General features: G+C 64.3%; 47 protein-coding genes (2 of these 47 running past the window's edge). 31 read left to right on the top strand and 16 right to left on the bottom strand.

Annotation, left to right across the window (positions count from 1 at the left end; genetic code table 11):
- From AC07N6_RS14365 to AC07N6_RS14335, 7 genes are all read left to right on the top strand, one after another.
- Positions 1 to 352, top strand: the 3' portion of a protein-coding gene (locus tag AC07N6_RS14365; protein WP_494782571.1) for a hypothetical protein. Its footprint begins 68 nt before the window's first position; the window shows 352 of its 420 coding nt (coding positions 69–420); its start codon lies beyond the left edge, outside the window; its stop codon occupies positions 350 to 352.
- A gap of 175 nt (positions 353 to 527) precedes the next feature.
- Positions 528 to 1,838, top strand: a complete 1,311-nt coding sequence (locus AC07N6_RS14360) for a D-amino acid dehydrogenase (protein ID WP_494782570.1) — start codon at positions 528 to 530, stop codon at positions 1,836 to 1,838.
- A 357-nt stretch (positions 1,839 to 2,195) separates the two neighbouring features.
- The gene (gene lpxO / locus AC07N6_RS14355; RefSeq protein ID WP_494782569.1) at positions 2,196 to 3,095 is read left to right on the top strand and encodes a lipid A hydroxylase LpxO; all 900 of its coding nucleotides are present in this window, start codon (positions 2,196 to 2,198) and stop codon (positions 3,093 to 3,095) included.
- 451 nt (positions 3,096 to 3,546) lie between these two features.
- Entirely contained in the window at positions 3,547 to 4,614 is a 1,068-nt protein-coding gene (locus AC07N6_RS14350; protein WP_494782568.1) for a GGDEF domain-containing protein, read from the top strand.
- A gap of 329 nt (positions 4,615 to 4,943) precedes the next feature.
- On the top strand, positions 4,944 to 6,023 hold the full coding sequence (locus AC07N6_RS14345) for an asparaginase (protein WP_494782567.1): 1,080 nt from the start codon (positions 4,944 to 4,946) through the stop codon (positions 6,021 to 6,023).
- A gap of 212 nt (positions 6,024 to 6,235) precedes the next feature.
- Positions 6,236 to 6,475, top strand: a complete 240-nt coding sequence (locus AC07N6_RS14340) for a hypothetical protein (RefSeq protein WP_494782566.1) — start codon at positions 6,236 to 6,238, stop codon at positions 6,473 to 6,475.
- A gap of 222 nt (positions 6,476 to 6,697) precedes the next feature.
- A complete protein-coding gene (locus tag AC07N6_RS14335; protein WP_494782565.1) occupies positions 6,698 to 8,131 on the top strand; it encodes an NAD-dependent succinate-semialdehyde dehydrogenase in 1,434 nt (477 codons plus the stop codon).
- A gap of 194 nt (positions 8,132 to 8,325) precedes the next feature.
- Here the strand turns inward: AC07N6_RS14335 and AC07N6_RS14330 are convergent, their stop codons facing one another.
- The 3 genes from AC07N6_RS14330 to AC07N6_RS14320 form a co-directional block, all read right to left on the bottom strand.
- The gene (locus AC07N6_RS14330; protein ID WP_494782564.1) at positions 8,326 to 11,289 is read right to left on the bottom strand and encodes an FtsK/SpoIIIE family DNA translocase; all 2,964 of its coding nucleotides are present in this window, start codon (positions 11,287 to 11,289) and stop codon (positions 8,326 to 8,328) included.
- 130 nt (positions 11,290 to 11,419) lie between these two features.
- Positions 11,420 to 11,986, bottom strand: a complete 567-nt coding sequence (locus AC07N6_RS14325) for a DNA-3-methyladenine glycosylase I (RefSeq protein WP_494782563.1) — start codon at positions 11,984 to 11,986, stop codon at positions 11,420 to 11,422.
- 23 nt (positions 11,987 to 12,009) lie between these two features.
- Positions 12,010 to 13,017 (bottom strand): serine/threonine protein kinase, encoded by a 1,008-nt coding sequence (locus tag AC07N6_RS14320; RefSeq protein ID WP_494782562.1) that lies wholly within the window; start codon positions 13,015 to 13,017, stop codon positions 12,010 to 12,012.
- 153 nt (positions 13,018 to 13,170) lie between these two features.
- Here AC07N6_RS14320 and AC07N6_RS14315 point away from each other — a divergent pair, with 153 nt between their 5' ends.
- A complete protein-coding gene (locus AC07N6_RS14315) occupies positions 13,171 to 13,866 on the top strand; it encodes a UPF0149 family protein (RefSeq protein ID WP_494782561.1) in 696 nt (231 codons plus the stop codon).
- 89 nt (positions 13,867 to 13,955) lie between these two features.
- Here the strand turns inward: AC07N6_RS14315 and blaOXA are convergent, their stop codons facing one another.
- Together blaOXA and orn are read right to left on the bottom strand one after the other, a co-directional pair.
- The gene (blaOXA, locus tag AC07N6_RS14310; protein WP_494782560.1) at positions 13,956 to 14,774 is read right to left on the bottom strand and encodes a class D beta-lactamase; all 819 of its coding nucleotides are present in this window, start codon (positions 14,772 to 14,774) and stop codon (positions 13,956 to 13,958) included.
- A gap of 126 nt (positions 14,775 to 14,900) precedes the next feature.
- Positions 14,901 to 15,494 (bottom strand): oligoribonuclease, encoded by a 594-nt coding sequence (gene orn, locus AC07N6_RS14305; RefSeq protein ID WP_494782559.1) that lies wholly within the window; start codon positions 15,492 to 15,494, stop codon positions 14,901 to 14,903.
- 156 nt (positions 15,495 to 15,650) lie between these two features.
- Here orn and AC07N6_RS14300 point away from each other — a divergent pair, with 156 nt between their 5' ends.
- The 3 genes from AC07N6_RS14300 to rsgA are packed head-to-tail and all read left to right on the top strand — an operon-like array spanning position 15,651 to position 18,282.
- Positions 15,651 to 16,943 carry a M48 family metallopeptidase gene (locus AC07N6_RS14300; protein WP_494782558.1) on the top strand — a complete coding sequence of 431 codons (1,293 nt, stop codon included), beginning with the start codon at positions 15,651 to 15,653 and terminating at the stop codon, positions 16,941 to 16,943.
- 50 nt (positions 16,944 to 16,993) lie between these two features.
- Positions 16,994 to 17,350 (top strand): 4a-hydroxytetrahydrobiopterin dehydratase, encoded by a 357-nt coding sequence (locus tag AC07N6_RS14295; RefSeq protein ID WP_494782557.1) that lies wholly within the window; start codon positions 16,994 to 16,996, stop codon positions 17,348 to 17,350.
- The gene (gene rsgA / locus AC07N6_RS14290) at positions 17,350 to 18,282 is read left to right on the top strand and encodes a ribosome small subunit-dependent GTPase A (RefSeq protein ID WP_494782556.1); all 933 of its coding nucleotides are present in this window, start codon (positions 17,350 to 17,352) and stop codon (positions 18,280 to 18,282) included. The genes AC07N6_RS14295 and rsgA overlap by 1 nt, the downstream gene beginning before the upstream one ends.
- Before the next feature lie 68 nt (positions 18,283 to 18,350).
- Here the strand turns inward: rsgA and AC07N6_RS14285 are convergent, their stop codons facing one another.
- Positions 18,351 to 20,492 carry a TonB-dependent receptor gene (locus AC07N6_RS14285; protein WP_494782555.1) on the bottom strand — a complete coding sequence of 714 codons (2,142 nt, stop codon included), beginning with the start codon at positions 20,490 to 20,492 and terminating at the stop codon, positions 18,351 to 18,353.
- A gap of 413 nt (positions 20,493 to 20,905) precedes the next feature.
- Here AC07N6_RS14285 and argF point away from each other — a divergent pair, with 413 nt between their 5' ends.
- The 3 genes from argF to ppnP are packed head-to-tail and all read left to right on the top strand — an operon-like array spanning position 20,906 to position 23,555.
- Positions 20,906 to 21,820 carry an ornithine carbamoyltransferase gene (gene argF, locus AC07N6_RS14280; RefSeq protein ID WP_494782554.1) on the top strand — a complete coding sequence of 305 codons (915 nt, stop codon included), beginning with the start codon at positions 20,906 to 20,908 and terminating at the stop codon, positions 21,818 to 21,820.
- A gap of 51 nt (positions 21,821 to 21,871) precedes the next feature.
- Positions 21,872 to 23,206, top strand: coding sequence for an argininosuccinate synthase (argG, locus tag AC07N6_RS14275; protein ID WP_494782553.1), 1,335 nt, complete (start codon positions 21,872 to 21,874; stop codon positions 23,204 to 23,206).
- Positions 23,207 to 23,240: 34 nt separating this feature from the next.
- Positions 23,241 to 23,555 (top strand): pyrimidine/purine nucleoside phosphorylase, encoded by a 315-nt coding sequence (gene ppnP / locus AC07N6_RS14270; RefSeq protein ID WP_494782552.1) that lies wholly within the window; start codon positions 23,241 to 23,243, stop codon positions 23,553 to 23,555.
- A 93-nt stretch (positions 23,556 to 23,648) separates the two neighbouring features.
- On the opposite strand, the gene murB is transcribed toward ppnP, so the two are convergent.
- Positions 23,649 to 24,674, bottom strand: coding sequence for a UDP-N-acetylmuramate dehydrogenase (gene murB, locus AC07N6_RS14265; protein WP_494782551.1), 1,026 nt, complete (start codon positions 24,672 to 24,674; stop codon positions 23,649 to 23,651).
- A gap of 131 nt (positions 24,675 to 24,805) precedes the next feature.
- Between murB and AC07N6_RS14260 the strand changes: the two genes are divergently transcribed.
- A complete protein-coding gene (locus AC07N6_RS14260) occupies positions 24,806 to 25,291 on the top strand; it encodes a YajQ family cyclic di-GMP-binding protein (RefSeq protein ID WP_494782550.1) in 486 nt (161 codons plus the stop codon).
- Positions 25,292 to 25,382: 91 nt separating this feature from the next.
- Here the strand turns inward: AC07N6_RS14260 and AC07N6_RS14255 are convergent, their stop codons facing one another.
- From AC07N6_RS14255 to AC07N6_RS14235, 5 genes are all read right to left on the bottom strand, one after another.
- Positions 25,383 to 25,862, bottom strand: a complete 480-nt coding sequence (locus tag AC07N6_RS14255) for a VOC family protein (protein ID WP_494782549.1) — start codon at positions 25,860 to 25,862, stop codon at positions 25,383 to 25,385.
- Between the two features lie 187 nt (positions 25,863 to 26,049).
- Positions 26,050 to 27,120, bottom strand: coding sequence for a 3-deoxy-7-phosphoheptulonate synthase AroG (aroG, locus tag AC07N6_RS14250; RefSeq protein WP_494782548.1), 1,071 nt, complete (start codon positions 27,118 to 27,120; stop codon positions 26,050 to 26,052).
- Between the two features lie 562 nt (positions 27,121 to 27,682).
- Positions 27,683 to 29,143: a metalloprotease TldD gene (gene tldD, locus AC07N6_RS14245; protein ID WP_494782547.1), complete on the bottom strand. Its 1,461-nt coding sequence runs from the start codon at positions 29,141 to 29,143 to the stop codon at positions 27,683 to 27,685.
- Between the two features lie 39 nt (positions 29,144 to 29,182).
- Positions 29,183 to 29,989: a carbon-nitrogen hydrolase family protein gene (locus AC07N6_RS14240; protein WP_494782546.1), complete on the bottom strand. Its 807-nt coding sequence runs from the start codon at positions 29,987 to 29,989 to the stop codon at positions 29,183 to 29,185.
- Positions 29,990 to 30,145: 156 nt separating this feature from the next.
- Complete coding sequence (locus AC07N6_RS14235) at positions 30,146 to 34,390, bottom strand: YhdP family protein (RefSeq protein WP_494782545.1); 4,245 nt, start codon at positions 34,388 to 34,390, stop codon at positions 30,146 to 30,148.
- A 243-nt stretch (positions 34,391 to 34,633) separates the two neighbouring features.
- On the opposite strand from AC07N6_RS14235, the gene glnE reads away from it, so the two are divergent.
- Entirely contained in the window at positions 34,634 to 37,348 is a 2,715-nt protein-coding gene (glnE, locus tag AC07N6_RS14230; protein WP_494782544.1) for a bifunctional [glutamate--ammonia ligase]-adenylyl-L-tyrosine phosphorylase/[glutamate--ammonia-ligase] adenylyltransferase, read from the top strand.
- A gap of 59 nt (positions 37,349 to 37,407) precedes the next feature.
- Here glnE and AC07N6_RS14225 read toward each other — a convergent pair whose 3' ends face one another.
- The 4 genes from AC07N6_RS14225 to tkt all read right to left on the bottom strand — a co-directional run bounded on the left by AC07N6_RS14225 (position 37,408) and on the right by tkt (position 41,944).
- The gene (locus AC07N6_RS14225) at positions 37,408 to 37,917 is read right to left on the bottom strand and encodes a hypothetical protein (RefSeq protein ID WP_494782543.1); all 510 of its coding nucleotides are present in this window, start codon (positions 37,915 to 37,917) and stop codon (positions 37,408 to 37,410) included.
- Positions 37,918 to 38,142: 225 nt separating this feature from the next.
- Entirely contained in the window at positions 38,143 to 39,156 is a 1,014-nt protein-coding gene (gene gap, locus AC07N6_RS14220; RefSeq protein ID WP_494782542.1) for a type I glyceraldehyde-3-phosphate dehydrogenase, read from the bottom strand.
- A gap of 211 nt (positions 39,157 to 39,367) precedes the next feature.
- On the bottom strand, positions 39,368 to 39,931 hold the full coding sequence (locus AC07N6_RS14215) for a GNAT family N-acetyltransferase (protein ID WP_494782541.1): 564 nt from the start codon (positions 39,929 to 39,931) through the stop codon (positions 39,368 to 39,370).
- 18 nt (positions 39,932 to 39,949) lie between these two features.
- Positions 39,950 to 41,944, bottom strand: a complete 1,995-nt coding sequence (gene tkt / locus AC07N6_RS14210) for a transketolase (RefSeq protein WP_494782540.1) — start codon at positions 41,942 to 41,944, stop codon at positions 39,950 to 39,952.
- 261 nt (positions 41,945 to 42,205) lie between these two features.
- On the opposite strand from tkt, the gene AC07N6_RS14205 reads away from it, so the two are divergent.
- The 15 genes from AC07N6_RS14205 to ileS form a co-directional block, all read left to right on the top strand.
- Positions 42,206 to 42,931, top strand: coding sequence for a 16S rRNA (uracil(1498)-N(3))-methyltransferase (locus tag AC07N6_RS14205; RefSeq protein WP_494782539.1), 726 nt, complete (start codon positions 42,206 to 42,208; stop codon positions 42,929 to 42,931).
- Between the two features lie 353 nt (positions 42,932 to 43,284).
- Positions 43,285 to 45,120 (top strand): allophanate hydrolase, encoded by a 1,836-nt coding sequence (gene atzF / locus AC07N6_RS14200; protein ID WP_494782538.1) that lies wholly within the window; start codon positions 43,285 to 43,287, stop codon positions 45,118 to 45,120.
- A gap of 70 nt (positions 45,121 to 45,190) precedes the next feature.
- Positions 45,191 to 46,207 (top strand): ABC transporter substrate-binding protein, encoded by a 1,017-nt coding sequence (locus tag AC07N6_RS14195; protein WP_494782537.1) that lies wholly within the window; start codon positions 45,191 to 45,193, stop codon positions 46,205 to 46,207.
- A gap of 5 nt (positions 46,208 to 46,212) precedes the next feature.
- Complete coding sequence (locus tag AC07N6_RS14190) at positions 46,213 to 47,070, top strand: ABC transporter permease (protein WP_494782536.1); 858 nt, start codon at positions 46,213 to 46,215, stop codon at positions 47,068 to 47,070.
- The gene (locus AC07N6_RS14185) at positions 47,067 to 47,924 is read left to right on the top strand and encodes an ABC transporter ATP-binding protein (protein WP_494782535.1); all 858 of its coding nucleotides are present in this window, start codon (positions 47,067 to 47,069) and stop codon (positions 47,922 to 47,924) included. Before AC07N6_RS14190 ends, AC07N6_RS14185 begins: the two co-directional genes overlap by 4 nt.
- Positions 47,925 to 47,984: 60 nt before the next feature.
- A complete protein-coding gene (locus tag AC07N6_RS14180) occupies positions 47,985 to 49,082 on the top strand; it encodes a BMP family ABC transporter substrate-binding protein (RefSeq protein ID WP_494782534.1) in 1,098 nt (365 codons plus the stop codon).
- A 73-nt stretch (positions 49,083 to 49,155) separates the two neighbouring features.
- Positions 49,156 to 50,331 (top strand): ABC transporter permease, encoded by a 1,176-nt coding sequence (locus tag AC07N6_RS14175; RefSeq protein WP_494782533.1) that lies wholly within the window; start codon positions 49,156 to 49,158, stop codon positions 50,329 to 50,331.
- Positions 50,324 to 51,244 carry an ABC transporter permease gene (locus AC07N6_RS14170; protein WP_494782532.1) on the top strand — a complete coding sequence of 307 codons (921 nt, stop codon included), beginning with the start codon at positions 50,324 to 50,326 and terminating at the stop codon, positions 51,242 to 51,244. Before AC07N6_RS14175 ends, AC07N6_RS14170 begins: the two co-directional genes overlap by 8 nt.
- A gap of 19 nt (positions 51,245 to 51,263) precedes the next feature.
- On the top strand, positions 51,264 to 51,959 hold the full coding sequence (gene biuH, locus AC07N6_RS14165; protein WP_494782531.1) for a biuret amidohydrolase: 696 nt from the start codon (positions 51,264 to 51,266) through the stop codon (positions 51,957 to 51,959).
- Between the two features lie 9 nt (positions 51,960 to 51,968).
- Positions 51,969 to 53,537 carry an ABC transporter ATP-binding protein gene (locus tag AC07N6_RS14160; protein ID WP_494782530.1) on the top strand — a complete coding sequence of 523 codons (1,569 nt, stop codon included), beginning with the start codon at positions 51,969 to 51,971 and terminating at the stop codon, positions 53,535 to 53,537.
- A complete protein-coding gene (locus tag AC07N6_RS14155) occupies positions 53,534 to 54,223 on the top strand; it encodes a cysteine hydrolase family protein (protein WP_494782529.1) in 690 nt (229 codons plus the stop codon). The genes AC07N6_RS14160 and AC07N6_RS14155 overlap by 4 nt, the downstream gene beginning before the upstream one ends.
- Positions 54,220 to 54,597: an oxalurate catabolism protein HpxZ gene (gene hpxZ / locus AC07N6_RS14150; protein WP_494782528.1), complete on the top strand. Its 378-nt coding sequence runs from the start codon at positions 54,220 to 54,222 to the stop codon at positions 54,595 to 54,597. Before AC07N6_RS14155 ends, hpxZ begins: the two co-directional genes overlap by 4 nt.
- 56 nt (positions 54,598 to 54,653) lie before the next feature.
- On the top strand, positions 54,654 to 55,358 hold the full coding sequence (locus AC07N6_RS14145) for a GntR family transcriptional regulator (RefSeq protein WP_494782527.1): 705 nt from the start codon (positions 54,654 to 54,656) through the stop codon (positions 55,356 to 55,358).
- 151 nt (positions 55,359 to 55,509) lie between these two features.
- Positions 55,510 to 56,487: a bifunctional riboflavin kinase/FAD synthetase gene (locus AC07N6_RS14140; protein ID WP_494782526.1), complete on the top strand. Its 978-nt coding sequence runs from the start codon at positions 55,510 to 55,512 to the stop codon at positions 56,485 to 56,487.
- 133 nt (positions 56,488 to 56,620) lie between these two features.
- A protein-coding gene (ileS, locus tag AC07N6_RS14135) for an isoleucine--tRNA ligase (protein WP_494782525.1) crosses the window boundary here: on the top strand, positions 56,621 to 57,465 show its start. 2,050 nt of this gene lie beyond the right edge of the window; the window shows 845 of its 2,895 coding nt (coding positions 1–845); it begins with the start codon at positions 56,621 to 56,623; the stop codon falls past the right edge of the window.

Here is a 57,465-nt window from a genome sequence, read left to right as displayed (position 1 = left end):
GCCGGCACAGGCCGGCCATCCCGCCAGCGCCGCAGCCCAGCCCGGCGCCTTCTGGCAGCCGCCGGCGCCGGCCGGCTACCAGGCCCAACCCTCGCCCGAGGCGGCCGGCCCGAGCGCCGAACAGTACCGCCAATGGGAACAGGAAATCAGCGAAAACGTCCTGCAAAACCTGCTGGCGCAAGCCGATTCCGTCCTGCAGCAACACCTGCAAGACCAGATGGCGGTGGCGCTGGACAATATCTCCGACATCCTGACGCAGCGCGTCAAGGAGAGCCTGCGCCAGGCGCTGGCGGAAACCGTGACCCGCGCGGTGGCCGAGGAGATGGCCCGCTTCTCATCTTCAAAAAATTAAACACTTACCCTTATTTCTTTGTTTTTTAAATAAACAAAGCCTCATTGCTTAATATTGAAGAAAAAATTTTGCCAGTATTGAATACATTGGCAATCCGGAAATTCTTACAATGCTGCTATCTGTTGGCAGCACGGCGTCGCCGCGCACCAGACCACGCATAAACCGGGAGAATGAGATGAAAGTGATCGTATTGGGCGCAGGCATTATCGGGACCGCTTCGGCCTGGTTCCTGCAGAAAGAAGGCTACGAGGTCACCGTCATCGAGCGCCAGCCCGGCGCGGCGCAGGAAACCAGCTTCGCCAACGGCTGCCAGATCTCGGTCTCGCACGCCGAGCCGTGGGCCAACCCGGCCGCGCCGATGAAGGTGCTCAAGTGGCTGGGCAAGGAAGACGCTCCGCTGCTGTACCGTTTCCGTCCCGAATGGCTGCAATGGAAGTGGGCTGTCAGCTTCCTGCGCGAATGCACCGCCGCCCGCACCGACGAGAACATCCGCAACATCGTCGCCCTGTGCGAATACAGCCGCCAGACCCTGCAGGCCGTGCGCGCCGAAACCGGCATCCAGTACGACCACCTGACCCGCGGCATCCTGCACTTCTATACCGAGGAAAAGGAATTCCAGGAATCGCTGCCGGCCGCCAAGCTGATGCGCGACCTGGGTTGCCCGCGCGAGTCGATCGGCGCCGACGAAGTGGTGAAGATCGAACCGGCGCTGGCTTCGATCCGCGACAAGATCGTCGGCGGCGACTTCACCGCCACCGATGAATCCGGCGACGTCTACAAGCTGACCACCGGCCTGGCGCAAAAGGCCGAGGAGGCCGGCACGCAGTTCCGCTTCTCCACCACCATCACCCGCCTGATCACCGAAGGCGCGGGCGCTTCGGCCCGCGTCACCGGGGTCGAGGTCATCAACCCGGACGGCCGCCATGAGGTATTGCGGGCCGATGCCTTCGTGGTCGCCATGGGCAGCTTCTCGCAGCCGCTGGTCAAGCCGCTGGGCATCGACCTGCTGCTCTATCCAGGCAAGGGCTATTCGGCCACCTACAAGGTCATCAACCCCGACGCCGCGCCCACCGTCTCGTTGACCGACGACGGCTACAAGCTGGTGGTCTCGCGCCTGGGCGACCGCCTGCGCGTGGCCGGCACCTGCGAACTGAACGGCTATACCCGCGAACTCAACACCACCCGCTGCGAAGCCATCACCCGCCGCACCCAGGAACTGTTCCCCGACGGCTGCGACTACGAGAACCCGATCTACTGGACCGGCCTGCGTCCGTTGACGCCGTCCAACGTCCCCTACGTGGGCAAGACCAAGTTCAGCAACCTGTACCTGAACACCGGCCACGGCACCCTGGGCTGGACCATGGGCTGCGGTTCCGGCCGCGCCATCGCCGAAATCGTCGCCGGCCGCGTGCCGGAGATCGACTTCGCCTTCACCGGCCTGCCGCGCTGGAACCGCGGCCCGGCCGTGGTGCAGCAAGCCGCTTGACGATACGAATCGTCTCACCTCTCATTGTTGTTGTCCCTGGCGGGCCGGTTTCACCGGTCCGCTTTTTTATTGCCTGTTTGCATTGCCCGTTTGATTTCCCTCATACAGGCCCGCACAGCGGGCCCAAGGCGGCAAGGATGCTTACATTTGCTGACATTGCCTTGGTGTAGAATCCTTTGCTTGCCCCGCGCTGCGCGGGCCTACGCTCGGGAAGCAACGCAACGCATCCGCATGCTGCCGGCGCCTTCAGGCGCTTTCTGCGGTTGATTTTTCCCGATCCGACTCCATTTGGCAGGCATCTGCCACGCCGCTGGCCAACGCCGGCCCAGCGGCCTGCAACATCAAGAGGACCATGCAATGAAGTGGGTAATCGTCTTTATTTACCTGTTTTCGATCGTTTTCATCCATTTCCGCGGACGCGTGCGGCTGCCCTTCCTGCGCCAGTTCTTCGACCACTCGTCGATCATGTCGCCGATCAACCTGTTCATGTACGCCTTCTCGCGCGTACCGGCGGTGCCCTATCCGGCCGTGCGCGAGTTCAAGGAGCTGGCCCTCATCGACGAGAATTGGGAAACCATCCGCGACGAAGCCGTGGCGCTGCAGAACCTGGCCAAGATCAAGGCCGCCGAGAAAAACGACGATGCCGGATTCAATTCCTTTTTCAAGGCCGGCTGGAAGCGCTTCTACCTGAAGTGGTACAACGCCAGCCATCCTTCGGCCGAGAAATTCTGCCCCAAGACCGTCGAGATCCTGCGCCGCATTCCCAGCGTGAAGGCGGCGATGTTCGCCGAGCTGGCGCCGGGCGGCACGCTCAATCCGCACCGCGACCCCTATGCCGGTTCGCTGCGCTACCACCTCGGCCTGGTCACGCCCAATGATGACCGCTGCTTCATCGAAGTCGACGGCAAGCGCTATAGCTGGCGCGACGGCCAGAGCGTGGTATTCGACGAGACCTTCATCCACTGGGCGCAGAACGGCACCGAGACGAACCGTATCATCCTGTTCTGCGATGTCGAACGCCCGCTGCGCTATCGCTGGGCCGAAGCGATCAACCAATGGCTGGGCCGCACCATGATGACCGCCGCCGCCTCGCCCAATGAAACCGGCGACCAGACCGGCCGCGTCAACAAACTGTTCCGCTTCGTCTGGCTGGCCGGCCAGTATCGCCGCCGCTTCAAGAAATGGAACAAGACCGTCTACCGCCTCACCAAATTCGCGTTGATCATCGCCATTGCGTTGCTGATCATCTATGCCTGACAAGCGCGAAAACGAAAACGATATAAAAAAAAATCGCCGGCGTATCGACCGGCGATTTTTTTTGCATGGCGTTTTGCCGCGCTTGCGTCCGCAGCGCCATCCGACGCTCCATGCGAGACCGAAAAAAACTCTCACAAATAATCACAAAACGTAGTCGGGACGCGGCTTTCAGGCTATCGTCCATGACTGGCGAGCGCATGCAAAAGTCAAAAGACTATCAAACGCGCACGTAAGTATGACTCACCCGAAAACAAAATTTCCAGGTGGAAATGAATTAAATGTTTTCGATTTCAAACTGTAGAAACTGCTTCATCCCAGCGCGCGCGAACGTGTAAAATCATCCCGCTTCCTCGCTTGATTCATGGCGTGATTCTTGCATAAGTGCTGATACACCGCGCGAATGGCGAAGCACAACATCCGAGTACCGACCATACATTAGAACAATGGGCTCATGCAGGACATCGATAACGAGATGAAGAAACCGCTGCTCAAGCATCTGGTAGAGATCACTGCCCACCGGGAGCATTCCCGTCTGGCGCTCTCGGTCATCTCGGCGCTGTACCAGCTCACCAATGTGCAGGAAATCCGCATGCTGGATATCTTCAACATGCGCGAAACGCACTACGTCCAGGAAAAGATGGTGATCCGCGACGGTGAAGTCCACACCATCGACGAGCACACCAGCGACGACCCCAAGGAACCGCTCGCCAGCTACCCGGCGATGATGGCCTGCATCCGCAGCCATCTCAACGAATACCTGGAAACCGGCGAAGACGGCATGCACATCCTCTGGCTGCCGGTATGGCTGCACGGAAAGATGAATTCCTGCGTCGAAATCCGCAGTACCAAGGCCTTCGAGGCGCAGATGCTGGATGTCATCCATGGCATCTTCCATGTCTACTGCAATTACCAGAGCCTGCTCGACTACAGCGAGCGCGATGCCTTGACCGGCCTGTTCAACCGCAAGACCTTCGACGAACAGTTCACCAAATACGCCTTCGCCATCGCGCCGCATGAAGCGCATTCGCTGGAAAAGAACGACCGCCGCCATGGCGACCTCGACGAAGCCAAGGGCCACTGGCTGGCGGTAGTCGACATCGACCACTTCAAGCAGGTCAATGACCGCTACGGCCACCTGTACGGCGATGAAGTGCTGATCCTGATGGCCAACATCCTGCGCGCCTCCTTCCGCAGCCACGACCGCATCTTCCGTTTCGGCGGCGAAGAGTTCGTCATCCTGCTGCGCTCGACCACCTTGACCGACGCCCGCAAGATCTTCGACCGCTTCCGCCAGAACGTGCAGGAATACGACTTCCCGCAGGTCGGCAAGGTCACGGTCAGCCTCGGCTTTGTCGGCATCTCGCGCGAAACGCCGGTGGTCATCCTCGGCCACGCCGACCAGTCCCTGTACCACGCCAAGAAAAACGGCCGCAACCGCATCTGCTTCTACGAAGAACTGGTCAATTCCGGTGTGCTGCATTCCGGCATCACCACCAACGACACCGTCGAATTCTTCTGACGCCGCCGCTCCCGGCGCACGCATCCCCGGCCGCCTTCAGGGCGGTTTTTTCTTGCCCGCTCCGGCCCGATCCTGCGCGTCGATGCGGCGCCGCGGCCGGGCCATCCGGCGCCCGATGGCGCAATCGTCACCGCTCCAGGCTCGCCTCCGGCGACTCATGCGTTTGGCGCATCCGTCCATGTTTTAAAAGCATGAGACATCGCAATTCGGCTTTCGTATGATCGCTGCGTTCCTCACCATCCGTGTGGGACCGGCCGTTTCGACGCGCCATCAAAACAACGAGAGCAAGCCGCGAAACGGACTTACAAACTGTCACCAGGAGACTTCAAATGCAGCAGGCAAAATTCAAACAAATCGGCGCTGTCATGATCATGTCCGCCGCTTTCGCCGCCCTGAGCGTGTCGGCGCAAGCGCAAGACCAAAAACCCAATGTCGTGGTCATCGGCACCGGCGGCACCATCGCCGGCGCGGGCGCTTCCAGCGTCAACACCGCGGCCTACCAGTCGGCCGTGGTGCCGGTCGACAAGATCATCGCCGCCGTGCCGGAAGTGTCGAAGATCGCCAACGTGCGCGGCGAACAGATTTTCCAGATCGGCAGCGAAAGCTTCAATGACGAGCGCCTGCTGAAGCTGGGCAAGCGCGTTTCCGAGCTGCTCAAGCAAAGCGACGTGGACGGCATCGTGATCACCCATGGCACCGACACCATCGAAGAAACCGCCTACTTCCTCAACCTGGTGTTGAAGAGCGAGAAGCCGGTGGTGGTGGTCGGTTCGATGCGCCCCGGCACCGCGCTGGGCGCGGACGGCGCGCTGAACCTGTATGACGCGGTGCTGGTCGCAGGTAGCAAGGAAGCCGCCGGCAAAGGCACGCTGGTGGTGATGAACGACGAGATCCACTCCGGCCGCGACGTCACCAAGAGCAACTCGTTCAAGGTCGAGACCTTCCGTTCGCCCTACGGCCCGCTGGGCTACGTGGTTGAAAACAAGCTGACGTTCTACCGCCTGCCGGCCCGCCCGCACACCACGCAAACCGAGTTCGACATCGACAAGATCAACAGCCTGCCGCGCGTGGACATCGCCTACAACTATGGCAACGTCAGCCGCGCCGCCTATGACGCCTTCGTCAACGCCGGCGCCAAGGCGGTCATCCATGACGGCACCGGCAACGGCAGCGTGGCCGAGCAGATCGTGCCGGTGCTGCAGGAAGTGCGCAGCAAGGGCGTGCAAGTCATTCGCGCCACCCGCACCGGCAGCGGCGTCGTGATCCGCAACGGCGAGCAGCCTGACGACAAGTACGACTGGGTCGTCACCGACGACCAGAACGCCCAGAAGGCCCGCATCCTGGCCGAACTGGCGCTGACCAAAACCAATGACAGCAAGGAACTGCAAAAGATCATGTGGAAATATTGATCGGCAACCCTTGCCGCGCACCGGCGCAGACCGGGCCGATTTGCGTTGTTGCAACAAACTGAGGTTATTCTCAGTTCCCTCTTTGCCCCGCTTCGGCGGGGCTTTTTTCGTCTGCAAGATTTCGCCTCGGGGCAATGGAAGCGCCGCCCTCCGCTGCGGAACATTCGCTCTTGCGGCGCAGTCTCATCAGACTCGACCGAGAGGAGATCGCCATGGACAAACGGCTTGCCTTGCTGACAAGCATCGCGGAACTGAAGAGCTCCCACGACGCAGCGGCCATGATGCTCTCGCACATCATGCTCGACGCCATCCGCACCGCCAGGCATGAAGATGACGGGCCGCCGCTGAAGTCGGTGCGCCAGTACCGCAAAGCCATCAAGGAACTCAAGATACAGTGCCTGCAGGTGGAAATGATCCTGGCCGAAATGGAGATCCCGCAGCACGTCCATTGACATGCGACATGCGCCTGCCCGCATAAAACGACAAAAGCCGAGGCGTGGTATAACTATCGTCCTCGCAGGCATGGCCCGATCCACATGCAGCACGGCCATGCAAGCCCATCGACAAGACACCGCCAGAGTTGTTGCCATCATCATTCCCGCCCGCCGCGCAAGCTGCAAACCGCAAGCGCTGCCGCCGGCATCCCTGAAACTCCTGACGAACGAGGATTGCACATGTATAAGGACGTACAACTTTTCATCAACGGCGAATGGACCGCCAGCGTTTCCGGCCGCACCATTGACGTGGTCAACCCGGCCACCGAAGAAGTGATCGGCAAGATCGCCCACGCCGGCCGCGAAGACCTTGACCGCGCGCTGGAAGCCGCCAAGAAAGGCTTCGACGTATGGCGCAATATCTCCGCCTTCGAGCGTTCGAAGATCATGCGCCGCGCCGCCAATCTCCTGCGCGAACGCGCCGACGAGATCGCCCGCCTGATGACGCTGGAACAAGGCAAGCCGACTCCCGAAGCCAAGATGGAAACCCTGGGCGCGGCCGACACCATCGACTGGTTCGCCGAAGAAGCCCGCCGCACTTACGGCCGCCTGGTGCCGGCGCGCGTGCCGGGCGCCTACCAGATGGTGATCAAGGAGCCGGTCGGCCCGGTAGCTGCCTTCACGCCCTGGAACTTCCCGCTCAACCAGGTGGTGCGCAAGCTGTCGGCCGCGCTGGCCGCCGGCTGCTCGATCATCGTCAAGGCGCCGGAAGAAACCCCCGCCTCCCCGGCCGAACTGATCCGCGCCTACGCCGACGCCGGCGTGCCGGCCGGCGTCATCAACCTGGTCTACGGCGTGCCGGCCGAGATTTCGGAATACCTGATCCCGCATCCGGTGATCAAGAAGATCTCCTTCACCGGCTCCACCCCGGTGGGCAAGCAACTGGCCGCGCTGGCCGGCCTGCACATGAAGCGCGCCACCATGGAGCTGGGCGGCCACGCCCCGGCCATGGTGTTCGACGACGCCGACATCGACGCCGCCGCCAAGCAACTGGCCGCCGCCAAGTTCCGCAATGCCGGCCAGGTGTGCGTCTCGCCGACCCGCTTCCTGGTGCAGAAGAACGTGTTCAACGCCTTCGTCGACAAGTTCGTCACCTATGCCGAGCAACTGAAGGTCGGCAACGGCCTGGACGCCGGCACCACCATGGGACCGGTGGCCAACAAGCGCCGCATCCCGGCGCTGGAATCGCTGATCGACGACGCAGTTGCGCAAGGCGCGCAACTGCGCACCGGCGGCAAGCGCATCGACGGCCGCGGCTACTTCTTCCAGCCTACCGTGCTGACCAACATCCCGCTGTCGGCCCGCGTGATGAACGAGGAACCGTTCGGCCCGCTGGCGCTGATCAACCCGTTCGATACGCTGGATGAAGTGATCGCCGAAGCCAACCGCCTGCCCTTCGGCCTGGCGGCCTATGCCTTCGCCAAGTCGGCGCACACCAAGCACGCACTGGCGGCACGCGTGGAAAGCGGCATGCTGACCATCAACCACCTGGGCCTGGCGATCCCCGAACTGCCGTTCGGCGGCATCAAGGACAGCGGCTACGGTTCCGAAGGCGGCACCGAGGCGATCGAAGCCTATATCAACACCAAGCTGGTGACCCAGTTGGATGTCTGATCGGCTTGGATGAAATAAAAATGGCGAACCGGAAATCCGGTTCGCCATTTTTTTATCTGCCGCTCAATTCACCGTCGTCCTGACGAAAGTCAGGACCCAGCGTCGTTCGGCGCATCACCCCGACGCCGGTTAATCGCTACGAACGACACTGGATCCCGGCCTGCGCCGGGATGACGGGAAGCTGCGATAAGGATTTATTCTTCACCCGACGGCGGCACCAGGATATCCCGGCTGCCGTTGCGCGACATGGCCGACAACACGCCGGCCGTCTCCATCTGCTCCACCAGCCGCGCGGCGCGGTTGTAGCCGATGCGGAACTGGCGCTGCACCGACGAAATGGAAGCGCGGCGCGACTTCAGGACGAAGGCCACCGCCTCGTCATACAGCGGATCGGATTCGGGATCGGGCATGTCGCTGCCGAACATGTCGCCTTGCGCCGCATCCTCCGCGATCGGCGGCGCCAGGATCTCTTCGATATAGCGCGGCTCGCCGAACGACTTCAGGTATTCCACCACGCGGTGCACCTCCTCGTCGGAGACGAAGGCGCCATGCACGCGCTGCGGATAGCCCGAGCCGGGCGGCAGGAACAGCATGTCGCCATGGCCCAGCAGCGACTCCGCGCCCATTTGGTCGAGCACGGTGCGCGAGTCGATCTTGGACGACACCTGGAAGGCCACGCGGGTCGGGATGTTGGCCTTGATCAGGCCGGTGATCACGTCCACCGACGGGCGCTGCGTGGCCAGGATCAGGTGGATGCCGGCCGCGCGCGCCTTTTGCGCCAGGCGCGCGATCAGCTCTTCCACCTTCTTGCCGACCACCATCATCAGGTCGGCCAGCTCGTCGATGACGATCACGATGGTGGGCAGCTTGTCCAGCGGCTCGGGCGCGTCCGGCGTCAGGCTGAACGGATTGGGGATCTTCTCGCCGCGCGCGTGGGTGTCATCGATCTTCTGGTTGTAGCCGGCCAGGTTGCGCACGCCCAGCTTGGACATCTTCTTGTAGCGGCGCTCCATCTCATCCACCGCCCAGTTCAGCGCATGCGCGGCCTCGCGCATGTCGGTCACCACCGGCGCCAGCAAGTGCGGAATGCCTTCATAGATCGACAGTTCCAGCATCTTGGGATCGATCATGATCATGCGCACTTCTTCCGGCGTGGCCTTGTAGAGCAGCGAGAGGATCATGGCGTTGATCGCCACCGACTTGCCCGAACCGGTGGTGCCGGCCACCAGCATGTGCGGCGCGCGCGCCAGGTCGGTGACCACCGGCGTGCCGGTGATGTCCTTGCCCATGGCCAGCGTCAGCAGCGAAGACGATTTGCGGTAGGCCTGCGAATGCACGATCTCGGACAGCTTGATCATCTGCCGGCGCGCATTGGGCAGCTCCAGGCCCATGCAGGTCTTGCCGGGAATGGTTTCCACCACGCGGATCGAGGTCAGGCCCAGGGCGCGCGCGAGGTCCTTCATCAGGTTGACCACCTGCGCCCCGCGCACGCCCTGTGCGGGCTCGACTTCAAAGCGCGTGATCACCGGCCCGGCTTCGGCGCCCAGCACCGCCACCGGCACCTTGAACTCCTTCAGGCGTTGCTCGATCAGGCGGCCGGTCTCTTGCAGTTGTTCGGCATCGACTTCGATGGCGGCATCCGGCACCACATCGAGCAAGTCCAGCGCGGGCAATGGGATCTGCACCTGCGGTTCGGATGCAGCATCTTCCGCATATTCCGTGTAAGCGGTAACGGGCTCTACGGCCGGTGTCGGCCCGGGGCTGCGCACCGCAAACGATGGCGTACCGAAAGCCAAAGCGGCAGGCGCTTGCGGCGCAGGAACAGGTTCCGGTTCCTGGTCGAACAGCGACATGAAAGGATCTTCGACGCGGGGCTCTTCAATGCGGGACTCTTCAAGCTGCGCCTCGACAGGAGCAACAGGAGCGGCCGAAGCCAGCGCTTCCGGCACAGGTTCGAACCATGGCGCCGTGTACGACTCGACGGCTGCAGGCTGGGCTGCCGCCGGCATGTCTTGCGGCATCTCGCCGTGCGCTGTGCCAAATTCCGCAGCTGGAGCGATGGCGCCGCCATCCACCATCTCCATCCCGCCCGCAACCTCAGGCGCCTCTTCGCCGGCAACCACTTTCTGCCCCGCCGCTTCTTGCAGCGAGCGCATCAGGCGCGTGGGGATCACATCGGCGCGCTCGGCCGGCGTGCCCGGCTCCTGCGCCTGCCTGGCCGCGCGGCCGACACTGCTGATGCGGATACTGCGGGTCGGCGCCAAGGCGGGCTGCGAAGATTCGCCCGGCGTCGCGCGCACGATCGACGGTGGGATCTGCTGTACCGGCGGCAGCGGATTGGCCGCGCGCGACAGGCTGGCATTGGCCGCCGCGCTGGCGGCGGTAATGGCGCTGCTGGCAGCCGCTCGCGCCAGCATGGCGTCGGTCGGGCGCAGGGTCTCGAAAGCGGCCCATTCCGCTTCAGGGCGCGGGCGCGCATCTTGCGCCACGGGCTTGAGGGAAGGCCATTTTCCGCCAGGTGCGGAACTGTCTTGCGGCGGCGTGAAGCGGCGCTGCGGCGCGTTCTTGTTCAGTGCCGACAGCGGCACTTGCCAGTCCTCGCGCCCGGCCATGCCGGGGTGGCGGCCGGGCGCAGCGGAGGGCGCGCCGGTCGTCCGCTGCACATTGCCCGAGCGGGCCGGGCGGGCCGGATGAGTCGGATGCGCTGACGGGCCGCCATAGCGGAGCGCGGCCAGCCGGTTGCGTTCGCTCTCGATGCTGCCGCGCCGCGGCGGCGCCAGGTCGAGCTCCGGATGGTCGTCGCGGTCGGCCTGGTTGCGGCGTCCGAAGAACGCGCCCAGCAGCCACTTCAACCCCAGCAGCGCCAGCGCCAGCATCAGCGCCACGGCGATCCCTTGGTTGAACTTGCCTGCCAATGCGCCCATCAGGGCGAAGCCGAACAAATCCGCGCTGGGGCCTTCGTCGCCGGTATCGGCCTGCGCGCGGATGAGCGACTCGAGGGCGCTGCTGCCGCACAGCAGCAGCAAGGTGCCGAGCCAGACGCGGATCGCGCCGCGTCCGCCGAGAATGGATTTGCGGGTCAGCGCGGACACCGCCGACCTCAGCAACAGGGGCAGTATCCACAGCACCGACCAGCCAAACCATTTGATGAAAATCATGCTATTCCCAAACTGAATCCGGCAGGCTGCTTGCCTGAACCGGCATCTTGATCCCAGATTCGCGGCCGGTCAGGATCCGGCCGCCAGCGAGTGTAAACCATCCTGGCGTCATTGCGCCCCTGCCCCTGCTTCAATGCTTGCGGCCATGGCAGTGGCAGCCCACCACATGGTCGTCGACCATGCCGATGCCTTGCATATAGGCATAGACGATGGTGGAGCCGACGAACTTGAAACCGCGCTTGGCCAGGTCCTTGGAAATCTGGTCCGACAGCGGCGTCTTGGCCGGGCATTCCCCGTGCGCCTGCCATTTGTTGCGGATCGGCTTGCCGCCGACGAAGCCCCACAGGTAGGGATCCAGCCCGCCCGTTTCTTCTTTCAGCCGCAGATAGCTATGCGCATTGGTGATGGCCGCGGCCACCTTCAGGCGGTTGCGGATGATGCCGGGATTGGCCAGCAATTCGGCCACCTTGCGCTCGTCGTAGCGGGCGATCTTGCGGGCGTCCCAATGATCGAAGGCGGCGCGGTAGTTGGCGCGCTTGTTGAGCACGGTTTCCCATGACAGGCCGGCTTGCGCGCCTTCCAGGTTGAGCATTTCGAACAACCGGGTCTCGTCGTGGCAGGGCACGCCCCATTCCTCGTCGTGGTAGCTCACGTACAAGGGATTGTTCATGTTGACCCAGGCGCAGCGTGTTTTCATGTTTTCCCCTTGGTCTTGTCGATTCAGACCGGCCACAGCGGCGGCTCGTCCATCAGCGCAATCTGCTCGCGCAGCTCCAGGATGCGGTCTTGCCAGTAGCGTTGCGTGTTGAACCACGGGAAGGCGACCGGGAACGCCGGATCGTCCCAGCGCCGCGCCAGCCAGGCCGAGTAATGGATCAGGCGCAAGCTGCGCAGCGCCTCGATCAGGTAGAGCTCGCGCGGTTCGAATTCGCAGAAGCTTTCATAGCCGGCCAGCAGGTCGGACAACTGGCGCACCATGTCGCCGCGCTCGCCCGAAAGCAGCATCCACAAGTCCTGCACGGCCGGGCCGCTGCGGCTGTCGTCGAAGTCGACGAAGTGCGGGCCGGCGTCGGTCCACAGTACATTGCCGACGTGGCAGTCGCCATGCAGGCGCAACGCCCGCACCTCGCCGGCACGCTCGAAGCAGCGGCGCACGCCATCCAGCGCGTGGTCGACGGTGCTGAGCCAGGAGGCCTTGAGCTCATCCGGGATGAAATTGTTGGAGAGCAGCCAGTCGCGCGGCTCTATGCCGAAGCTGGCGATATCCAGCGCCGGGCGCTCGACGTAAGGCCGCTGCATGCCGACCGCATGGATGCGGCCGATGAAGCGGCCCATCCATTCCAGCGTGTCAGGACGGTCCAGCTCCGGCGCGCGTCCGCCGTGGCGGCGAAATACCGCGAAGCGGAAGCCCGCGTGGCGCTGCAGGGTCGCGCCGTTTTCCAGCGCCATGGCCGGCACCACCGGTATTTCCTCGTCGGCCAGTTGCTGCGAGAAGGCATGCTCTTCCAGGATCTGCGCGTCGCTCCAGCGCAACGGCCGGTAGAACTTGGCCACCAGCGGCGGCCCCTCCTCCATCCCGACCTGGTAGACGCGGTTTTCGTAGCTGTTCAAGGCCAGCAGCCGGCCATCGCCGAAGAGGCCGACGCTGTCGAGGGCATCGAGCACCATGTCGGGCGAAAGCGTGGCAAAGGACGTGGCGTCGGGGAAATTGCTGGCGGATTCATTCATCCGGCTATTGTACTGGCGAGTACCGGCGAGGCGGCGATCCACGTATGTCAAAGACCTCGCGCGGCAGTAGACAAACCGACAATGCTCGCACCGCTGGCTGAATAGAATTACACTGGCAGGCTGATTATCAGTAATTCGCATACCAAGGAAGCCATGCACCTCGACCAGCCCCTTTCCGATCAAGAGTTCGACGAACTCGACGATTTCCTCCTGTCCGACCGCTGCGCCGACGATGTCATGACCATGGACACGCTGCACGGCTACCTGACCGCGCTGGTCATCGGCCCGCAGGAGGTATTGATGGCCGAATGGCTGCCGCGCGTGTGGGGCAGCCGTCCGGAAGACACGCCCAAGTTCAAGTCCGGCAAGGAAGCCGAGCGCATCACCAGCCTGATCGCGCGCACCATGAATGAGATCGCCATCACCTTCGAGGTGGCGCCCAAGGAATACGAACCGCTGTTTTGCGAGCGCGAGCATGAAGGCAAGCCGCTGCTGGATGCGGAAGCCTGGGCCTGGGGTTTCTGGGAAGGCATACAACTGCGCGCCCAGCAATGGGACGAGATCTTCCACTCCGACCTGGCGCCGCTGATGCGCCCGATCTACCTGCTGGGCTCGGACGAGCTGGAGGAAGAAGAAACCAAACTGATCGACGATCCGGTCAAGACCCACAAGCTGGCCATCGAAATCGAATCAGCCATCCCGCATATCCAACGTTACTGGGCGCCCAAGCGCAAGTCGGCGGTGGAGCAGGTGCAGCGCGATGCGCCCAAGGTCGGCCGCAATGACGATTGCCCCTGCGGCAGCGGCAAGAAGTACAAGAAGTGCTGTGGGGCCGATGGCCAGGAGTAAGACTGCCCCGCCATGGTCGTCGCAAGCCAAAGGAAAACGGCGCGCCAGTTCATGCTGGCGCGCCGTTTTGCATGAAAAGGACTACGCAATCAGGCCGGCAACACGCCCATCTTGCCCAATGCCTGGCGCACGATCTGCTCGCGCTTGGGCAAGTCGGCCATGCGGTTGGGCGTGTCGATATTGAGCGCGAAGAACACCGGCCCTTCCTCCCGCTCCACCCAACCCACCCACCAGCCGATCTTGCCGCTCCAGCCGGATTTGGCGCGCAGGATCCAGTTCTTCCCGGCCTCGTTGACCATCACATCCTTGACGATCAACTGGTGTTCGACCTTGAAAGGCAAGTCATTGCGATACAGGCGGCGCAGGAAGGCGATCTGCTCATTAGCTGAAATGGCCAGTTGGCCATCGACCCAGAACGGCTCGGGGCCGTCGGCCGACGCATTGCCGTACAGGATCTTGCGCAGGTAGGCGACTTCGCGCTCCTTGCCGATCTCGGCGGCGAAACGCTCGAACACCCAGACCGCCGAATAGCGCATGGCCGAGCGCAAATCCTGGTCGCGGTTCCATGCGGGGACCGAGCGTTGCACGCCATCCCACGGGATCACCTGGAATTCGTCGCGCAGCACGCCGGCATCGAGCGCGATCAGGCTGTGCGGCACCTTGAAGGTGGATGCCGGCACGAAGCGCTGCGCCGCCCGCTCCTGCGCATGCACGACAATGCGTTCCTTGCCGCCGCGCAGGTCCGCTACGACCAGCGTACCCGGCACGCCGGCTTGGGCGAAATAGGCGGCCCAGTTCTCTCCCGTCTCATTCACTGAATCTGAAGAGGCGGCGGCCGCTTTTGCCAAACCCGGCATGGCGCCGGCGGCAATGGCGGCCTGCAGGAATAGGCGTCGACTGGTTGACATGGCGTTCCTTTCATCATGTTGCACACACCTGGGCGACACTGCCGCCCTCGCGCACAGGCCGCCCAATACAAAACGCCCCGGTTCCAGCCGGGGCGTCAGGTGTAGAGCAGCGCTCCCAGTCCAAGTTCATTCCTGGATGAAATGCTCGCGGTAAAACTTCAATTCCTCGATGGATTCCAAGATGTCCGCCAGCGCGGTATGCATCTGGCGCTTCTTGAAGCCGGTGGCGATTTCCGGCTTCCAGCGCTTGCACAGTTCCTTGAGCGTGGACACGTCCAGGTTGCGGTAGTGGAAGTATTCTTCCAGCTTGGGCATGCCGCGCACCATGAAACGGCGATCCTGGCAGATCGAGTTGCCGCACATGGGCGACTTGCCGGCCGGCACGTATTTCTTGAGGAATTCAATCAGTTGCTTCTCGGCGTCGGCCTCGGTCACGGTCGAGGCCTTGACGCGCTCGATCAAGCCCGAACGGCCGTGGGTGCCCTTGTTCCAGGCGTCCATGCCGTTCAATACTTCATCGGATTGATGAATCGCAAACACCGGGCCTTCGCCCAGCACGTTGAGCTGGGAGTCGGTCACCACCACCGCCACTTCGATGATGCGGTCGTTGTCCGGGTCGAGGCCGGTCATTTCCATATCCACCCAGACCAGGTTCATCTCATTGGGGCGGATCGGTGCGGCAACTGCTTGCCCGGCGTTGGCGTCGACGGCTTGTGACATAATTCTTCCTTATCGATGCAGTGGGAAAACGCCCATCTGCAGGTTTATTCGTTCGCTTGCTGTATGGATTGATCGTCCTGCTGTACAGCGCTGTCGCCCAGAGATTCTCAGGACAGGCCGGACATTGAACCTCCGCCATTTTCGCACAGGGAAAGCATGTCTTCACTCACGTTCTCGGTTTTGTTCGTCGCCTTCCTGGCCGCCAGCCTGGTCGTTCGCTTTTGGCTGGCCGCGCGCCATGTCCGCCACGTACTGGCGCATCGCGCCGCCGTGCCGGCCGAATTCGCCGAGAAAATCCCGTTGGCCGCGCACCAGAAGGCGGCCGACTATACCGTGGCGCGCACCAGGTTCGGCCTGGTGACGCTGGCGATCAACGCCGCGGTGCTGATCGCCTTCACGCTGCTGGGCGGGCTGCAATGGCTGTCCGGCACCATCCTGGGCTGGACCGGCGGCCCGGACATGTGGTACCAGATCGGCCTGGTGGCCGCCTTCGGCATCATCTCCGGCGTGGTCGACCTGCCCTTCGATTACTACCGCCAGTTCCGCCTGGAAGCCCGTTTCGGCTTCAACAAGATGACGCGCGGCCTGTTCTTCAGCGACCTGGTCAAGCAATCGCTGATCGGCGCGGCCATCGGCCTGCCGCTGCTGTGGGTGGTGCTGACACTGATGGAAAAGGCCGGCGCGCTGTGGTGGCTCTACACCTGGATCGTGCTGTGCGCGTTCCAGCTGCTGATGCTGGTGATCTATCCCAGCTTCATCGCCCCGCTGTTCAACAAGTTCACCGCGCTGGAAGACGAGAATCTGCGCCACCGCATCGAGAGCCTGATGCAACGCGTCGGCTTCGCTTCCAAGGGCCTGTTCGTGATGGATGGCTCCAAGCGCAGCGCGCACGGCAACGCTTACTTCTCCGGCTTCGGCGCGGGCAAGCGCATCGTCTTCTTCGACACCTTGCTGGCGCGCCTGGCGCCGCAAGAGATCGAGGCGGTGCTGGCGCACGAACTGGGCCACTTCAAGCTCAAGCACATCGTCAAGCGCGTGACCGTGATATTCGCCATCTCGCTGGGCTTCCTGGCGCTGCTTGGCTACCTCAAGGGCCAGGTGTGGTTCTACACCGGCCTGGGCCTGAACCCGCTGCTGTTCGGCAGCAACGATGCGATGGCGCTGATCCTGTTCATGCTGGCGCTGCCGATCTTCACCTTCCTGCTGTCGCCGCTGTCGTCGCTGACCTCGCGCAAGCATGAGTTCGAAGCCGATGCCTTCGCCGCGCAGCATACCAACGCGCAAGACCTGGTGTCGGCGCTGGTCAAGCTGTACGAAGACAATGCCTCCACGCTCACGCCCGATCCGCTGCACTCGGCCTTCTACGATTCGCATCCGCCGGCCTCTCTACGTATCGGACGCTTAAACTCTGGCCGGCTGAACCTGGCGCAAGGCGCCTCGAGTCACTAACAAACATGTTTCAGTTGCCCATCAGCGCAACCGGAAGCAAGGAGAACTTCATGAGCATCACCGCCAACGCACTCGCAGCCCGCCGCTGCGCCCACCAGACCGACGCCCTGGACGCAGCCGCCATCCAGGCCCACCTGGCCGCCCTGCCCGGCTGGCAGGTCGACGGCGGCAAGCTGGCGCGCAGCTTCGGCTTCAAGGACTATTACCAGACCCTGGCCTTCGTCAACGCCATCGCCTGGGTGATCCATGCCGAAGACCACCATCCCGAGCTGGCGGTCAGCTACAACCGCTGCGGCGTGAAGTTCGACACGCACAGCGTCAACAACGGCAAAGGCGGCCTGTCGATCAACGACTTCATCTGCGCCGCCAAGGTGGATGCCGTGTTCGCCCAGCGCGCCGCCTCCTGATGGCATCGAAGAAACCGCACGCCGCACCGCGCCAGGCAGCCGGCGCTTTGGAAGCCGGCCTGGTGATTGCCGCCCACGGGCGGCATTATCTTGTCCAGGCCGGCGAACAGAAACTGCAATGCGTCACGCGCGGCAAGAAGAGCGATGTGGCCGTCGGCGACCGCATCCGCTTCGCCCGCACCTCGCCCAACCAGGGAGTGGTGGAATCCATCGACGAGCGCAAGACGCTGCTGTACCGCTCCGACCAGTACAAGTCCAAGCTGTTGGCCGCCAACGTCACGCAATTGTTCATCGTGGTGGCGACCGAGCCCAGCTTCTCGGACGACCTGGTGTCGCGCTCGCTGGTGGCGGCCGAATCGGCCGGCGTGGCCGCCCACCTGATCCTGAACAAGACCGACATCGCCGAAGCGCTGCCGAAGACGCGCGAACGGCTGCAGGTCTACTCCCGCCTAGGCTATCCGGTGCACGAAGTCTCGGCCACGGCGCAACCGGAGCAGACCCGCGCCGCCTTCATGCCGCTGCTGCAGAACCAGAACACCATCCTGATCGGCCAATCCGGCATGGGCAAGTCCTCGCTGATCAACCTGATCATCCCCGACGCCGACATCGCGGTGCGCGAAATCTCGGCGGCATTGGACACCGGCAAGCACACCACCACCTTCACGCGGCTCTACCAGATGGGGGAACAAACCAGCATCATCGATTCGCCCGGCTTCCAGGAATTCGGCCTGTACCAGTTAAGCGAAGGCATGCTGGAACGCGCCTTCCGCGACTTCACGCCCTACCTGGGCAAGTGCCGCTTCTACAACTGCCACCACCTCAACGAACCCGGTTGCGCGGTGCTGGAAGCGGTGCAGTCAGGCGAGATCTCGGGCATGCGGCATCAGTTGTATGCGCAGCTGGTGCATGAGTCGTCGCAGACCTTGTACTGAGTTCCCTTCCCTAGCAAAAACGGCCGCCTTGCGTTTGCAGGCGGCCGTTTCTATTCGCATCGTCCGACTCAGAATTTGTAGCCGGCGCTCAGCAGGACACTGCGCGGCGTGCCGGGCATGATCTGCGTCACCGCGGTGGAACTGGCGTAGTACTGGCGATTGGTCAGGTTGGTGACGGCGAGCGTCAGTTCAAGCTTGGGCAGGCGATAGCCCACCTTGCCATCCCAGCGCGTGTAGGCGGGCAGGTCGAGCCGGTTGGCCACGTCGGCGTAACGGGAGCCTTCGTAGACCAGCCCGGCTTCGCCAAAGAAGCCCAATGCCGGCGCATGGCTGACGAACAGGCTGCCGTTGGCGCCGGAGACGCCGACCGAGCGCTTGCCTTGGAGATCCGGCGTGGCGCAACCGTTGCAACGGGGCGCTTCGATGATGCGGGAGCGCTGAACCGCAAAACCGCTGCGGATGAACCAGCTCGGCGCCACCTGGCCGTCTACCGACAATTCAATGCCGCGATTGCGTTCCAGGCCGCCGATGACGAACAGGTTCGGATTGCTGGCAATCTGGGTACGGCGGTTATACAGATCCAGCTGGAACACCGACAAGGTAGTGCTGAGCTTCTTCTCCAGCCAATCGCTTTTGACGCCGACCTCGAATTGCCGGCTGGACTGCGGCTGCAGCGCATTGTTGGACACCGTGCTTGCGCCGGTGTCCAGATTGACGGTATCGGTCCCTCCGCTCGGGATAAAGCTTTTGCTGTAGGAGGCATAGAAACTGTGGTCGGCCAGCGGCGACCAGACCAGGCCCATCCGCGGGCTCAAGGCGGAGGTCGTGCGTTCGGCCCGGGCCCCCGCTCCCATGCGGCTGGTCGAATCGACCGCGAAACGATCCCAGCGCACCCCCGCCAGCATCTTCCATTGCGGCGACAGTGTGAGTTGATCCTGCGCATACAGGGCGATGCCGTCGGCGCGATGCAAACTGTTGCTGAACAAGGCCGGTGGCGCCAATGCATCCGGCGCCTTGGAGGGATTCAACAACGACACGCTGCCGGCGGGGGAACGGGAATACAGTGTCGGCTGCCGGCGTTCCACGCTGTATTCGGCGCCGAACAGCATGTCGTGACGCACGGCACCGGTCATGGCGCGGCCTTCCAGCTCCAGATTATTCTGCCAGTTGCGCTGGTGCATATTCTGCTGCCAGCGCGCGCGCGTCGCCATGCTGTTATTGGGCCCGGTCAGCCCGGTCGCGAAGGTATTGTCGAAGATGCTGTTCAGATGCAGCATGCCCAGCGTGTAGCGCAACTTCCAGTCCTGGTCGATCCGCTGTTCCAGCGTGGAGCGCAGGTACAGCATGCTGTCCTTGATGTAGTCGCGCTCCGGCACGCCATAGGTGGTGGCCCGGCCCGCCGGCGGCAATTGGTAAGGGCTGCCGGGATTGCGGCGCCAGGCCGGCATGCCGCGATCCGGGGTGCGGTCGAATTCGGAGAACTCCGCCTGCAGCAGCCATGAGGTGCGGCCGTCGTCCCACTTCAGCGAAGGAGCGATGTATTGGCGCGCACTGTTGACGCCGTCGCGAAAGCTGTTGGCATGCTCGCGGCCGGCATTGATGCGCATGGCCCATTGCTCGCTCAAGACCTTGTTCACATCCGCGGCAAAGCCCAGGTGGCTGTCACTTCCGGCGAATAGCTTGAGGCTGCTCTGGACATCGGCTCCCGGCTGCTTGCTGATGCGGTTGATCACCCCGCCGCCGCTGCCGCGCCCGTACAACACTGCGGCCGGCCCCTTCAGGATTTCGATGCGCTCGATGTTGCCCAGGCTGCGCACGTACTGCGCGTCGTCGCGGATGCCGTCGAGGAAGACATCGCCGGCACTGGAGAAGCCGCGGATCTTGAAGGAGTCGAAACGGGTGTCGGAATTGTTGGTGATGCCCGGCACGCCCGCCAGCGCCTCGGCCATGGTTTGCGCGCCGTAGGAGGCGGCTTCTTCCATGTTCACGCTGTTGACAGTTTGCGGCACGTCCCTGAGATCGGCGGCCGTACGCGTCGCCGTCGATACCTTGCCCGGACGCGGGTCGTAATGGCTGCGCTCGCCGGAGACTTCGATATGCGGCAGCCGGTCGTCAACTTCGCCTTCCGCGACAGCGGAGGTGGAAAACAGGGAGGAAAAGGCCAGCGCCATCACGCTGAGGCGACGCTCGGAAATGCATTGGGTAGGCATGGAATTGAATGGGGCCCCGGAAAGGGCCCCCTCTCTGATCAAAAAGGAGGCGCAATTCTAGGCCCACAAACAATAATGATTCTCATTAATTGGCATGCCGGCATGCGATAACGCCAATAAATCACAAAACATGGCGCCCACCCCGCAACAAATGCAAGAAACTCGCCGATGTATTTCTGAGGCTTGATCTTTTGACATGCCGGGACTGGCGGCAAGCCGGCGTCATGCGCCCTCGCCCAATCCAAGAAGCTGCATCCGGCCAGAACAGCGATGCGCCGCCGCAGGCGCAGCACGGGCTGCGGCCCGGTTTCCCGCAAGCAACCCCATTGGGTATCTTTTTACCCCGAATCCCTTATAATCTAAGCAGTTATAACGATCGGCGGCAGGCGCCACGCTAGCCGCCGTTTTCATTTATGGCAATCAAACACTACCTTCAATTTTCCGACTTTACGCTTGATGAATACGAATACGTGATCGAACGTTCTCGTGTGATCAAACGTAAGTTCAAGAATTACGAGCCCCACCACACACTGGCCGACCGCACGCTGGTGATGGTGTTCGAGAAGAATTCGACCCGTACCCGCCTCTCCTTCGAAGCCGGCATGCACCAGATGGGCGGCGCGGCGATCTACCTGAACACGCGCGACAGCCAGTTGGGCCGCGGCGAGCCGGTGGAAGATGCGGCGCAGGTGATGTCGCGCATGTGCGACGTGATCATGATCCGCACCTACGGCCAGGAAATCATCGAACGCTTCGCCGCGCATTCGCGCGTGCCGGTGATCAATGGGCTGACCAACGAGCAGCATCCCTGCCAGGTGCTGGCCGACGTGTTCACCTTCATCGAACATCGCGGCTCCATCCGCGGCAAGATCGTGGCCTGGATCGGCGACGCCAACAACATGCTGTACTCGTGGCTGCAGGCGGCCGAGGTGTTCGGCTTCCACGTCAATGTCTCCACCCCCAAGGGCTACGACATCGACCCGGCGCAAGTCACCCCGGGCAACCAGCACTACACCTTCTTTGCCGACCCGGCCGACGCCTGCCAGGACGCCGACCTGGTCACCACCGACGTGTGGACCAGCATGGGTTACGAAGATGAGAACGCCGCGCGCCTGAAGGCCTTCGACGGCTGGATCGTTGACGGCCCCAAGATGGCCCGCGCCAAGAAGGATGCCGTCTTCATGCACTGCCTGCCGGCGCACCGCGGCGAGGAAGTCGCCGCCGAGGTGATCGACGGCCCGCAGTCGGTGGTCTGGGACGAGGCGGAAAACCGCCTGCACGTTCAGAAGGCCCTGCTCGAATACCTGGTGCACGGCAAGTTCGACTGAGCCGCCGCCCCAGCAACAAGTCATATCAACACTCTCGCAACAGCCAAGATCATGTCCAACATCCTGCAATCCGTTCCGGTCAAACAAAAAGTCGGCATCGCCTTTTCCGGCGGCCTCGACACCAGCGCCGCGCTGACCTGGATGCGCCAGAAAGGCGCCATCCCCTACGCCTACACCGCCAACCTGGGCCAGCCGGACGAGCCGGACTACGACGCCATCCCCAAGAAGGCGATGCAATACGGCGCCGAACTGGCGCGCCTGATCGACTGCCGCGAACAGCTGGCCAATGAAGGCATCGCCGCGCTGCAAAGCGGCGCCTTCCATATCTCGACCGCCGGCGTGACCTACTTCAACACCACCCCGCTGGGCCGCGCCGTGACCGGCACCATGCTGGTGGCCGCGATGCGCGAAGACAAGGTCGACATCTGGGGCGACGGCAGCACCTTCAAGGGCAACGACATCGAGCGCTTCTACCGCTACGGCCTGCTGGTGAACCCCAACCTGAAGATCTACAAGCCGTGGCTGGACAATACCTTCATCGATGAACTGGGCGGCCGCAAGGAAATGTCCGAGTTCATGATCAAGTCCGGTTTCGACTACAAGATGTCGGTGGAAAAGGCCTACTCGACCGACTCCAACATGCTGGGCGCGACCCACGAGGCCAAGGACCTGGAGTTCCTCAACAGCGGCATCAAGATCGTGCAGCCGATCATGGGCGTGGCGTTCTGGCGCGATGACGTCGAGGTCAAGGCCGAGAGCGTGACCGTGCGCTTCGAGGAAGGCCGTCCGGTGGCCCTGAACGGCAAGACCTTCGCCAGCATGACCGACCTGATCCTGGAAGCCAACCGCATCGGCGGCCGCCACGGCCTGGGCATGAGCGACCAGATCGAGAACCGCATCATCGAAGCCAAGAGCCGCGGCATCTACGAAGCCCCGGGCCTGGCGCTGCTGTTCATCGCCTACGAGCGCCTGATCACCGGCATCCACAACGAAGACACCATCGAGCAATACCGCGACAACGGCCGCAAGCTGGGCCGCCTGCTGTACCAGGGCCGCTGGTTCGACTCGCAGGCGATCATGCTGCGCGAAACCGCGCAACGCTGGGTGGCGCGCGCCATCACCGGCGAAGTGACCGTTGAACTGCGGCGCGGCAACGACTACTCGATCCTCAACACCGAGTCGCCCAACCTGACCTACCAGCCGGAACGCCTGACCATGGAAAAGGGCGAAGGCGCCTTCACCCCGGCCGACCGCATCGGCCAGCTGACCATGCGCAACCTGGACATCATCGACACCCGCCAGAAGCTGGCGATCTACCAGAGCACCGGCCTCTTGGACAACAGCACCGCCGTCTCGCTGCCGCTGCTGGACAAGGATACGAAGTAATCGCCTGCAACCGAGATATCTGAAAGAACTTCTGATGAGCACCCAATTCGACAACGTCACCGTCCTGAAAAAGGGCAATGTCTACTTTGACGGCAAGTGCGTCTCGCACACCGTGCTGTTTGCCGACGGCACCAGGAAGACCCTGGGCGTGATCCTGCCCGCGTCGCTCAATTTCGGCACCGCCTCGCCGGAAATCATGGAAATCGTCAGCGGCAGCTGCCGTATCCGCCTCAAGGACGAGGAAACCTGGAATACCTACGGCGCCGGCACCCAGTTCAGCGTACCGGGCAATTCGTCCTTCGACATCGAAGTCACGGAGACCGTGGATTACGTCTGCCACTACGGCTGATCCGCCGGCAGTTGCAGCGCATGTGAAAAACGCCAGTCGATGACTGGCGTTTTTGCATGTGCGAGCGAATCTGGAGAATCCGGAGATGCGCGCTCAGATGAAAACCGGTTCCGGCTCCAGCGCCACCCCGAACCTTGCATGCACGTCGGCCTGGATCGCCTGCGCCAGCGCCGCCACTTCGGCCCCGCTGGCGCCGCCCCGGTTGACCAGCACCAGCGCCTGCTTCTCGTACACGCCGGCCGCGCCCAGCGACTTGCCCTTCCAGCCGCACTGGTCGATCAGCCAGCCGGCGGCCAGCTTGTAGCTGCCGTCGTCCTGCCGATAGCTGACCAAGTTGGCATGCTGCTTCACCAAGGCCTCGCGCTGCTGCGCGCTGACGATGGGGTTCTTGAAGAAACTGCCGGCATTGCCGATCCGCGCCGGGTCGGGCAGCTTGCGCGTGCGGATGGCGATGACGGCATCGGCGATGTCGCGCGCGCCGGGGTCGGCGATCTGCCGGTCGGCCAACGCCTGCGCCACGTCGGTGTAATTGGCGTTGGCTTGCCAATGCTTCGGCAACGCGAAGGTGACGTCCAGCACCACGGCGTTGTCGCGCAGTTCATGCTTGAACACGCTGTCGCGATAGCCGAAGCGGCAGGCCGGGCCGTCCAGCGCCATCACTTCGCCGGTGGAAAAATCGAAGGCGCTCAGTGAATGGAAACGGTCCTTGAGCTCGACCCCATAGGCGCCGATATTCTGGATCGGTGCGGCGCCTACGCTGCCCGGAATCAGCGACAGGTTCTCAAGGCCGCCCAGACCCTGGGCCAGCGTCCATTGCACCAAGCCGTGCCAGTTCTCGCCGGCGGCGGCGCGCACATAGGTGAACTCGCTGTCCTGGCCGACCACGGCGATGCCGCGCCCGCACATGTGCAGCACCAGGCCGGGAAAGTCGCGCGTCAGCAGCAGGTTGCTGCCGCCGCCCAGCACCAGGCGCGGCAAGGCGGACAGTTCGGCGTTTGCGCGCACGGCGCGCAAGGTGTCGGCGGCATCGACGGCCAGGTAGGCTTGCGCGCGGGCATCGATGCCGAAAGTGTTGAGTGCGCGCAGGGAAAAATCGCGCTGTACAGGTATCGGGAACATAAGGGCAGGATTATAGCCGCTGCCGGACAGCGTCTGTCGGCGCACATGCCATAGCCCTGCTGCCGCCAGTCCGTTAAAATCTCGTTGGTAACGCCGGAACCCTCCGGCCGCAAGAATAAAAGGATACTGCCATGCCCTCATTTGATACCGTCTGCGAAGCCAACCTGGTCGAAGTCAAGAATGCCGTCGAGCAGGCCAACAAGGAAATCACCACCCGCTTCGACTTCAAGGGCACCGACGCCCGCGTCGAGCAAAAGGAACGCGAACTGACTGCCTTCGCCGACTCGGAATTCCAGCTCAGCCAGGTGCGCGACGTGCTGACCAACAAGATGACCAAGCGCAATGTCGATGTGCGTTTCCTCGATGAAGGCAAGATCGAGAAGATCGGCGGCGACAAGGTCAAGCAAGTGATCAAGGTGAAGAACGGCATCGAAAGCGATGATGCCAAGAAGATCGTGCGCGTCATCAAGGACAGCAAAATGAAGGTGCAGGCCAGCATCCAGGGCGATGCCGTACGCATCGCCGGGGCCAAGCGCGACGACCTGCAGGCCGCCATGGCGCTGCTGCGCAAGGAAGTGAAGGACATCCCGCTGGAATTCAACAACTTCCGCGACTAAGCGGCGGCAATACGGCAACGACATCGCGACAACGCCGGCATCATGCCGGCGTTGTCGCTTCAGGCCACGCTGTTGCGCTGCGGGGTATCGCTTATTTCATTGCGGCCATCATGGCGCTGGCGCCCTCGCGTATCTCTTCCGGGGTCAGGTCGCGCACATGCGTGGCCACCGACCATTTATGGCCGAAGGGATCGACCAGTTGCCCGTAACGGTCGCCCCAGAACATGTCGGTCAGCGGCAAGGTAACCTGGGCGCCGGCCGCCACGGCCTGTGCGAATACGGCATCCGCATCTGCCACGTACAGGTGGATGGTGACCGGCGAGCCGCCCAGCGCCTTGGGCCCCAGGCTCTTCCATGCCGGCGCTTCATCGACCAGCATCAGGTAAGAGTCGCCGATGCTGATCTGCGCGTGCATCAGCTTGCCGTCGGGGCCGGGCAAACGGCCCCGGTCGACGGCGCCGAAGGCTTTCTGGTAGAACTCGATGGCCTCGGCGGCGCCGGCACAGACCAGGTGCGGCGTGATGGAATGCATGCCTTCGGGAATCGGTTTGACTTTGGATGGGCTGGACATCTGCAATCTCCTTAAGTGTTGTAAGAATCAGTCATGGAACTTGCGGATGCCCATTCTGCACCGGGACGCAGGCAAAACAAAGCTCGTCCATCACACTTGCGCCGCACAGCCATCATGGATGCGGATAAAAAAACCGCCGTGGCCATCACCTGGCTCACGGCGGCTTGCCATGCAACAACCGCAATGTTCAGGCGGCGTCGCGCTCGCCCACCAGGCGGCGCTGCTTGACCGAGTCGGCCAGGCCTTGCAGCACTTGCAGGCTTTCTTCCCAGTTGATGCAACCGTCGGTGATGGACTGGCCGTAGGTCAGTTCCTTGCCCGGCACCAGATCCTGGCGGCCGGCCACCAGATGCGACTCCACCATCACGCCGACGATGCGGGTGTCGCCGGCGGCGACCTGACTGCCGATGTCGGCGCACACCGGGATCTGGTTTTCCGGCTTCTTGGAGCTGTTGGCATGCGAGGCGTCGATCATCAGGCGCGAGGCCAGGCCGCTCTTGGCGATGTCCTGGCACGCGGCTTCCACGCTGGCGGCGTCGTAGTTGGGCGCCTTGCCGCCGCGCAGGATGATGTGGCAGTCCTCGTTGCCGGCGGTCGAGACGATGGCCGAGTGGCCGCCCTTGGTGACCGACAGGAAGTGGTGCGGCTGCGAGGCGGCCTTGATCGCGTCCACCGCGATCTTGACATTGCCGTCGGTGCCGTTCTTGAAACCGACCGGGCACGACAGGCCGGACGCCAGCTCGCGGTGCACTTGCGACTCGGTGGTGCGGGCGCCGATGGCGCCCCAGCTGATCAGGTCGGCGATGTATTGCGGGCTGATCACGTCGAGGAATTCGGTGCCGGCCGGCAGGCCCAGCTCGTTGATGTTGAGCAGCAGTTCGCGCGCGGTGCGCAAGCCGTCGTTGATGCGGAAGCTGTTGTCCATGTACGGGTCGTTGATCAGGCCCTTCCAGCCGACGGTGGTGCGCGGCTTTTCGAAGTAGACGCGCATCACGATTTCCAGCTCGTTCTTGTGGCGCTCGCGCTCGACCACCAGGCGGCGCGCGTATTCCATCGCGGCCTTGGTGTCGTGGATGGAGCACGGGCCGATCACCACCATCAGGCGGTCGTCCTGGCCGTGCAGGATGCGATGCAATGCGGTACGCGCTTCGGCCGTGGTGCTCTCGACCTGTTCGGTGCAGGCAAACTCGCGGATCAAATGCGAAGGAGGAAGCAGTTCTTTCATTTCTCTGATGCGAAGATCGTCAGTGCGCGGCATTTTTTCTCCTGAGTTGCTTTAGCTTGGTTAGCTTGAAATCGACCAAAAAAAAACCGCCATCACTGGCGGTTTTTTAGGAAATTCGGTTTTGTCTTTTTACGAACGCTTACCGCTTTTCACCGCCGGGGGGCTGGAATAGCTAAAGTAAAAATAAAAGTAAGCGTGGAAAAAAGACATCGTTGGCTGCATGGATAAATTGAAGCAGACCCCATAGTGCTACAAATCCCGGGCTTTGGCAAGCGAGGCCATCAACATGGATTTTCAAGCGTTATCCGCACAAAATATCCAAAATCAGGCATAAAATAAAAATTAAAGCGCATTAAATATTAAATATCGGCTTTAAACACAACAAAAAACCAAGAGCCATGCACTGGATTCGGCCTGTATTTGATTACCCGCAGTGTGGCGAACATGCAAAAAATCGGTGAAATTGACTGTCTACCCTGCATGCTGACGTCACCGATATTGCCGATGCACATCGCTGCCCGGCAAATCTTCACCCCAAAAAAACAAAAGCCGCCGGGAATGCCGACGGCTTTTGTGCGAGACCTGCGAAAAACGCTCAGGCGGTGCCGCCCACCGTCACGCCATCCAGGCGCAAGGTCGGCTGGCCTACGCCCACCGGCACGCTCTGGCCCTCCTTGCCGCACACGCCCACGCCCGAATCCAGGCTCATGTCGTTGCCGATCAGCGAGACGCGGTTGAGTACATCCGGGCCGTTGCCGATCAGGGTGGCGCCCTTGACCGGATAGGTCACCTTGCCGTTCTCGATCATGTAGGCTTCGCTGGCCGAGAACACGAACTTGCCGTTGGTGATGTCGACCTGGCCGCCGCCGAAGTTGACCGCATACAGGCCGTTCTTGACCGAGGCCAGGATCTCGGCCGGGTCCTTGTCGCCGGCCAGCATGTAGGTGTTGGTCATGCGCGGCATCGGCAGGTGCGCGAACGATTCGCGACGGGCGTTGCCGGTCACCGGCATCTTCATCAGGCGCGCGTTCATGGTGTCCTGGATATAGCCCTTCAGGATGCCGTCTTCGATCAGCGTGGTGCACTGGGTCGGATTGCCTTCGTCGTCGATGTTGAGCGAACCGCGGCGGTCGGCCAGGGTGCCGTCGTCGACCACGGTCACGCCACGGGCGGCGACGCGTTCGCCGATGCGGCCGGAGAAGGCGCTCGATCCCTTGCGGTTGAAATCGCCTTCCAGGCCGTGGCCGATCGCCTCATGCAGCAGCACGCCGGGCCAGCCGGGGCCGAGCACGACCGTCATCGGGCCGGCCGGGGCCGGGCGCGACTCCAGGTTGACCAGTGCGGTCGCGACCGCTTCGGACGCGTATTTTTCCAGCAGCGCGTCCGTGAAATATCCATAGCTGTAGCGGCCGCCGCCACCGCTGCTGCCCATTTCGCGGCGTCCGTTCTGTTCGGCGATGACCGTCACCGACACCCGCACCAGCGGGCGGATATCGGCCGCCAGCACGCCGTCGGCGCGCGCCACCAGCACCACATCGTATTCGCCCGACAGGCTGGCCATGACCTGCACCACGCGCGGGTCCTTGGCGCGCGCGATGCGCTCGACGCGCTCCAGCAACTGCACCTTGGCGGTGGCGTCCAGCGAGACCAGCGGGTCATGCGGCAGGTACAGCGCGCGGCCGCCGCCGGGAATCATGTTGCCAGCCACCTTGACCTTGCCCGCGCCCTGGCGCGCGATGGTGCGCGTGGCAGCCGCGGCATCCAGCAGGGCGCGCTCGGAAATCTCGTCGGAATAGGAAAATGCAGTCTTGTCGCCCGACACGGCGCGCACGCCGACGCCCTGGTCGATGGAAAAGCTGCCGGTCTTGACGATGCCCTCTTCCAGGCTCCAGCCCTCGCTCTTGGTGAACTGGAAATACAGGTCGGCGTAGTCCACTTTATGGGTGAACATGCTGCCCAGCGCTTTCAACAGCTTGGACTCGTCCAGGCCGAAAGGGGTCAGGAGCACGTCGCGCGCCACTTGCAGGGCGCCCATATTCGGTTCAAATAATTTCATAGGATCTTCTGGAAGGCTTAACAACACATCAACAGCGTCTCAAAGCTTGCGGTGGCGCAATGCCGGCAGGCTTTCTCTGACATATTGTAGACGATGGGGGTCGATATCGCCGATCACAAGGCCTTCGCCTTCCGGCAATACGGAAATGATTTCCCCCCAGGGATCCACCAGCATGCTATGGCCCCATGTGCGGCGCCCATTGACGTGCTTGCCGCCCTGGGCCGAGGCCAGCAGGTAGCACTGGTTCTCGATGGCGCGGGCGCGCAACAGGGTTTCCCAATGGGCATTGCCGGTGGTGTAGGTGAAGGCGGCCGGCATCACGATCAGTGCGCACTCGCCCATGGCCCGGTACAGCTCGGGAAAACGCAGGTCGTAGCAAACCGACAAGCCCACCCGGCCGAACGGCGCCTCGAATGTCTTGACCTCGGCGCCGTACTCGATGGTGCGCGCCTCGTCGTAGTTTTCTTCGCCGCGGGAAAAACTGAAGAGATGGATCTTGTCGTAGCGCGCCACGCGCCGGCCCTGGGGATCGTAGACCAGCGACGTATTGAGCACCTTGCCGTCGGTGGCGGCGGCCATCGGCAGCGTGCCGCCGACCAGCCAGATGCCATGCCTGCGCGCCAGATCGGCCATGAATTCCTGGATGCGGCCGGACTGGTCGGTCTCGGCATGGCCGAGCTTGTCGCGCTCATGCATGCCCATGATGGGCCAATATTCCGGCAGCAAGACCAATCCCGCGCCCTGCTCCGCCGCCTGGCCGACCAGGCGCGCGGCGCTCTCGAAGTTCTGCCCTACCTCGGGCGTCGACACCATCTGTATCGCCGCCACCCTGAATGCTTGCGTCATGTTGTCATGCCTCATCGGAAATCCCGCGTTGCCTCAAGTATCGCGCAGAACCGCCTGCCGCGCCGGCGACCACAAATCGCTAACCGCTAACCGCTAACCGCTAACCGTTAACCACTAAACACTAAACACTAACCGCTCGGTTCAGCAACCCGCGCATCAGTGCCCCATGTTGATCGGCGAGCCGAGCGGCGTCGACGGCATGCCCGGCGCAGGCTTGCCGTCATCCTGCAGGCGCTCGGATCCGACCTGCGACACCTGCCCCTGCTTGACCACGACAGGGTCGCTCCACGGGCCGGTGACCTTGTACTCGAAGGTGAGCGACTTCATCACCGGATTGCGCAGGAACAACTGGGCCAGCAAGGTGCCTACGCCGACCACCGGGTTGACCGCCATCGCCACCACCGAGGCGGTGCCGAGGTTGATTTCCGGGATCACCACGACATGCAGGTCCTGCGTCTCCCTGGCGATATCGGCCGAACCGTTCATCAGCACCGAAGCGGTGACGCCGGTCATTTTCAGGTTGTCGGTGGTCGCGATGCCGCGGTTGACGGAAGCGGTGCCGACCACGTTGTCGAACGCAAAGCCTTCGGAAAACACATCGCGGAAGTCCAGCGTCAGGCGGCGCGGCAGCGCCTGCAGGTTCAGCACGCCCAGCAGCTTGGCCGCCCCCGGATCGACCTTGAGGAATTGCCCTGAATGCACATCCATGTGCAGTTGCCCGCCCAGGCTGGCCATGTCCATGGCATAGGGCAGGCCCTTCCAGCTCATGTCGCCGTCCAGCTTGCCGCGGCCGCCCTTGATCGTGCCCGGATAACCAAAGCGCTCCAGCAACTTTCCGGCATCGTTGATATCCAGCGCGTAGGTGATGTTGGTGGTATTGCTGGCGCCGAAAGACATCCAGTTGCCGGCGGCGCGGAACTGCGCATCCTCATTGGCCAGCACCAGGCGGTTGATGCGCCATTCACGGCCCACCGCAGTCATCATATTGTTGGCGTCAAGCTCCAGGCGGCCAAGCTTCTTGCCTGCCAGTTCGAACTGCTCCGCGCGGATATCCAGCGCGGGCATTTGCGCCGAACTGCCGCTGTCGGCGGCATTGGCATTGGCATTAGCATTGGCGGCGTCGGCGGCGCCATTCCCCCTGGGCAGCACCAGCGAGGACAGGCGCGCCGTGACCTTGCCCGATCCTCGGCTGCCGCCTGGCTCATCCCAGGTAATGTCGCCGGAAACCTGCTGCGACTCCAGCTTCATTTGCCAGGCGTTCTTCTGGTGCGCGGCGTCCAGCACCAGTTTGTTGAGTTTTTTGCCCATCAGCGTGAGTTCGCCTACGCGCGCCGAGACCATGTCCGGCTCCACGTACTGGGCCATCTCCGAACTGGTCAGCTTGCTCTGCCCCGCCGCCGATGCGGTATTGCCCTTGCCCACGATGTCGGCCTTGAAAGCCTGCCAGGCATCCATGTCGACACTATCGGCGGCCAATGCCAGCTTCAAGCCCGAAGCCGGCGACGGCATCGGCTGGTTGTAGGCGATGCCGCCGCTGACCACGCGCCAGTCGTCGGAGCGGGCCGCGACCTTCTCGCGCAGATAATGCGATGCGAGGTGCGGGCCCAACATGACCTTGATCTCATCGCGTTCGATCAGCGGATCATTGGAGACGACCGGCTGCAATTCGAAGCGCATCGGCAGGCTGTCCTGCGACGACTTCCTCAGCGGCGCCGGCAAGTCCGAACCCAGCCCGGCCAGGCTGGATTCGACGATCACTTCGGGATGATGCTGGCGCACCAGCACCGAAGCGGTATAACGGGCGCCGCCGGACAGGCGCGCCAGCAGGCGTTGCATCGAAGCTTCGGGATAGAGCTGGCGCAAGGCCTCGATATTGATCGCGCCATCCATGCGGATCTGGCTGCTGCCGTCGCGCTGCGTGCCGCCGGTGATGGCCACGCCATCGCCCATGAACTGGCCGCGAACGCCATTGAGGTTGAAGCCGCGCTCATTGAACTCGACCTTGCCGACGGTGCGATACATCATGGGCAAGGCAGGCAGCAGGTCGACATCGTTATTGGCGAAACTGAACACGCCTTGCGCCTTGGTATCGATCGCATGGTGCAGCGGCATCTGGAATTTCAGGTCCAGCCGGGCGTCGCCGGTGGCGCTGGCCTGCGCCATGACCTCGCCGGTCCAATGCGCCACCGGGCTTTGCCTGACATATTGCAGGAAGGTCGACATCGGGCCGCTGGCTGCGCCATCGATCTCCAGCACCGCATCGTGCGACGCCAGGTCGGCAATGCGCGCCGTGACCCGGCTCAGGTTCGCCCCCAGCGTCCTGGCGCTGTCGGCCTTCACTTCCAGTTGCGTGCGGTCGATGCTGAATTTGCCGCGCCCGTCTTCCAGCAAGGGCCATTCCGGCTCCTTGCCATCCTGGTTCACATGGCCGGGCGTGTAGTTGATCCTGAGCCCATCGAAGTCGCCGCTGACCAGGAACTGGCCCTTGGGCTTGTCGCCCGGCTTCGCCGCATGAAAAGGGAAATCGGCAAGCGCGCCTTTGACCGTCAGCTTCACATCGCGCATGGCGCCGTCCATCAAGCCTTCGGTCAGCCAGCGCCGCAGCGGCTCGCTGATATGTTCCGGCAGGTAGCGCCGCAGCGCCTTGAGGTCGAACGTGGTCAGTTCGCCGGTGATGTCCACGCTGCCCTGGGACTGCCCCTGCAACGGCAGCAAATGCGTGCCGCGCAGGCGGCCGGCCACGCCCGGCTGGGTGAATTGCATGTCGTCCAGCGTAAACAGCAGGGTCTGGTCCTTCTGGTATTGCCAGTGCGCCTTGAGTTCGAGACTGTCGAAGGGCATGCTTGGCTCGGCAAACATCTGCTCCGGCAATTGCACGGCCATCTTCTTCGAAGACAAGCGCACCGTGCCGCCTTTCTCGGTCGCATCGATTTCCCCGGCCAGGTTCTCGACACCGGGGAGCGCCGCCCATTGCGCCGGCGCCGCCTGTTGCAGCGAGCTCTTGCGCACCTCGACGTGGCGCGCCTGCGCCTTCAGGCCCAGGTCGGTAAAGCCGCCCTGGATGCGGTAGGAAGTCAATTCGGGATAAGTCCCCTGCCACTGCACGGTGAAATCGTTCAGTTCGCCGCGCGGGGCCAGGTCGTCCAGCAGCTTGCGCTGCGACAGCGTCAAGGGCAGGCGCGTCGCCAGTTGCGACAGCGCCTCCAGATTCAGGTGGGTGGCCTTGACGCTGGTCTGTTCGGCTTTCAAGAGCGTGGCCGGTTCATAGCTTTCGGAAATCGATGTCGGCGGCAGGCTGAAACCATCCGGCATCTCGATGGAGAAATCCGAGAGCGTCACCTTGTGGCCGTTGGCGCCGAAGGTGGGCACGCCGTCCTCGGGCGTGCCGCCCAGGCTCTCGCTGGCCGAAATGCGGCCATTGACGCGCTTGAGGCTCAGCGGCTCCAGCTTCTTCGACAGGCGCGCGGTGAAATCGGACAAGGCGAGATCGGCGGTGAAATTGGCCACCTTGGCGCGGTCCAGCGCCAGCCAGGCGCGCACCGAGCCGCTGCCCTGGGCAATGTCGATCGGATAGTCGAACCAGGCGCGCCAGACCGAAAGGTCGGTCTGGCGCAGGTCGGCATAGAGGGTGCCGGTCCAGTGCGTGACATCGGAAATGCGGCTGGCGAAGGCCGGATGGCTGAAATCGGCGCGCACATCCAGCGGCGCCGCATACGCGGCCGGCGGCGTGGCGCGCAAGGCCATACGGTGGCGCAACCAGTGGTTGTGCAGCACCAGATCGACATCATCCAGCGCCAGTTCGGGCGCGCCGCGCATTTCATCGTTCCAGCGCAGCTTGCTGCCGCGGATCACGATCTCGCGCTGCGACAGCAGCCAGTCCAGCGAGCTGCCGTCGCCGCCGGTCGGCATCGGGATGCCGGCCACGAACAGCTTGCCGGAGGGATCGCGCCGGATAGACAGGTCGGCTTGCTCGACGGTCAGGCTCTCCAACCGCAACCCCGCCACCAGCACGCTGCTCCACGACAGGGTGGCGGACACGCGCGGCAAGGTCAGCGCCGGCTGGCCGGCCTCGTCGTGCACGGTGATATTGGCCAGCGAGAGCTGCGGCCGCAAGCCGCTCCAGGAAGCGTCGATGGCATCGATGGTCACAGTACGGCCGACCGCCTTAGAAGCCACGCGCTCGATCTGCGGCTTATAGTGGCCGATTTCGGGCAGCACCACATAGCGCAGCGCCAGGAACAATGCGCAGAAAACGAAATAAGCCGCCAGCAGCAGCTTGAAGGTGAAGCCGAGGACGTGATAACTAGCCCGGTTCAGGCGAAAACAGGTGCCCCGCACGATTCGCCAACATAGCGCCCAATGGGCAGGCTTCGATGTGGCGTTATGTTGTTCTTCGGACATCAGGCTAAGGCAACTCGATATGAAATAATTCGTGCGAATGACATGATCGCATGGAAAACATGGTGTTGCCATCCGAACGGAATAGCTATGAACAGCAAAAACAGCGATAAGTTTAAAAACGGGCGATAAAATCCGTCAGTGCCGCGTCAGGCCAGCCCTATTTTCGGTTGTCGCCGGCCGGGGCTGAACCTGTTTTACGCTCTGTTTTCCTTCTTTTACACCTGCCCCGACCCATTGCCCCTTATGCCAGATCCGACTGCTCCCCTCGCCAACGCCCAGGCTTCGCGTTATTTCACCCGCTGGACTCAGGCTGATGCCGCCCGTCCGGCGCTGGTCGCCGAAGCTGCCGCCCAGGCCATGGACCGCGCATTCTTCGCTCGCCGCCTGCAAGCCGACCTGGATTCCGGTCTCGCGCTCAACGCCGCCATGCGCCGCCTGCGCAACCTGGTCGTGTGCACGCTGATCGAGCGCGACCTGGCCGGCCGCGCCGACTTGGGCGAGGTCGTCGCCACCATGACCGAGTTCGCCGACTTCGCGGTGCAGACCCACCTGGCCGCCCTGATGCGCGAGCAGACCGCGCTGTACGGCGTGCCCATCGGCGAGGAATCCGGGCGCCAGCAGCAGATGATCGTGCTGGGCATGGGCAAGCTGGGCGGCGGCGAGCTCAATGTCTCCTCCGACATCGACCTGATCTTCGTCTACCCGGAAGACGGCGACACTGCGGTGGAAGATGGCCAGAAGCAACTCTCCAACCATGAATTCTTCGTGCGCCTGGGCAAGAAGCTGATCGGCGCCCTGGCCGAGATCACCGAAGACGGCTTCACCTTCCGGGTCGACATGGCGCTGCGTCCCAACGGCAATTCCGGCCCGCTGGTGGCCAGCTTCAACATGGTCGAGGAATACCTGGTGCGCCAGGGCCGCGAATGGGAACGCTACGCCTGGACCAAGGCGCGCGCGCTGACCGGCGACCCGCAAGACATCGCCGCGCTGGAAGCCATCAGCCGCCCCTTCATCTTCCGCCGCTACCTGGACTTCGGCTCGATCGATGCGCTGCGCTCGATGCACGCGCAGATCCGCGCCGAGGTCAAACGCCAGGAAGCGCTGCATCCGGACCGCAGCAACAACGTCAAGCTGGGACGCGGCGGCATCCGCGAGATCGAATTCGTCAGCCAGGTATTCCAGCTGATCCGGGGCGGCCGCGATCCGGAGCTGCGCGACCGCTCCACCCGCGCCACCCTGCGCACGCTGGTCGCCAAGAACCTGCTGGCGCCGGAGGTGGTGGAGCAGTTGCTGGCGGCCTATACCTTCCTGCGCGACCTGGAACACCGCCTGCAATACCTGGAAGACGCGCAGACCCATACCCTGCCGGTCAATCCCGACGACCTGCTGCTGGTGGCGCGCATGATGGGCTACCCCGACAGCGCGGCCCTGCTGCAGGCGCTGGAAGCGCATCGGCGCATCGTGGCGGCGCAGTTCGATGCCATTTTCAACGACAAGCAAGCCGCGCCCGACAACGAGAACGACATCCCCGGCATCAACGATGCCGACGGCCTGGAAGCCATCGCCGACGCGCTCACGCTGGTCGGTTTTCCCGCGGCCGATACCGAAGCCGGCGCCAAACGCCTGCAACTGACCTGGCAGTCGCCGCGCATGCAAAGCCTGCCGGAACAGAGCCGCAACCGCCTCAACACGGTCATCAACGCCGCCCTGCCGCTGATTGCGGCATTGCATTACGACCAGTTGCCGACGCTGGGCCGCCTGCTCGACTTCCTTGAGGCCATCGCGCGCCGCGCCGCCTACCTGGCGCTGCTGACCGAATATCCCCATGCGCTCACACGCCTGATCCGCATGATCGGCGCCAGCGGCTGGGCCGCCACCTACCTGACCCAGCACCCCATCCTGCTGGACGAACTGCTGGACGACCGCAACCTGAAAGCGGACTCCGACTGGACCGCCTTCGCCGAGAACTGCCAACGCCAGCTCGACACCGCACCGGGCGATACCGAACGGCAGATGGATATCCTGCGCGAGCTGCACCACACCGAACTGTTCCGCCTGCTGGCGCAGGACCTGGAGGGCGACCTGTCGGTAGAGAAGCTGGCCGACGAACTCTCGGCGCTGGCCGACATCCTGGTCGACGCCACCATCAAGGCGGCATGGCAGACCATCGCCCAGCGCCACCGCGAAGTGCCGCAGTTCGCCGTGATCGCCTACGGCAAGCTGGGCGGCAAGGAATTGGGTTACGTGTCCGACCTCGACGTGGTGTTCCTGTACGACGACGACGACCAGGAAGCCCCGGCGCTCTACGCCAAGCTGGCGCAGCGTTTCATCACCTGGATGACCAGCCACACCCCGGCCGGCACGCTGTTCGACATCGACATCGCGCTGCGCCCGGACGGCGCCAGCGGGCTGCTGGTGTCGCCGGTAAGCTCGTTCGAGAAATACCAGCTCAATTCGGCCTGGATCTGGGAACACCAGGCGCTCACGCGCGCACGCTTCTGCGCCGGCGACGCCGCCATCGGCGAACGTTTCGAAGCGCTGCGCGAACGCGTGTTGCGCCAGCCGCGCGACTACCAGAAGCTGGAGGAAGAAGTGCTGTCGATGCGCCACCGCATGCGCGACGCCCATCCCAACCGCAGCAGCCAGTTCGACCTCAAGCACGATGAAGGCGGCATGATCGACATCGAGTTCATCGTCCAATACCTGGTGCTGCGTCATGCGCCGGACCATCCGCAACTGACCGGCGACATCGGCAACATCGCGCTGCTCAAGCTGGCCGCGCAACTGGGCCTGATCGACACCGCGCTGGCGGCTGAAGCCGCCAATGCCTACCGGCTCTTCCGCAAGCTGCAGCACCAGATCCGCCTGCAAGGCGCGGAGCGCGCCCACATCGACGCCGAGCGCGTGGAACATGAACGCGCCTGCGTGATTCGGCTGTGGCAGTTGGTGTTTGGCTGAGCGGACCGCTTGCCGGAAAAGCAAAAACGCCCCGAGGGGCGTTTTTGCTTTGCTGCGCCTCAGTACTTGGGCGTGGGCTTGCTGTCGTCGTCGCGGCTGGCGCGGCGGTCGCCGGCGCCGCTGTCGCGCGAGGAACTGCTATCGCGGTCGCGCGAACGATTGCTGTCGCGGGTACTGTCGCGGTCACGCGACCGGCTGGAGGAATCCTTGGCATCCCTGCCATCCTTATTGTCCTTGTTGTCCTTGGCCGGCTCAGGCGGCGGCGGGGGCGGTGGCGGCGTGACGGTCTGGATGTTCTTGGCCGCCATGTATTCGTGCATGTCCTTCCAGCCGGCAAAGATGCCTGCCTTCAGGGCCTCCGGATTGCGCTGGTAGCAATCTTCCAGGGTCTGGCCGGCCTGGCGGCAGCCGGCGCCCAGGGCGATGCCTTCGGCCTTGGCCTCCTCCGGGGTCTGCTTGGGCTTGGAGAAGCTGCTGATGTAATCGCACGCGGAAAGCGAAAAGGCGACACCGGCGATCAGGGCCAGCCTGGCAACGAGGCGATGCGCTTGGAATGAGGTTGCTGACATTACGTCCCTCTTGTGGATTCGGATTGGCGTTATTTGAAATGCAATGCCGCAAACGGATGAAAGGCCATTGCAAACCGAAGTTTGCAACAGCCTTTCGATCTTTTGCAGGCTGATGACATATTTTCACCGGCCTGCGCAAGCTTGCATCCGAGGAAAAGAACCCGAATCAGCCCGGAAATTGACGATACCGGCCGGAAAACTTCCCGCGCCGGTATCGAGCGGGCCTTACTTGGCGCTCGCCAGGGCCACGGTGGTGTCCAGCATGCGGTTGGAGAAACCCCATTCGTTGTCGTACCAGGACGAAACCTTGACCAGGCGGCCGGAGACCTTGGTCAGGGTGGAGTCGAAGTTGGACGACGCCTGATTGTGGTTGAAGTCGACCGATACCAGCGGCTCGGTGTTGTAGGCCAGGATCCCCTTAAGCGGACCGGCTTCGGCAGCGGCCTTCATGATGGCGTTGACTTCGTCCACGGTGGTGTCGCGGGCGGCGACGAACGACAGGTCGACCAGCGAGACGTTGATGGTCGGCACGCGGATCGCGAAACCGTCCAGCTTGCCGTTCAACTCGGGCAGCACCAGGCCGACCGCAGCGGCAGCGCCGGTCTTGGCCGGAATCATGCTCATGGTGGCGGAGCGAGCACGGCGCAGATCTTCGTGGTAGACGTCGGTCAGCACCTGGTCGTTGGTGTAGGAGTGCACGGTGGTCATCAAGCCGTTCAGCACGCCGATCGTGTCGTTGAGCGGTTTGACCAGCGGCGCCAGGCAGTTGGTGGTGCACGAAGCGTTGGAGATGACGGTATCCGTTGCCTTGAGCACGCCATGGTTGACGCCGAACACGACAGTCGCGTCCACATCCTTGCCGCCCGGAGCGGAGATGATCACCTTCTTGGCGCCGCCCTTGATGTGGGCGCTGGCCTTTTCCTTGGTGGTGAAGAAGCCGGTGCATTCCAGCACCACGTCCACGCCCAGCTCGCCCCATGGCAGCTCGGCCGGGTTGCGCTGCGCCAGCACCTTGATGCGGTCGCCGTTGACCACGATCGAGTCGCCGTCGACGGTCACGGTGCCCGGGAACTTGCCGTGCGCGGTGTCGTACTGGGTCAGGTGGGCATTGGTCTTCGGATCGCCCAGGTCGTTGATGGCGACGATCTCGATGTCGTGCTTCTTGCCGCCTTCGTAGTGGGCGCGCAGGATATTGCGGCCGATGCGGCCATAACCGTTGATTGCGACGCGAATTGCCATGCTCTTCTCCTTAAGGTATTAAAAAATCAATGCAAACCGGTTCGGCCGGAAAACCGCCCGCAGCAAGAGAGGCTACTGGGGCGGCCGGGTCGCTCCCGGCCATTTTTCGGTCTTTTCCGGCCTTGTTCTTGCGTATTGTTCTGGCCCTGCCCTGCACCGGATGACCTGCGTCTCAGGCAAACCTTCCGGCTGATGATTCCCTGCCGCCCGCTTAAGACGGCCTAGGACTTAGCTGGCGCCAGACGAAACCGACTTCGTCCAGCTCGCTGCCGTCGTCCCAGGTGAAGGTCTGCTCGAACAGCTGTTCGGCGCCCAGCGCCTTGAAAAATTCCCGCGCGCCTTCGTTCTTGGCCAGCACCCAGGCCATCAGTCCGGTGGCGCCGGCGCTGATCAGGGTCGCCGCGACATTGGCCAGCAGCTTCTTGCCCAGGCCGCGGCGCTGCTCGTCGGGCAGCACGCAGATGGCAGAGAGCTCGGCGTCGCAGCCGAACTTGCTGTCGGCCAGCGTCATGCCCGAGGCGAAACCGATGATCTCGCCGCCGGCTTCGGCCACGAAGGTGCAGGCCGCGTCCGAGGATGCGCCCAGCACCTGCTCCCACAGCTTCACGCTCTGCTCGGGCTGCAAGCTGTCCAGGTAGCTGTCGGGCACCAGGCCACGATAGCTGGCGCGCCAGCTGTCGATGCGCACGCCGGCAATCGACGCCGCGTCCGAAGCGCGGGCGCGCCGGATCGTGACTTCCTCGGCCGGCGCGCCCGTTGCTGCTGCTTGTGTCATTGCGTTGTCCTCAGGGGGTCAGGCCAGCAATTGCTTGGCCTTGCCCACCACGTTCTCGACGGTGAAGCCGAAGTGCTTGAACAGCACGCCGGCCGGCGCCGATTCGCCGAAGGTGTCGATCCCGACCACGGCGCCGTCCAGGCCCACGTACTTGTACCAGAAAGCGGTCACGCCGGCTTCGATGGCCAGGCGCGGCAAGCCGCGGGGCAGCACGGATGCCTTGTAGGCGGCGTCCTGGCGGTCGAACACGTCGGTCGACGGCATCGACACCAGGCGCACGGCGATGCCTTCTGCCGCCAGCGCGTCGGCGGCCTTGGTGGCCAGTTCGATCTCGGAACCGGTGGCGATGATCACCAGCTTGGCGCCGGCGGCATCGCGCAGCACGTAGCCGCCGCGCGCGATGTCCTTGATCTGGGCCTCAGTGCGTTCCTGGAACGGCAGGTTCTGGCGCGAGAAGATCAGGGTGCTGGGGCCGTCGTTGCGCTTGATGGATTCAGCCCAGGCCACGGCGGACTCGGTGGTGTCGCATGGACGCCAGTTGTCCAGGTTGGGGATCAGGCGCAGGCTGGAAACGTGTTCCACCGACTGGTGGGTGGGGCCGTCTTCGCCCAGGCCGATCGAGTCGTGGGTGAACACGAACAGCGAACGCAGCTTCATCAGCGCGGCCATGCGCAGCGCATTGCGGCTGTAGTCGGAGAAGGTCAGGAAGGTGGCGCCGAACGGCAGGTAGCCGCCGTGCAGGGCGATGCCGTTCATGATGGCGCTCATGCCGAACTCGCGCACGCCGTAGTTGATGTGGTTGCCGGCCTGGTCGGCGCGCACCGCCACCGATTCCTTCCAGTTGGTCAGGTTGGAGCCGGTCAGGTCGGCCGAGCCGCCCAGGAATTCCGGCAGCGCCTGCGCATAGGCCTGGATGGCGTTCTGGCTGGCCTTGCGGGTGGCGATGTTTTCCTTCTTCTCGACGGTGGAGGCGATGTAGGCGGCCACGGTCTGGTCGAAATCGGCCGGCAGCTCGCCCTTCAGGCGGCGCTGCAGTTCGGCGGCTGCGGCCGGGAACTTGGCCGAATAGTCGGCGAACGTCTTGTTCCACGCGCCTTCCAGTTGCGCGCCGTTGGCCTTGGCGTCCCATGCCGAATAGACATCGGCCGGGATCTCGAAGGGGGCGGCAGTCCAGCCCAGCGCTTCGCGCACGGCGGCGATTTCCTTGTCGCCCAGCGCGGCGCCGTGCACCTTGTCGGTGCCGGCCAGGTTGGGCGAACCCTTGCCGATCACGGTACGGCAGCAGATCAGGGTCGGCTTGTCGGCCAGCTTGGCCTGGTGGATGGCGGCATTGACCGCTTCCACGTTGTGGCCGTCCACGGCCGGGATCACGTTCCAGCCGTAGGCTTCGAAGCGCTTCGGGGTGTCGTCCTTGAACCAGCCTTCGACATGGCCGTCGATGGAGATGCCGTTGTCGTCGTACAGCACGATCAGCTTGGACAGGTTCAGCACGCCGGCCAGCGAGCAGGCCTCATGCGAAATGCCTTCCATCAGGCAACCGTCGCCGACGAAGGCATAGGTGTAGTGGTCGACCACGGCCAGGTCGGGCTTGTTGAATTCGGCCGCCAGCAGCTTCTCGGCCAGCGCCATGCCCACCGCGTTGGTGATGCCCTGGCCCAGCGGGCCGGTGGTGGTTTCCACGCCCGGGGTGATGTGCACTTCAGGGTGGCCGGCGGTCTTGGAATGCAATTGGCGGAAGTTCTTGATCTCTTCCATCGGCAGGTCGTAGCCGGTCAGGTGCAGCAACGCGTAGTGCAGCATCGAACCGTGGCCGTTGGACAGCACGAAGCGGTCGCGGTTGGCCCATTGCGGATTGGCGGGGTTGTGGCGATAGTGCTTGGCCCACAGCGCCACGGCGATTTCCGCCATCCCCATCGGCATGCCCGGGTGTCCAGAATTAGCTTTTTGTACAGCGTCCATCGCCAGCGCGCGGATCGCGTTGGCCATCTTGTCGGTGGGGAGAGTGGAAATCATGTCGGTGTCAGAGAGTTGCTGGATGCGCCCGCAGGCGCCAAAAACCTGTGTCGGGGAGCCAACGCCCTGTTGCCGCCGGCTCCGGTGCTGCCATTCAAATGCAAACCCCGGAAATATCCGGGGTCGCGCGGGGCTGTATTTTACCAGAGAGCGCCCGAACCCAAGCCCTCCGCGCCACAAATGGGCCGGGAGCGGGGGTGGAGGCGGTAAAATCCCGGATCGCCCCATGATCGCCCCATATTTACCGCCAAGCGCCCATCCATGCCCCGTTTCTTTTGTCCGCAACCTCTCAGCATCGGGGCATCCCTAGTGCTGCCCGACCACGTAGCCCATCACGTCCAGGTGCTGCGGCTGCAGCCGGGCGAGCATGTCACGCTGTTCAACGGCGAAGGCGGCGAATACACCGCCACCCTGAGCGCCATCGAAAAAAAGCGCGTCCATGCCGAAATCAAGACCTTCTCCCCGCGCGAGGCCGAGCTGCCCTACGCGCTGACGCTGGCGCAGGCGCTGCCGGAAGGCGCCAAGATGGACTGGATCGTGGAAAAAGCCGTCGAACTGGGCGCCACCGCGCTCGTCCCGCTGGCCGCGCAGCGTTGCGTGGTGCGGCTGTCGGGCGAGCGGGCCGAAAAAAAGCAGGCGCATTGGCAAGGCATCGTGCAGTCCGCCGTCGAGCAATGCGGCCGCAATCGCCTGCCGCACCTGGCCGAATTGTCCGAATTTCGCCGCTGGATCGCCCAGAGCGACCTGCACCGCCGCATCCTGCTGTCGCCGCGCGGCGAGCAACCGCTGTCGAGTTGGGCGCGCCATCATCCGCCGCAGGCGGTAACGCTGATCGTCGGGCCCGAAGGCGGCTTCAGCACGGAGGAAGAAGACCTTGCCTGCGCACAAGGGGCGCTGATGCTATCGATGGGACCGCGGGTACTGCGCACCGAGACGGCGGGAATGGCTGCCTTGACGGTGCTCAATGCGATCTGGGGCGAGATGTAACGGCGAGCGCGTTTCTTCCTCTATATATAGACCAACATAGACCGGCTCCCGGCCTGGCCTCGTCCGCACGCCAGTTTCCTTGCGGCAGATGGCCCTCAAGCCCCCCGCCATTGCCGGCCAGCCGTCCCCCGGCGTCGTTTGTCGTGCGCATCACCCCTTTGCACGACCGAAAACAGCGCACGCCGCCCCATTTTGTACCGCCAACCGACGTCCGTCGCCTGATTGCCTCCTTGCAATTCACGCCGCAAAGCGGCGCCAGCGCTTGATTCCAGCCGGAACATAGCCTTTCCGGATCTGCTGGCACACCTCCTGCTTAAAGATATTCATTCTTGTATTCAAGATTGAATATAACCATGCCAGCCACTCATCACCTACGCCAGGAACCCGCTTCGGCAGTCGATCGCCCCACCATCGCTGCGCTGCTCGCCGCCTACCGCAGCGGCGCCACCACGCCCGGCAGGATGTGCGCCGAGTTGCTGGCGCGCATCGATGCGTCCGACCGCAACGAGGTGTGGATCAGCCGCATCGCCGCCAAGCAACTGAAGCAGCAAGCCGCCGCGCTGGACCTGATGCTACAGATCAAGGGCGAAGCCGTGTTCGAGGCCATGCCGCTGTTCGGCATCCCCTTCGCGGTCAAGGACAACATCGACGTGGCCGACATGCCGACCACCGGCGCCTGCCCCGAATTCAGCCATGTCCCCACGGCCAGCGCCACTGTGGTCCAGCGCCTGCAAGCCGCGGGCGCGCTGCTGGTGGGCAAGACCAACCTCGACCAGTTCGCCACTGGCCTGGTCGGCGTGCGCTCGCCCTATGGCGCGGTGCGCAATGCGATCAATCCGGAATACGTCTCCGGCGGCTCCAGTTCCGGCTCTGCCGTCGCGGTGGCGCTGGGCCAGGTATTGTTCTCGCTGGGCACCGACACCGCCGGCTCGGGCCGCGTGCCAGCCGCCTTCAACCACCTGGTCGGGCTCAAGCCCACCAAGGGACTGATCAGCGCGCAGGGCCTGCTCCCCGCCTGCCGCACGCTGGACTGCATCTCGATCTTCGCGCACGACGTCGCCGACGCCTGGCGCGTGCTGCAAAGCGCGGCCGGCTATGACGCCGCCGACGCCTATGCGCGCAAGCCGGCGATGCTGGGCGTGAAGCGCCGCGGCTACCGCATCGCCGTCCCCGCACAGCCTGAGTTCTGCGGCGACGCCGCAGCGCAGGAAGCCTACGAGCGCACGCTGTCGCAAATCGCCGCCATGCCCGGCGTGGCAATCGCCAGGATTCCCTTCGACGCCTTCACTGACGCCGCCCAGTTGCTGTACCAGGGCCCCTGGGTCGGAGAACGCCGCGCCGCGCTGGGCGACTTCTTTGTCCGGCACGGTGCGGACATGGATCCGGTGGTGCGCCAGATCACCGCCCAGGCCGACAACTACGACGCCGTCGACGCCTTCAACGCCCAGTACCGCCTGGCCGACCTGCGGCGCGAAGCGGAGACGCTGCTCGAAGGCAGCGACCTGCTGCTGGTGCCCACCACCACTACCTTCCCCACCATCGCCGAAGTCCAGGCCGATCCGGTGGCGCGCAATTCGCAATTGGGCTACTACACCAACTTCGTCAACCTGATGGACATGGCGGCGCTGGCGATACCCGGCACCTGGCGCCGCGACGGCCTGCCGGCCGGCGTCACGCTGATCGGACCGGCCGGTTCCGACCACCTGCTGGCCGAAGCCGGCGCGCAGTTCCAGCGCCTGCTGGGCGGCGCCGCGCAGGCCGACGCCATCGCCGCCGCGCCGCTGCCCTTCAACGAAACCACGATCAAGGTCTGCGTGGTCGGCGCGCATCTCAGCGGCCAGCCGCTGAACTGGCAATTGCTGGAAGCCGGCGCGCGCCGCGTCGCCGCGACCAGCACCGCCGCCCGTTACCGGCTGTACGCCCTGGCCGGCACCACGCCGCCCAAACCGGGGCTTGCCCGCACCACCGCCGGCGACGGCGCCGCCATCGCGGTGGAAGTATGGGAGATGCCGCTGCGCCAGTTCGGCGGCTTCGTCGCCGCGATCCCCGCGCCGCTGGGCATAGGCACGGTGGAGCTGGCCGACGGCAGCACGGCCAAAGGCTTCATCTGCGAGCCGGCCGGCATCGCCGGCGCCGCCGACATCACCCGCCACGGCGGCTGGGCGGCCTACCTGACCTCGCTGGCCTGATGCCGCCCCTGAACCCGACACGTTTCGCATCGCACCTGAACCTCTCACCACGGAGCACGCAATGAAAAAGATGTCCAAAGCAAACGTCCAGCGGCAGGCAGCCAGCCCGTCGCGCCGCAGCTTCATCGCCAAAACCGGCGCGGTCGCGGCCACCGCGGCCATCGCCGGCGCCCCCGCCATCCTGCGCGCGCAGAGCGTGCCCATCCGTATCGGCTACTGGCCGGTGGCCGCCGGCCTGCCCTTCTACGCCGCGCTGGAAGCGGGTTACTTCAAGCAAGCCGGGCTCGACGTGCAGGCGCTGAAATTCGCCGGCGCCCAGCAGGTGATGGAAGCCATGCTCTCAGGCCGCGCCGACGGTTCGGCCAACGGCACCGGCGCCGGCAACCTGGCCATCGGCGAAATCGCCCAGCCGGGCTTGTTCAAGATCTTCGCCACCAATCCGAGCAATGCCAAGTACGTGCTCGACGAGTTCCTCGTGCCCAAGGACAGCCCGATCAAATCCATCGCCGAACTCAAAGGCAAGAAGGTCGCCTCCGGCCCCGGCATCCAGAACGTCACGCTGGCCAAGACCGTGCTGGAACGCGCGGGCGCTACCGGCGCCACGGTGGTGGAACTGCCCATCGGCCAGCACGTCGCCTCGCTGGCGGCGGGCCAGATCGACGCCGCCTACACGCTGGAACCGACCGGCACGGTCGGCCGCATGAACAACACCACCCGCATGCTGGAAGCCGGCGTCATCGCCAAATACATCCTGGGCGACCCGATGGCGCCGTGGCATGGCGGCGCCGCCGCGCTGACCACCGACTTCATCAAGCAGCATCCGGCCGAGGCGAAGAAATACATCGCCGCCTACGCGCGCGGCATCGAGCTGGTGCGCACCAATCCCGACCGCGCGCGCCCCTACCTCAAGGGCTACACCGCCATCGAAGGTTCGCTCACCAACGAGGTGCCGCTGGCGGCCTACATGCTCTACAACGAATTCAAGGCCAGCGATATCGCCTACTTCCAGAAGTTCTATGACCTGTTCGTGGACAAGGGCGTGTTCTCGCAACGCATCCTGGTCGACAACCTGATCTACAAGGGCTGAGCGCCATGAGCGATTCCGCCGTCACCGCCCGCGAGACGGGCCAGGCCGGAGAAAGCGCCGCGACCGCGCCCACGCGCGCGACGGCCCGGCCCCAAACCGGGCGCAAGCCGCCCTCGCTGCGCCGCCTGCTGCCCTTCATCGGCCCCATCGCGCTGTTCGTGGTGTGGGACCTGGTGGTGCGCGCGGGATGGATCAAGGCCATCCTGCTGCCGCCGCCGGGCGTCACGCTCATCACCATGGTCAACGGCCTGGCCGGCGGCGCGCTGCTGACCGACTTCACGGTGACAGTGGCGCGCACGCTGGAATCCTTCCTCATCGCCGCCGTGCTGGGCGTGCCGCTGGGTGTCCTGCTGGGCAGCAACGAGCGCGCCTACCGCAGCGTGGAGTTCCTGATCGACTTCTTCCGCTCCACGCCGTCGTCGGCGCTGATCCCGCTGTTCCTGCTGATCTTCGGCGTCTCAGATATCAACAAGGTGGCCATCGCCGCCTTCGGCGCCTTCCTGATCGTGCTGTTCAACAGCGCCTACGGCGTGCTCAACGCGCGCAAGCAGCGCGTGATGGCGGCCAAGGTGATGGGCGCCTCGCGCTGGCGCATCTTCTGCGACGTGCTGATCTGGGAAAGCCTGCAGCCCACCTTCGTCGGCCTGCGCAGCGCGGTGTCGATGGCGCTGGTGATCGTGATCGTGGCCGAGATGTTCATCGGCTCCGAAAACGGCCTGGGCCACCGCATCATCGACGCCCAGCAGGTGCTCAACGTGCGCGAGATGTATGCCGCCATCCTCGCGGCCGGCGCGCTGGGCTATGTGTTGAACGTGGTCTTCATCGTCATTGAAAAACGTATCGTCCACTGGAGCGGAAGATGAGCGTCGTGATCAGCCCCAAAGTCGAGCTGCCCCCGCCAACCCCGTTCGTGCCGGGGCCGCCGGGCACCCACATCACCATCCGCGGCCTGACCAAGCATTTCGCCGGCTGGCCGCTGTACCAAGACTTCGACCTCGACATCCCGAAGAACCGAATCGTTTCCGTGTTCGGCCCCAACGGTTGCGGCAAGTCCACGCTGATCAACATGATCGCCGGCCTGATCCCGATCGATGCGGGCCAGATCCTGTTCGACGGCAAGTCGCTGGCCGACACCAAGATCGGCTACGTCTTCCAGAACTACCGCGACGCCATGTTCCCGTGGCTGCGCACCATCGACAACATCGCCTATCCGCTGAAGCTGGAAGGCAAGTCCAGGTCCGAGATCAGGAACCGCGTCGACGAGCTGGTCGCCTCCTTCGACGTCAAGTTCGACCTGATGCGCTATCCGTATGAGCTCTCCGGCGGCCAGCAGCAGACCGCCTCCATCATGCGCGCGCTGGCGCCGGGGCCGGAGGTGCTGTTCCTCGACGAGCCGTTCTCGGCGCTGGATTTCGAGATGACGCTGTTCATCCGCGAAAAGCTGCAGGAAGTCTTCATGCAGACCGGCACCACCATGGTCCTGGTCTCGCACGACCTGGAAGAGGCGGTCTACCTGGCCGACGACATCCTGCTGCTGACCAAGCGCCCCACCGCCGTGGCCGACATCCTGCACTACGACGATCCGCGCCCGCGCACGGTGGAGACGCTGTCGCAGCCGAGCTTCATCTCGGCCAAGAAGCTGTCCATGGAAATCTTCCAGCGCGAGGTGCGCAAGCCGGCACGCATGCAGGCGCCGGGTCGGCTGGCGCTGTCCTGATTTTTCCGATCTGTAGCGATCCCCTCCAACCACGAACGTCCCGACCAGGAGCACAACAACATGCAGAACCGCCGCGATTTTCTGAAAATGTCCGGAGCCGCCGCACTGGGCGCCGCCCTGCCGCTGGACCTGCTGGCCGCCGGCCCGCTGACGGTCGGCTTCATCTACGTCGGCGCACGCGACGATTTCGGCTACAACCAGTCGCACGCGCAGGCCGCCGCCATCATCAAGAAGATGCCGGGCGTGAAGGTGATCGAAGAAGAAAAGGTGCCCGAGACCGTGGCCGTGCAAAAGACCATGGAAGCGATGATCCAGCAGGACGGCGCGCAGTTGATCTTCCCCACCTCCTTCGGCTACTTCGATCCGCATGTGCTGAAGATCGCCGAGAAATATCCCAAGGTACGCATCGCCCACTGCGGCGGCCTGTGGACCGCCGGCAAGCATCCGATGAACGTGGGCAGCTTCTTCGGCTACATCGAGGAATGCGAATACCTCTCCGGCGTGGCGGCCGGCCACATGAGCAAGAGCAAGAAGCTGGCCTTCGTCGCCGCCAAGCCGATCCCGCAGGTGCTGCGCAACATCAATGCCTTCACGCTGGGCGCGCAGTCGGTGGATCCGGCCATCACCACCCATGTCATCTTCACCGGCGACTGGTCGCTGCCGGTCAAGGAAGCCGAAGCCGCCAACAGCCTGATCGACCAGGGCTGCGACGTCATCACCTGCCACGTCGACGGCCCCAAGGTGATCGTCGAGACCGCCGAGAAGCGCGGCGTGATGACCACCGGCTACCACGCCAGCCAGGCCGCGCTGGCGCCCAAGGGCTACCTGACCGGCGCTGAATGGAACTGGGCCACGCCCTATACCGAGATCGTCAAGGCCACGCTGGAAGGCAAGCCGATGATCAACTTCCTGCGCGGCGGCCTGAAGGACAACTTCGTGAAGATGTCGCCCTACGGCGCCGCGGCCTCGGCTGCGGCGAAGAAGAAAGCCGACGACATCAAGGCGCAGATGCTGGCCGGCAAGTTCCAGATCTTCAAGGGGCCGATCAAGGACAACAAGGGCGCCACCGTGATCCCGGCCGGCACCACCCAGGCACAGACCGACGTGGCGCTGGAGAAGATGAACTACCTGGTGGCCGGCATCGTCGGCCAGGTGTGATCCACAATACCTGCCATAACAGACGCGGCGCGCGCGGGCGCGCCGCCCCGGTTTCCGTGCACGGGATATCGCCATGACTTCAGTACCTGTCCCTGAACCTGCCGCCAAGACCGCGCCGCCGGCAGCAGCGGCCGTGCCGCCTTATCTGCGGCTGCGCGCCGCCCTGCTGCATGCCGCCACGCCGGCGCTGCCCACGCTGTTCGCGCTGGCCGGCACGCTGCTGCTGTTCGTGCTGTTCCTGCTGCTGCAGGGCAGGCCGGCGGGAGAAGCCTGCCTGCTGATCTACCAGGGCGCCTTCGGCACCATGTTCGCCTGGCAGAACACGCTGCAGCGCGCTGCGCCGTTGCTGCTGACCGCGCTGTGCGTGGCCTTGCCGGCGCGCGTGGGCCTGATCGTGATCGGCGGCGAGGGCGCACTGGCCCTGGGCGGGCTGGCCGCAGCGCTGATGCCGCAACTGGCGCCGGCCTTGCCGCCCATCGCCACGCTGGTGCTGATGGCGCTGGCGGCGATGATCGCCGGCGGCCTGTGGATCGCGCTGTGCGGCGGCCTGCGCCAATGGCGCGGGGTCAACGAGACGATCTCCAGCCTGCTGCTTTCCTATCTCGCGGTGGCCCTGTTCAAGCACCTGGTGGAAGGCCCGCTGCGCGATCCCGCCAGCCTCAACAAACCCTCCACCCGGCCCCTGCCGGATGCCGACATGGTGCAGTCCATGCCCTGGCTGGACGTGCATTGGGGACTGGCATGGGGCGCCGTCGCCTGCGTCGCGGCCTGGGTGTTCCTGCGCCACGGCGTGACCGGTTTCGCCATGGGCATCGTCGGCGGCAACGTGCGCACCGCGCGCCTGGTGGGCTTGCCGGTGAATCGCCTGATCCTGGTCGCCTGCGCCATGGGCGGCGCCGCGGCCGGGCTGGCCGGCATGTTCGAAGTCGCCGCCGTGCACGGCAGCGCCAACAGCGCGCTGCTGGCCGGCTACGGTTTCTCCGGCATCCTGGTGGCCTTCGCGGCGCGCCAGAACCCGCTGGCCATCATCGTGTGCGCAGTGGTGATCGGCGGCGTGGAAGCCAGCGGCAGCCTGCTGCAGCGCCGCCTCGACCTGCCCGACGCCACCACGCTGGTGCTGCAAGGCCTGCTGTTTTGCAACCTGCTGGCCTGGGAAGCCGTCACCGGCCGCCTGGCCGCCCTCAAGCTGCGCTGGCAGCAGCAGGCGCAACCCACGCCCGGCCCTGCCAAGGAGAGCGGCCATGCATGACTTCGATTACGCCACCCTGCTGCTGGCGCTGTTCGCCGGTGCGATCCGGGTCGGCACGCCCTTCCTCTTCGTCAGCCTGGGCGAATGCCTGACCGAGAAAGGCGGCCGCGTGAACCTGGGGCTGGAAGGCATCCTGGTGTGCGGCGCCATGACCGGCTACGCGGTGTCCTTTTTCTCCGGCTCGGCCTGGCTGGGCGTGCTGGCCGCGGGCGGCTCCGGCCTGCTGCTGGGCGCGCTGCACGGGCTGGTGTGTTCGCTGCCGCGGGTCAACGACATCGCCTTCGGCATCGCGCTGATGCTCTTGGGCACGGGGCTGGCTTTCTTCCTCGGCAAGCCCTTCATCCAGCCGCAGGCGCCCATGCTGCCGTCGATCGACCTGGGCGCCTGGAGCAGCAACGAGCGCCTGCATCATGCGCTGCAGATCAATGCCTTGTTCCTGGTCGGCGTGGCGCTGGCGCTGCTGCTGCAATGGGGCCTGTCGGCCACGCGCTGGGGACTGGCGTTGCGGCTGGTGGGCGACCATGCCGAGACCGCCCGCGCGCTCGGCTATCGCCTCAACGCCACGCGCATCGCGGCCACCGCGGCCGGCGGTTTCCTGGCGGCCGTCGGCGGCGCCTATCTCTCGCTGTACTACCCGGGCAGCTGGAACGAAGGCCTCTCCAGCGGGCAAGGGCTGATGGCGGTGGCGCTGGTGATCTTCGCCCGCTGGCAGCCGTGGCGCTGCCTGCTGGCGGCGCTGCTGTTTGGCGCGGCCGGCGCGCTCGGCCCGGCCTTGCAGGCGGTGGGCATCACCTCCGGCTACTACCTGTTCAACGCCGCGCCCTACGCGCTGACGCTGTTGATCATGATCCTCACCTGCCGCCCCGACCGCACGCTCTCGAGCGCGCCGGGCGAACTCAGCCTGACCCGATAAATCCACGAAGGAGAAGCACATGCCCGAACTCTTCATCAAGGCCGAACCCTACGCCTGGCCCTACGACGGCGCGCTGGCGCCGGCCAACACCGCGCTGATCGTGATCGACATGCAGACCGACTTCTGCGGCATCGGCGGCTATGTGGACAAGATGGGCTACGACCTCTCGCTCACGCGCGCGCCCATCGAACCGATCAAGAAAGTGCTGGTCGCCATGCGCGCCAGCGGCTACACCATCATCCACACCCGTGAAGGCCACCGCCCCGACCTCTCCGACCTGCCGGCCAACAAGCGCTGGCGCTCGCGCCAGATCGGCGCCAACGGCATCGGCATCGGCGATGCCGGCCCCTGCGGCAAGATCCTGGTGCGCGGCGAGCCTGGCTGGGAAATCATCCCCGAGCTGGCGCCTCTGCCCGGCGAGATCATCATCGACAAACCCGGCAAGGGCTCGTTCTGCGCCACCGACCTGGAGCTGGTGCTGCACACGCGCGGCATCCGCAACATCGTGCTGACCGGCATCACCACCGACGTCTGCGTGCATACCACCATGCGCGAGGCCAACGACCGCGGCTTCGAATGCGTGATGCTGGCCGACTGCTGCGGCGCCACCGACCACGGCAACCACCTGGCCGCGCTGTCGATGATCAAGATGCAAGGCGGCGTGTTCGGCGCGGTATCGGACGCGGCCGCGCTGATCGACGCCATCGGCAAATAGGAGGCCGCCATGCACGCGCTTGAACTGGAGATCATCGGCGCCGGCAAGTCCTTTGGGAGTTTCCGCGCGCTGGACGAGGTATCGCTGAAGATACGCGCCGGCACCATCCACGCCTTGCTGGGCGAGAACGGCGCGGGGAAAAGCACGCTGGTCAAGGGCCTGGTGGGCTATAGCCCGCTCGACCAGGGCAGCATCCAGGCCGACCGCCGCGAGGTGGAAATCCGCGGCCCGCGCGTGCCCAACCAGCTCGGCATCGGCATGGTCTACCAGCACTTCACGCTGGCGCCCAGCTTGTCGGTGGCGGAGAACCTGCTGCTCGCGCGCGGCGACCTGCCCTGGCGCATCCGCTGGCCGCGCGAACGCGCGGTGCTGCGCGAATTCATGGCGGCGATGCCGTTCCGGCTGGAGCCGGATCGCCCGGTCAGCGGACTGTCTGCCGGCGAAAAGCAGAAGCTGGAAATCCTGAAGCAGCTCTACCTGCGCCGGCGCCTGCTGATCCTCGACGAACCGACCTCGGTGCTCACCCCGCAGGAGGCCGATGAAGTGCTCGGCCTGATGCATGCATTGACGCGCAGGCAGGAACTGACGGTGCTGATGATCACCCACAAATTTCATGAAGTGACAGCCTACGCCGATGACGTCACCGTACTGCGCAAAGGCCAGTTGGTGGGCAGCGCGAAGGTGGCCGACACCAGCCCGGCCGAGCTGGCGCACTGGATGATGGGCCAGGCGCGCGAAGAGAAGGCTGCCGCGCAGCGCGCGCCAGTGCCGGCCGACGCGCCGGCCGGCCTGGCAGTCGCCGGCTTGACCGTCAACAACGACCGCGGCGTGGCGGCCGTGCGCGATTTGTCGCTGCAAGTGAAGCGCGGCGAGATCGTCGGCCTGGCCGGCATCTCCGGCAATGGCCAGAAAGAGCTGGTGGAAGCCCTGCTCGGCCAGCGCCGGCGCCTGGAGGGCAGCGTGCAAGTGGACGGCGCGGACTATCGCGCCAGCCGCGAGGAAATGCGCCGGCTGCGCGTGTTCGCCCTGCCCGAGGAGCCGCTGCGCAACGCCTGCATCCCGGGCATGAGCGTGGCCGAGAACATGGCGTTGCGCAACTTCGACGTCGCACCTTGCAAGCGCGGCGGCTGGCGCGTCGACCGCGGCGCCATGCGACGCCAGGCGCAAAGCCTGATCGCCGCCTTCAACGTCAAGCCGCCGCTGCCCGAGCGCGCCATCGGCACGCTCTCCGGCGGCAACGTGCAGCGCGCGGTGCTGGCGCGCGAGCTGGGCGATGCCAATCATCACGCCGCGGCGAACGTGCTGATCGTGGCCAACCCGGTATTCGGACTCGACTTCGCCTCGGTGGCAGACATCCATGTACGGCTGCTGCAGGCGCGCGCGCGCGGCGCGGCCGTGCTGCTGGTGAGCGAAGACCTGGATGAGCTGCTGGAACTGTCCGACCGCATCCTGGTGATGACCGGGGGCCGCATCGTGCATGCCGCCGAAGAAGTCGCCACGCGGGGCGCCGACCGCGCCGGGCTGGGCCGCTGGATGGCCGGCCACCACGGCCAAGCACAACAACAGGAGGCAGCATGAACAGCGTCGCCGCGCATCCCTATCCCTATCGTTTCGATCCGGGCAGCACCGCGCTGCTAGTGATCGACATGCAACGCGACTTCGTCGAGGAAGGCGGTTTCGGCAGCGCGCTCGGCAACGATGTCGGTGCGCTGGCCGCGATCGTCCCCACGGTGGCGGCGCTGCTGGCCACCGCGCGCGGCGCCGGCATGCTGGTGGTCCACACGCGCGAGTCGCACCTGCCGGATCTCTCCGACTGCCCGCCGGCCAAGCGCTTGCGCGGCAATCCGACGCTGGGCATCGGCGACATCGGCCCGATGGGCCGCATCCTGGTGCGCGGCGAACCGGGCAACCAGATCCTGCCGCTGCTGGCGCCCGTGCATGGCGAAATCGTCATCGACAAGCCCGGCAAGGGCGCTTTCTACGCCACCGACCTGCACGCGCAATTGCAGGCGCGCGGCATTACGCACCTGCTGCTGGCCGGCGTGACCACCGAAGTCTGCGTGCAGACCTCGATGCGCGAAGCCAACGACCGCGGTTACGAATGCCTGATCGTGGAAGACGCCTGCGCCAGTTATTTCCCGGTATTCCACCAGGCCACGCTGGCCATGCTGACGGCCCAGGGCGGCATCGTCGGCTGGCAGGCATCGCTGGCAGAAGTACGGCGGGCATTGCCGCCGCAGTTGGGCACAGGAGAAGCCGCATGATGCAAGTGAACCTGCCGCAGGTGGTGGCCGAGATCGAACGGGCCTTCGCCGACTACGAGTACGCGCTGCTCGCCAATGACATCCCCGCGCTGGACCGCTGGTTCTGGTACGACCCGCAGACGGTGCGCTACGGCGTGGCCGAGGTGCTGCTGGGCGGCGAGGCGATCCGCCAGTACCGCAAGACCTGTACGCCGGTGCCGGCCTCGCGCAAGCTGCAGCGCACCGTTGTCACGACCTTCGGCACCGACTATGCTACGGTGTCGACCGAGTTCACCGACCACACTTCCGATAAAACCGGCCGCCAGATGCAAACCTGGGTGCGCATGGATGAAGGCTGGCGCATCGTCGCCGCCCATGTCAGCCGGATGGCTTGACCCGAACGCTCCATGCATCCCATGCGCCGACCCACCGATATCGATCCACGCCAGCCATGACCGTCAACGTCGCCAACCCACTCGCCGAACAGGTCTACAACCGGCTCAAGGACGACATCTTCAATTTCCGCCTGCTGCCGGGCGACAATTTCACCGAGACCGAGATGGCGCAGCGCCAGGGCGTCTCGCGCACACCGCTGCGCGATGCGCTGTTCCGGCTGCAGCGGGAAGGTTACCTGGAGGTGGGTTTCCGCCGCGGCTGGAAGGTCCGTCCGATCGACTTCGGCCGGCTGGACAACCTCTACGACCTGCGCATCGTGCTGGAGATGGCGGCACTGGACAAGCTGTGCCAGCAGCATGCGCCAGCGGCCGGCCTGCAACAGCTCAATGCCGTCTGGCTGGTCGCGCCGGAAGCGCGCGAGAGCGATGCCGTCAAGGTGGCCGAGCTCGATGAAGCCTTCCATACCAACCTGGTGGCGGCGGCCGGCAACGAGGAGATGACCCGGGTGCATACCGAAGTCACCGAGAAGATCCGCATCGTGCGCCGGCTGGACTTCCTCAAGAAGAAGCGCATCGAGGCGACCTACGAGGAACACGCCAAGATCCTGCAACTGGTGGCCAAGCGCCGCTCCACCGAGGCGCAGATCCTGCTGCGCGCCCATATCACCCAGAGCAAGCTGGAAGTGCGCAAGATCACCATCTGGATGCTGGCCGAGGCGCGCCAGGAGCAGGAACCGGAACCGCTGCAGGCGCAGCGCTGAGCAGCGCAACATTGTAATAACAACATCTTTCCGGCAAGAAATCCCCATGCCTGGCGCTTGAATGCGTCCATCCCGCCACCAAATCAGGGAAAGCCTCCGAAAACATTTATAATGGAAGGCTTTTGTAATACAGCCACTTTCCCGTGCTTGAATGAAGGTATTTCGCGGACTTCCCAACGCCGAATCGCGCGCGCCCTGCGCGCTGACCATCGGCAACTTCGACGGCGTGCATCTCGGCCACCAGGCGCTGCTGGCGCGCGTGCGCGAGGCCGCGGGCCGCCTGGGGCTGGACGCCGCGGTGATGACCTTCGAACCGCATCCGCGCGAATTCTTCGCGCAACTGGCGGGCAAGCCGGAAAACGCGCCGGCGCGTATCGCCAACCTGCGCGACAAGCTGCAGTCGCTGGCAGACTCCGGCATCGACCGGGTGATCGTCGAACATTTCGGCAGCCATTTCGCCGCGCTCTCGCCGCAAGATTTCATCGAAAAGATCCTGGTGCAAGGCCTGCACGTGCGCTGGCTGATGGTCGGCGACGACTTCTGCTTCGGCGCGCGGCGCGCCGGCAACCTGGATACCCTGATCGAAGCGGGCAAGAAATACGGCTTTGAAGTGCACTCCATGCCGACCGTGACCAATGCCGGCGTGCGCATTTCTTCTTCGGCCGTGCGCGCGGCGCTGGCCGCGGGCGATTTTGGACTGGCGCGCCAGTTGCTGGGCCATCCCTACGCGATCAGCGGCCATGTGGTGCACGGCAAGAAACTGGGCCGCACCATCGGTTTCCCGACGCTGAACATGCGCGTGGGCCACAAGCATCCGGCGCTGTCGGGCATCTTCGTGGTGCAGGTGCACGGCATCGGCGACCATCCGCTGCCGGCGGTGGCCAGCCTGGGCGTGCGCCCGACGGTGGACGACAGCGGCCGCGTGCTGCTGGAAACCCACTTGCTGGACTTCCAGGGCGATTGCTACGGCAAGCTCTTGCGCGTGGATTTCCTGAAGAAACTGCGCGACGAAGAGAAGTACATCGACCTGCCCACGCTGACCGCGGCCATCGCGCGCGATGCTGAACAGGCGCGCGCCTATTTCCGGGAAAACGCCGGCTTCGCCATTTCGGCGACCGACCGAATTTGACGCTGGCAGCCGGCCGGTCTTGACGCCAGCCGCCGTCCAGCTCTCCGTTCCAGTTCTCCGTAGTTCCCCGTATTTGCGCCGCGCCCCGTGCGGCGCCACCTGAATCAACCAGCATCCATCAGAGAAATTTGTCATGTCGAACAACGAATCGCCGGCCAAGCCGGGCAAGCAGGAAAAACCGGGCAAGGCGTCCTCCAGGTACCCGGTCAACATGACCGAGACCGCGTTCCCGATGCGCGGCGACCTGGCCAAGCGCGAGCCGCAATGGGTCAAGCAATGGCAGGAAAAGAAAATCTACGAGCGCATCCGCAAGGCTTCCGCCGGCCGCCCCAAGTTCATCCTGCATGACGGCCCGCCGTACGCCAACGGCGAGATCCACCTGGGCCACGCAGTCAACAAGATCTTGAAGGACATGATCGTCAAGGCCCGCAACATGGCCGGCTTCGACGCGCCATACGTGCCGGGCTGGGATTGCCACGGCATGCCCATCGAGATCCAGATCGAGAAGAAGTACGGCAAGAACCTGCCGGTGGCCGAAGTGCAAGCCAAGGCGCGCGCCTACGCCAACGAGCAGATCGAACTGCAAAAGAAGGACTTCATCCGCCTCGGCCTGCTGGGCGAATGGGACAATCCGTACAAGACCATGAACTTCTCCAATGAGGCCGACGAGCTGCGCGCGCTCGGCACCATCCTGGAGAAGGGTTACGTCTACCGCGGCCTCAAGCCGGTGAACTGGTGCTTCGACTGCGGTTCGGCGCTGGCCGAGGCGGAAGTGGAATACCAGGACAAGCGCGATCCGGCCATCGACGTCGGCTTCCCGTTCGCCGAACACGACAAGATCGCCAAGGCCTTCGGCCTTGCCAAACTGCCGGCGGATAAAGGCTACATCGTCATCTGGACCACCACGCCCTGGACCATCCCGTCCAACCAGGCGCTCAACGTGCATCCGGAATTCGACTACGCGCTGGTGCAGACCGA

The organism is Herbaspirillum sp. GW821-FHT09A12 (assembly GCF_059418325.1).
This window is presented reverse-complemented; position numbering and strand designations above follow the sequence as displayed.

What these genes read in the sequence shown, in the direction of transcription:
- AC07N6_RS14360 (WP_494782570.1), top strand. Translation starts at nt 528, where the DNA reads ATGAAAGTGATCGTATTGGGCGCAGGCATTATCGGGACCGCTTCGGCC.
- lpxO (WP_494782569.1), top strand. Translation starts at nt 2,196, where the DNA reads ATGAAGTGGGTAATCGTCTTTATTTACCTGTTTTCGATCGTTTTCATC.
- AC07N6_RS14350 (WP_494782568.1), top strand. Translation starts at nt 3,547, where the DNA reads ATGCAGGACATCGATAACGAGATGAAGAAACCGCTGCTCAAGCATCTG.
- AC07N6_RS14345 (WP_494782567.1), top strand. Translation starts at nt 4,944, where the DNA reads ATGCAGCAGGCAAAATTCAAACAAATCGGCGCTGTCATGATCATGTCC.
- AC07N6_RS14340 (WP_494782566.1), top strand. Translation starts at nt 6,236, where the DNA reads ATGGACAAACGGCTTGCCTTGCTGACAAGCATCGCGGAACTGAAGAGC.
- AC07N6_RS14335 (WP_494782565.1), top strand. Translation starts at nt 6,698, where the DNA reads ATGTATAAGGACGTACAACTTTTCATCAACGGCGAATGGACCGCCAGC.
- AC07N6_RS14330 (WP_494782564.1), bottom strand. Translation starts at nt 11,289, where the DNA reads ATGATTTTCATCAAATGGTTTGGCTGGTCGGTGCTGTGGATACTGCCC.
- AC07N6_RS14325 (WP_494782563.1), bottom strand. Translation starts at nt 11,986, where the DNA reads ATGAAAACACGCTGCGCCTGGGTCAACATGAACAATCCCTTGTACGTG.
- AC07N6_RS14320 (WP_494782562.1), bottom strand. Translation starts at nt 13,017, where the DNA reads ATGAATGAATCCGCCAGCAATTTCCCCGACGCCACGTCCTTTGCCACG.
- AC07N6_RS14315 (WP_494782561.1), top strand. Translation starts at nt 13,171, where the DNA reads ATGCACCTCGACCAGCCCCTTTCCGATCAAGAGTTCGACGAACTCGAC.
- blaOXA (WP_494782560.1), bottom strand. Translation starts at nt 14,774, where the DNA reads ATGTCAACCAGTCGACGCCTATTCCTGCAGGCCGCCATTGCCGCCGGC.
- orn (WP_494782559.1), bottom strand. Translation starts at nt 15,494, where the DNA reads ATGTCACAAGCCGTCGACGCCAACGCCGGGCAAGCAGTTGCCGCACCG.
- AC07N6_RS14300 (WP_494782558.1), top strand. Translation starts at nt 15,651, where the DNA reads ATGTCTTCACTCACGTTCTCGGTTTTGTTCGTCGCCTTCCTGGCCGCC.
- AC07N6_RS14295 (WP_494782557.1), top strand. Translation starts at nt 16,994, where the DNA reads ATGAGCATCACCGCCAACGCACTCGCAGCCCGCCGCTGCGCCCACCAG.
- rsgA (WP_494782556.1), top strand. Translation starts at nt 17,350, where the DNA reads ATGGCATCGAAGAAACCGCACGCCGCACCGCGCCAGGCAGCCGGCGCT.
- AC07N6_RS14285 (WP_494782555.1), bottom strand. Translation starts at nt 20,492, where the DNA reads ATGCCTACCCAATGCATTTCCGAGCGTCGCCTCAGCGTGATGGCGCTG.
- argF (WP_494782554.1), top strand. Translation starts at nt 20,906, where the DNA reads ATGGCAATCAAACACTACCTTCAATTTTCCGACTTTACGCTTGATGAA.
- argG (WP_494782553.1), top strand. Translation starts at nt 21,872, where the DNA reads ATGTCCAACATCCTGCAATCCGTTCCGGTCAAACAAAAAGTCGGCATC.
- ppnP (WP_494782552.1), top strand. Translation starts at nt 23,241, where the DNA reads ATGAGCACCCAATTCGACAACGTCACCGTCCTGAAAAAGGGCAATGTC.
- murB (WP_494782551.1), bottom strand. Translation starts at nt 24,674, where the DNA reads ATGTTCCCGATACCTGTACAGCGCGATTTTTCCCTGCGCGCACTCAAC.
- AC07N6_RS14260 (WP_494782550.1), top strand. Translation starts at nt 24,806, where the DNA reads ATGCCCTCATTTGATACCGTCTGCGAAGCCAACCTGGTCGAAGTCAAG.
- AC07N6_RS14255 (WP_494782549.1), bottom strand. Translation starts at nt 25,862, where the DNA reads ATGTCCAGCCCATCCAAAGTCAAACCGATTCCCGAAGGCATGCATTCC.
- aroG (WP_494782548.1), bottom strand. Translation starts at nt 27,120, where the DNA reads ATGCCGCGCACTGACGATCTTCGCATCAGAGAAATGAAAGAACTGCTT.
- tldD (WP_494782547.1), bottom strand. Translation starts at nt 29,143, where the DNA reads ATGAAATTATTTGAACCGAATATGGGCGCCCTGCAAGTGGCGCGCGAC.
- AC07N6_RS14240 (WP_494782546.1), bottom strand. Translation starts at nt 29,989, where the DNA reads ATGACGCAAGCATTCAGGGTGGCGGCGATACAGATGGTGTCGACGCCC.
- AC07N6_RS14235 (WP_494782545.1), bottom strand. Translation starts at nt 34,390, where the DNA reads ATGTCCGAAGAACAACATAACGCCACATCGAAGCCTGCCCATTGGGCG.
- glnE (WP_494782544.1), top strand. Translation starts at nt 34,634, where the DNA reads ATGCCAGATCCGACTGCTCCCCTCGCCAACGCCCAGGCTTCGCGTTAT.
- AC07N6_RS14225 (WP_494782543.1), bottom strand. Translation starts at nt 37,917, where the DNA reads ATGTCAGCAACCTCATTCCAAGCGCATCGCCTCGTTGCCAGGCTGGCC.
- gap (WP_494782542.1), bottom strand. Translation starts at nt 39,156, where the DNA reads ATGGCAATTCGCGTCGCAATCAACGGTTATGGCCGCATCGGCCGCAAT.
- AC07N6_RS14215 (WP_494782541.1), bottom strand. Translation starts at nt 39,931, where the DNA reads ATGACACAAGCAGCAGCAACGGGCGCGCCGGCCGAGGAAGTCACGATC.
- tkt (WP_494782540.1), bottom strand. Translation starts at nt 41,944, where the DNA reads ATGATTTCCACTCTCCCCACCGACAAGATGGCCAACGCGATCCGCGCG.
- AC07N6_RS14205 (WP_494782539.1), top strand. Translation starts at nt 42,206, where the DNA reads ATGCCCCGTTTCTTTTGTCCGCAACCTCTCAGCATCGGGGCATCCCTA.
- atzF (WP_494782538.1), top strand. Translation starts at nt 43,285, where the DNA reads ATGCCAGCCACTCATCACCTACGCCAGGAACCCGCTTCGGCAGTCGAT.
- AC07N6_RS14195 (WP_494782537.1), top strand. Translation starts at nt 45,191, where the DNA reads ATGTCCAAAGCAAACGTCCAGCGGCAGGCAGCCAGCCCGTCGCGCCGC.
- AC07N6_RS14190 (WP_494782536.1), top strand. Translation starts at nt 46,213, where the DNA reads ATGAGCGATTCCGCCGTCACCGCCCGCGAGACGGGCCAGGCCGGAGAA.
- AC07N6_RS14185 (WP_494782535.1), top strand. Translation starts at nt 47,067, where the DNA reads ATGAGCGTCGTGATCAGCCCCAAAGTCGAGCTGCCCCCGCCAACCCCG.
- AC07N6_RS14180 (WP_494782534.1), top strand. Translation starts at nt 47,985, where the DNA reads ATGCAGAACCGCCGCGATTTTCTGAAAATGTCCGGAGCCGCCGCACTG.
- AC07N6_RS14175 (WP_494782533.1), top strand. Translation starts at nt 49,156, where the DNA reads ATGACTTCAGTACCTGTCCCTGAACCTGCCGCCAAGACCGCGCCGCCG.
- AC07N6_RS14170 (WP_494782532.1), top strand. Translation starts at nt 50,324, where the DNA reads ATGCATGACTTCGATTACGCCACCCTGCTGCTGGCGCTGTTCGCCGGT.
- biuH (WP_494782531.1), top strand. Translation starts at nt 51,264, where the DNA reads ATGCCCGAACTCTTCATCAAGGCCGAACCCTACGCCTGGCCCTACGAC.
- AC07N6_RS14160 (WP_494782530.1), top strand. Translation starts at nt 51,969, where the DNA reads ATGCACGCGCTTGAACTGGAGATCATCGGCGCCGGCAAGTCCTTTGGG.
- AC07N6_RS14155 (WP_494782529.1), top strand. Translation starts at nt 53,534, where the DNA reads ATGAACAGCGTCGCCGCGCATCCCTATCCCTATCGTTTCGATCCGGGC.
- hpxZ (WP_494782528.1), top strand. Translation starts at nt 54,220, where the DNA reads ATGATGCAAGTGAACCTGCCGCAGGTGGTGGCCGAGATCGAACGGGCC.
- AC07N6_RS14145 (WP_494782527.1), top strand. Translation starts at nt 54,654, where the DNA reads ATGACCGTCAACGTCGCCAACCCACTCGCCGAACAGGTCTACAACCGG.
- AC07N6_RS14140 (WP_494782526.1), top strand. Translation starts at nt 55,510, where the DNA reads ATGAAGGTATTTCGCGGACTTCCCAACGCCGAATCGCGCGCGCCCTGC.